The organism is Vibrio ishigakensis, from assembly GCF_024347675.1.
GTDB lineage: Bacteria > Pseudomonadota > Gammaproteobacteria > Enterobacterales > Vibrionaceae > Vibrio > Vibrio ishigakensis.
This window is the reverse complement of the sequence record NZ_AP024881.1, coordinates 1-57,671: the sequence shown is the minus strand read 5'-3', so window position 1 is coordinate 57,671 and position 57,671 is coordinate 1. Positions and strand designations below refer to the sequence as shown.

Annotated in this window: 48 protein-coding genes, 5 tRNA genes, 3 rRNA genes and 1 riboswitch (1 of these 57 running past the window's edge); of the genes, 18 read left to right on the top strand and 38 right to left on the bottom strand. The window is 47.4% G+C overall.

Annotated elements, in window-relative coordinates; all coding sequences use genetic code 11:
- The 6 genes from Pcarn_RS00280 to Pcarn_RS00255 form a co-directional block, all read right to left on the bottom strand.
- On the bottom strand, positions 1-414 hold the 5' end (the start) of the coding sequence (locus tag Pcarn_RS00280; protein ID WP_261834425.1) for an ABC transporter permease. The gene continues 525 nt to the left of window position 1, outside the view; 414 of the gene's 939 nt are visible here — the first part of the coding sequence; it begins with the start codon at positions 412-414; its stop codon lies off the left edge, out of view.
- Between the two features lie 2 nt (positions 415-416).
- Positions 417-1,394, bottom strand: coding sequence for an ABC transporter permease (locus Pcarn_RS00275; protein ID WP_261834424.1), 978 nt, complete (start codon positions 1,392-1,394; stop codon positions 417-419).
- Between the two features lie 186 nt (positions 1,395-1,580).
- Positions 1,581-3,140: an ABC transporter substrate-binding protein gene (locus tag Pcarn_RS00270; RefSeq protein ID WP_261834423.1), complete on the bottom strand. Its 1,560-nt coding sequence runs from the start codon at positions 3,138-3,140 to the stop codon at positions 1,581-1,583.
- Positions 3,141-3,224: 84 nt separating this feature from the next.
- Positions 3,225-4,952 (bottom strand): dipeptide ABC transporter ATP-binding protein, encoded by a 1,728-nt coding sequence (locus Pcarn_RS00265; RefSeq protein WP_261834422.1) that lies wholly within the window; start codon positions 4,950-4,952, stop codon positions 3,225-3,227.
- Between the two features lie 564 nt (positions 4,953-5,516).
- Entirely contained in the window at positions 5,517-5,747 is a 231-nt protein-coding gene (locus Pcarn_RS00260) for a YecH family metal-binding protein (protein ID WP_261834421.1), read from the bottom strand.
- An 83-nt stretch (positions 5,748-5,830) separates the two neighbouring features.
- Positions 5,831-6,196 carry a DUF4145 domain-containing protein gene (locus Pcarn_RS00255; RefSeq protein ID WP_261834420.1) on the bottom strand — a complete coding sequence of 122 codons (366 nt, stop codon included), beginning with the start codon at positions 6,194-6,196 and terminating at the stop codon, positions 5,831-5,833.
- Positions 6,197-6,522: 326 nt separating this feature from the next.
- Between Pcarn_RS00255 and Pcarn_RS00250 the strand changes: the two genes are divergently transcribed.
- The gene (locus Pcarn_RS00250; RefSeq protein ID WP_261834419.1) at positions 6,523-6,864 is read left to right on the top strand and encodes a DUF2500 domain-containing protein; all 342 of its coding nucleotides are present in this window, start codon (positions 6,523-6,525) and stop codon (positions 6,862-6,864) included.
- Here the strand turns inward: Pcarn_RS00250 and Pcarn_RS00245 are convergent.
- From Pcarn_RS00245 to rhtB, 6 genes are all read right to left on the bottom strand, one after another.
- Positions 6,861-7,874 carry an acyltransferase gene (locus tag Pcarn_RS00245; RefSeq protein ID WP_261834418.1) on the bottom strand — a complete coding sequence of 338 codons (1,014 nt, stop codon included), beginning with the start codon at positions 7,872-7,874 and terminating at the stop codon, positions 6,861-6,863. The genes Pcarn_RS00250 and Pcarn_RS00245 overlap by 4 nt on opposite strands.
- Positions 7,875-7,973: 99 nt before the next feature.
- Positions 7,974-9,179: an organoarsenical effux MFS transporter ArsJ gene (gene arsJ, locus Pcarn_RS00240; RefSeq protein ID WP_261834417.1), complete on the bottom strand. Its 1,206-nt coding sequence runs from the start codon at positions 9,177-9,179 to the stop codon at positions 7,974-7,976.
- Positions 9,180-9,235: 56 nt separating this feature from the next.
- Complete coding sequence (locus tag Pcarn_RS00235) at positions 9,236-9,730, bottom strand: phosphatase domain-containing putative toxin (protein WP_261834416.1); 495 nt, start codon at positions 9,728-9,730, stop codon at positions 9,236-9,238.
- Between the two features lie 33 nt (positions 9,731-9,763).
- On the bottom strand, positions 9,764-10,771 hold the full coding sequence (locus tag Pcarn_RS00230) for an ArsJ-associated glyceraldehyde-3-phosphate dehydrogenase (protein WP_261834415.1): 1,008 nt from the start codon (positions 10,769-10,771) through the stop codon (positions 9,764-9,766).
- A gap of 23 nt (positions 10,772-10,794) precedes the next feature.
- Positions 10,795-11,130 carry a metalloregulator ArsR/SmtB family transcription factor gene (locus Pcarn_RS00225; protein WP_261834414.1) on the bottom strand — a complete coding sequence of 112 codons (336 nt, stop codon included), beginning with the start codon at positions 11,128-11,130 and terminating at the stop codon, positions 10,795-10,797.
- Between the two features lie 114 nt (positions 11,131-11,244).
- Positions 11,245-11,862, bottom strand: coding sequence for a homoserine/homoserine lactone efflux protein (rhtB, locus tag Pcarn_RS00220; RefSeq protein ID WP_261834413.1), 618 nt, complete (start codon positions 11,860-11,862; stop codon positions 11,245-11,247).
- 59 nt (positions 11,863-11,921) lie between these two features.
- On the opposite strand from rhtB, the gene Pcarn_RS00215 reads away from it, so the two are divergent.
- From Pcarn_RS00215 to Pcarn_RS00200, 4 genes are all read left to right on the top strand, one after another.
- Positions 11,922-12,899: an alpha/beta fold hydrolase gene (locus Pcarn_RS00215; protein WP_261834412.1), complete on the top strand. Its 978-nt coding sequence runs from the start codon at positions 11,922-11,924 to the stop codon at positions 12,897-12,899.
- Positions 12,900-13,036: 137 nt separating this feature from the next.
- A complete protein-coding gene (locus tag Pcarn_RS00210) occupies positions 13,037-13,864 on the top strand; it encodes a Cof-type HAD-IIB family hydrolase (protein WP_261834411.1) in 828 nt (275 codons plus the stop codon).
- A gap of 34 nt (positions 13,865-13,898) precedes the next feature.
- Complete coding sequence (locus tag Pcarn_RS00205; RefSeq protein WP_261834410.1) at positions 13,899-14,921, top strand: COG3650 family protein; 1,023 nt, start codon at positions 13,899-13,901, stop codon at positions 14,919-14,921.
- 1 nt (position 14,922) lies between these two features.
- Positions 14,923-15,489: a tRNA-uridine aminocarboxypropyltransferase gene (locus tag Pcarn_RS00200; RefSeq protein ID WP_261834409.1), complete on the top strand. Its 567-nt coding sequence runs from the start codon at positions 14,923-14,925 to the stop codon at positions 15,487-15,489.
- Here Pcarn_RS00200 and yigB read toward each other — a convergent pair.
- From yigB to lptM, 6 genes are read right to left on the bottom strand one after another with little or no spacing between them, the layout of a single operon-like run.
- Entirely contained in the window at positions 15,481-16,197 is a 717-nt protein-coding gene (yigB, locus tag Pcarn_RS00195) for a 5-amino-6-(5-phospho-D-ribitylamino)uracil phosphatase YigB (protein WP_261834408.1), read from the bottom strand. The genes Pcarn_RS00200 and yigB overlap by 9 nt on opposite strands.
- Complete coding sequence (xerC, locus tag Pcarn_RS00190; RefSeq protein WP_261834407.1) at positions 16,197-17,117, bottom strand: tyrosine recombinase XerC; 921 nt, start codon at positions 17,115-17,117, stop codon at positions 16,197-16,199. The genes yigB and xerC overlap by 1 nt, the downstream gene beginning before the upstream one ends.
- Positions 17,098-17,805, bottom strand: coding sequence for a DUF484 family protein (locus Pcarn_RS00185; protein ID WP_261834406.1), 708 nt, complete (start codon positions 17,803-17,805; stop codon positions 17,098-17,100). Before Pcarn_RS00185 ends, xerC begins: the two co-directional genes overlap by 20 nt.
- A gap of 9 nt (positions 17,806-17,814) precedes the next feature.
- A complete protein-coding gene (gene dapF / locus Pcarn_RS00180; RefSeq protein ID WP_261834405.1) occupies positions 17,815-18,645 on the bottom strand; it encodes a diaminopimelate epimerase in 831 nt (276 codons plus the stop codon).
- Between the two features lie 9 nt (positions 18,646-18,654).
- On the bottom strand, positions 18,655-19,908 hold the full coding sequence (gene lysA, locus Pcarn_RS00175) for a diaminopimelate decarboxylase (protein WP_261834404.1): 1,254 nt from the start codon (positions 19,906-19,908) through the stop codon (positions 18,655-18,657).
- Between the two features lie 20 nt (positions 19,909-19,928).
- Positions 19,929-20,054 carry an LPS translocon maturation chaperone LptM gene (gene lptM, locus Pcarn_RS00170; protein ID WP_261834403.1) on the bottom strand — a complete coding sequence of 42 codons (126 nt, stop codon included), beginning with the start codon at positions 20,052-20,054 and terminating at the stop codon, positions 19,929-19,931.
- A gap of 72 nt (positions 20,055-20,126) precedes the next feature.
- On the opposite strand from lptM, the gene cyaY reads away from it, so the two are divergent.
- Positions 20,127-20,441, top strand: coding sequence for an iron donor protein CyaY (gene cyaY / locus Pcarn_RS00165; RefSeq protein ID WP_261834402.1), 315 nt, complete (start codon positions 20,127-20,129; stop codon positions 20,439-20,441).
- Here the strand turns inward: cyaY and Pcarn_RS00160 are convergent.
- Positions 20,438-22,960: a class I adenylate cyclase gene (locus tag Pcarn_RS00160; RefSeq protein WP_261834401.1), complete on the bottom strand. Its 2,523-nt coding sequence runs from the start codon at positions 22,958-22,960 to the stop codon at positions 20,438-20,440. The genes cyaY and Pcarn_RS00160 overlap by 4 nt on opposite strands.
- Positions 22,961-23,290: 330 nt before the next feature.
- Here Pcarn_RS00160 and hemC point away from each other — a divergent pair, with 330 nt between their 5' ends.
- The 4 genes from hemC to Pcarn_RS00140 are packed head-to-tail and all read left to right on the top strand — an operon-like array spanning position 23,291 to position 27,287.
- Positions 23,291-24,226, top strand: a complete 936-nt coding sequence (hemC, locus tag Pcarn_RS00155) for a hydroxymethylbilane synthase (protein ID WP_261834400.1) — start codon at positions 23,291-23,293, stop codon at positions 24,224-24,226.
- A gap of 3 nt (positions 24,227-24,229) precedes the next feature.
- On the top strand, positions 24,230-24,973 hold the full coding sequence (locus tag Pcarn_RS00150) for a uroporphyrinogen-III synthase (RefSeq protein WP_261834399.1): 744 nt from the start codon (positions 24,230-24,232) through the stop codon (positions 24,971-24,973).
- Positions 24,973-26,109 (top strand): uroporphyrinogen-III C-methyltransferase, encoded by a 1,137-nt coding sequence (locus Pcarn_RS00145; protein ID WP_261834398.1) that lies wholly within the window; start codon positions 24,973-24,975, stop codon positions 26,107-26,109. The genes Pcarn_RS00150 and Pcarn_RS00145 overlap by 1 nt, the downstream gene beginning before the upstream one ends.
- Positions 26,109-27,287 carry a heme biosynthesis HemY N-terminal domain-containing protein gene (locus tag Pcarn_RS00140; RefSeq protein ID WP_261834397.1) on the top strand — a complete coding sequence of 393 codons (1,179 nt, stop codon included), beginning with the start codon at positions 26,109-26,111 and terminating at the stop codon, positions 27,285-27,287. Before Pcarn_RS00145 ends, Pcarn_RS00140 begins: the two co-directional genes overlap by 1 nt.
- 486 nt (positions 27,288-27,773) lie before the next feature.
- Here Pcarn_RS00140 and Pcarn_RS00135 read toward each other — a convergent pair.
- From Pcarn_RS00135 to Pcarn_RS00085, 11 genes are all read right to left on the bottom strand, one after another.
- Positions 27,774-27,850, bottom strand: a tRNA-Trp gene (locus tag Pcarn_RS00135).
- Between the two features lie 78 nt (positions 27,851-27,928).
- Positions 27,929-28,005, bottom strand: a tRNA-Asp gene (locus Pcarn_RS00130).
- 61 nt (positions 28,006-28,066) lie between these two features.
- Positions 28,067-28,182 (bottom strand): 5S ribosomal RNA (rrf, locus tag Pcarn_RS00125).
- Positions 28,183-28,273: 91 nt separating this feature from the next.
- A 23S ribosomal RNA gene (locus tag Pcarn_RS00120) occupies positions 28,274-31,163 on the bottom strand.
- 285 nt (positions 31,164-31,448) lie between these two features.
- A tRNA-Val gene (locus tag Pcarn_RS00115) sits at positions 31,449-31,524 on the bottom strand.
- A gap of 30 nt (positions 31,525-31,554) precedes the next feature.
- Positions 31,555-31,630, bottom strand: a tRNA-Lys gene (locus tag Pcarn_RS00110).
- A 2-nt stretch (positions 31,631-31,632) separates the two neighbouring features.
- Positions 31,633-31,708 (bottom strand) — tRNA-Glu (locus Pcarn_RS00105).
- A 93-nt stretch (positions 31,709-31,801) separates the two neighbouring features.
- Positions 31,802-33,354, bottom strand: a 16S ribosomal RNA gene (locus Pcarn_RS00100).
- Together the 16S, 23S and 5S rRNA genes with 5 tRNA genes alongside form the textbook arrangement of a ribosomal RNA operon.
- A gap of 493 nt (positions 33,355-33,847) precedes the next feature.
- Complete coding sequence (gene hemG / locus Pcarn_RS00095; RefSeq protein WP_261834396.1) at positions 33,848-34,384, bottom strand: menaquinone-dependent protoporphyrinogen IX dehydrogenase; 537 nt, start codon at positions 34,382-34,384, stop codon at positions 33,848-33,850.
- Positions 34,385-34,404: 20 nt separating this feature from the next.
- A complete protein-coding gene (locus Pcarn_RS00090; RefSeq protein WP_261834395.1) occupies positions 34,405-35,862 on the bottom strand; it encodes a TrkH family potassium uptake protein in 1,458 nt (485 codons plus the stop codon).
- A 7-nt stretch (positions 35,863-35,869) separates the two neighbouring features.
- Positions 35,870-36,487 (bottom strand): YigZ family protein, encoded by a 618-nt coding sequence (locus Pcarn_RS00085; RefSeq protein ID WP_261835618.1) that lies wholly within the window; start codon positions 36,485-36,487, stop codon positions 35,870-35,872.
- 195 nt (positions 36,488-36,682) lie between these two features.
- On the opposite strand from Pcarn_RS00085, the gene fadB reads away from it, so the two are divergent.
- From fadB to acuI, 3 genes are all read left to right on the top strand, one after another.
- Positions 36,683-38,854, top strand: a complete 2,172-nt coding sequence (gene fadB, locus Pcarn_RS00080; protein ID WP_261834394.1) for a fatty acid oxidation complex subunit alpha FadB — start codon at positions 36,683-36,685, stop codon at positions 38,852-38,854.
- A gap of 19 nt (positions 38,855-38,873) precedes the next feature.
- Positions 38,874-40,037: an acetyl-CoA C-acyltransferase FadA gene (gene fadA / locus Pcarn_RS00075; protein WP_261834393.1), complete on the top strand. Its 1,164-nt coding sequence runs from the start codon at positions 38,874-38,876 to the stop codon at positions 40,035-40,037.
- Between the two features lie 159 nt (positions 40,038-40,196).
- Entirely contained in the window at positions 40,197-41,177 is a 981-nt protein-coding gene (acuI, locus tag Pcarn_RS00070; RefSeq protein ID WP_261834392.1) for an acrylyl-CoA reductase (NADPH), read from the top strand.
- Positions 41,178-41,252: 75 nt separating this feature from the next.
- On the opposite strand, the gene Pcarn_RS00065 is transcribed toward acuI, so the two are convergent.
- Positions 41,253-42,191, bottom strand: a complete 939-nt coding sequence (locus Pcarn_RS00065) for a LysR family transcriptional regulator (protein WP_261834391.1) — start codon at positions 42,189-42,191, stop codon at positions 41,253-41,255.
- A 265-nt stretch (positions 42,192-42,456) separates the two neighbouring features.
- On the opposite strand from Pcarn_RS00065, the gene tusA reads away from it, so the two are divergent.
- The gene (tusA, locus tag Pcarn_RS00060) at positions 42,457-42,705 is read left to right on the top strand and encodes a sulfurtransferase TusA (protein ID WP_261834390.1); all 249 of its coding nucleotides are present in this window, start codon (positions 42,457-42,459) and stop codon (positions 42,703-42,705) included.
- 15 nt (positions 42,706-42,720) lie between these two features.
- Here tusA and Pcarn_RS00055 read toward each other — a convergent pair whose 3' ends face one another.
- Positions 42,721-43,275, bottom strand: coding sequence for a TMEM165/GDT1 family protein (locus Pcarn_RS00055; protein ID WP_261834389.1), 555 nt, complete (start codon positions 43,273-43,275; stop codon positions 42,721-42,723).
- Positions 43,276-43,288: 13 nt separating this feature from the next.
- Positions 43,289-43,494, bottom strand: a riboswitch (yybP-ykoY riboswitch).
- 148 nt (positions 43,495-43,642) lie between these two features.
- Here Pcarn_RS00055 and Pcarn_RS00050 point away from each other — a divergent pair.
- From Pcarn_RS00050 to Pcarn_RS00035, 4 genes are all read left to right on the top strand, one after another.
- The gene (locus tag Pcarn_RS00050; RefSeq protein ID WP_261834388.1) at positions 43,643-45,106 is read left to right on the top strand and encodes a hypothetical protein; all 1,464 of its coding nucleotides are present in this window, start codon (positions 43,643-43,645) and stop codon (positions 45,104-45,106) included.
- Between the two features lie 232 nt (positions 45,107-45,338).
- Complete coding sequence (gene glyQ, locus Pcarn_RS00045; RefSeq protein WP_261834387.1) at positions 45,339-46,262, top strand: glycine--tRNA ligase subunit alpha; 924 nt, start codon at positions 45,339-45,341, stop codon at positions 46,260-46,262.
- A 2-nt stretch (positions 46,263-46,264) separates the two neighbouring features.
- Entirely contained in the window at positions 46,265-48,331 is a 2,067-nt protein-coding gene (gene glyS, locus Pcarn_RS00040; RefSeq protein WP_261834386.1) for a glycine--tRNA ligase subunit beta, read from the top strand.
- Positions 48,332-48,463: 132 nt separating this feature from the next.
- Positions 48,464-49,726 carry a valine--pyruvate transaminase gene (locus Pcarn_RS00035; RefSeq protein WP_261834385.1) on the top strand — a complete coding sequence of 421 codons (1,263 nt, stop codon included), beginning with the start codon at positions 48,464-48,466 and terminating at the stop codon, positions 49,724-49,726.
- Between the two features lie 41 nt (positions 49,727-49,767).
- On the opposite strand, the gene Pcarn_RS00030 is transcribed toward Pcarn_RS00035, so the two are convergent.
- The 6 genes from Pcarn_RS00030 to dnaA all read right to left on the bottom strand — a co-directional run bounded on the left by Pcarn_RS00030 (position 49,768) and on the right by dnaA (position 57,671).
- Positions 49,768-50,205 (bottom strand): Hsp20 family protein, encoded by a 438-nt coding sequence (locus Pcarn_RS00030; RefSeq protein ID WP_261834384.1) that lies wholly within the window; start codon positions 50,203-50,205, stop codon positions 49,768-49,770.
- Between the two features lie 226 nt (positions 50,206-50,431).
- On the bottom strand, positions 50,432-51,310 hold the full coding sequence (locus Pcarn_RS00025; RefSeq protein WP_261834383.1) for an acyltransferase: 879 nt from the start codon (positions 51,308-51,310) through the stop codon (positions 50,432-50,434).
- A gap of 131 nt (positions 51,311-51,441) precedes the next feature.
- The gene (gyrB, locus tag Pcarn_RS00020) at positions 51,442-53,859 is read right to left on the bottom strand and encodes a DNA topoisomerase (ATP-hydrolyzing) subunit B (RefSeq protein ID WP_261834382.1); all 2,418 of its coding nucleotides are present in this window, start codon (positions 53,857-53,859) and stop codon (positions 51,442-51,444) included.
- Positions 53,860-54,060: 201 nt separating this feature from the next.
- Positions 54,061-55,155 carry a DNA replication/repair protein RecF gene (gene recF / locus Pcarn_RS00015; protein ID WP_261834381.1) on the bottom strand — a complete coding sequence of 365 codons (1,095 nt, stop codon included), beginning with the start codon at positions 55,153-55,155 and terminating at the stop codon, positions 54,061-54,063.
- Positions 55,155-56,255, bottom strand: coding sequence for a DNA polymerase III subunit beta (gene dnaN / locus Pcarn_RS00010; protein ID WP_261834380.1), 1,101 nt, complete (start codon positions 56,253-56,255; stop codon positions 55,155-55,157). The genes recF and dnaN overlap by 1 nt, the downstream gene beginning before the upstream one ends.
- 15 nt (positions 56,256-56,270) lie before the next feature.
- The gene (gene dnaA / locus Pcarn_RS00005; RefSeq protein ID WP_261834379.1) at positions 56,271-57,671 is read right to left on the bottom strand and encodes a chromosomal replication initiator protein DnaA; all 1,401 of its coding nucleotides are present in this window, start codon (positions 57,669-57,671) and stop codon (positions 56,271-56,273) included.

Genomic DNA, 57,671 nt, shown 5'->3' with positions numbered 1-57,671 from the left:
CGCAAAACGCATCAGGAAGCTATCGATACGGCCACCGAAGTAACCTGCTGATAGACCGATCACGATACCTAGAACCATCTGCAGACCCACCGCAAGGAAGCCGATAGTCAGAGATAGACGCGCACCGTATAGGATGGTCGAAAAGATATCACGGCCTTGCTCATCGGTACCCAGTACAAAGTTTGCATCGCCGTATTCCATCCATGATGGAGGAAGCTCGGCATCCATGATATCGATAGAGGTCAGGTCATACGGGTCTGTCGGCGCGATGATAGGTGCAGCGAGTGCAGCTACTAAGAAGCAGGCAAACACGAATGCACTGAACATCGCGACCTTATCGCGCAAGAAATAGTAAAGAATGTCAGAGTTTTTAATACGCTCCCAACGACTTGGAGCTGCTGCTACTTGTTCCATGATTATGCTCCTTTGCCAGTTAGGTTAACGGTTGGGTTGATCAATCCGTACAACAGGTCAACGATGGTGTTGGTTACCACGAAGATAAGACCTACGAAGATTACATACGCTGTGATTAATGGGGTATCTACACGGTTGATTGCCTCAAGGAACAAGAAGCCCATGCCTGGCCACTGGAATACGGTCTCAGTCAATATGGTGTATGCCACCATAGTACCTATCTGTACACCACCTACGGTCAGTACAGGAAGCATGGTGTTCTTCAGCGCGTGCTGATAGTGGATCTTCTTAAGTGGTAGGCCTTTCGCCTTGCCGAACTTAATGTACTCAGAACCTAGCACCTCAAGCATCTCTGCACGTACTAGACGGATAAACAGAGGTAGCATGATAGAGGCCAGTGATACACAAGGAAGTATCAGATGCTTTAGACCATCTACGGTGAAGAAGCCTGATTCCCAGCCCAATAGGCTTGAGGTCTCGCCACGCCCATAGGAAGGTAGCCAACCTAATGTGATAGAGAAGATGTACATCAACATGATCGCGGTCAGGAATACCGGTATCGAGATACCTATCGAACTCATCGCCATCACGAATTTAGTAAATATGCTTTTCGGGTTAATTGCCGAATAGACGCCTAGCGGGATCGATAGCACTATGATGATCACAGTCGCACCGAACACTAGCTCCAGTGTCGGGATCAACTTATCTAAGATCACCTCTGCCGCTGGACGTTTGAAGAAGTATGAGTTGCCTAAATCACCCTGCACTGCAGCGGAAATAAAGCGAGTATATTTGGTAATGAACGGGTCGTTTAATCCCATTTCATCACGAAGTGCTTGTCGCTCAGCGTCAGAAACAGACTGACCAACCAGTTCACGCAAAGGATCCCCAAGGTTATCTTGGATAGCAAACGCCACCAAACTGATCACAAACATCACTACCAGTGCCTGATACAGGCGCTTGACTAGAAACGAAAACATTCCTTTGCCCCTTTATCCAATCTAATAAAGTTTTCAGTCTCAAAAATGGCACCCAACCCGACTGAAAAAAGGTTAGGCACCGAAAGTGGCACTGACACCAAGGGCGCAGGCCTTATTTATTTAATCTAGATTTAGCTAGATGGTGAGTGCGCACCCTGTGCGCACTCTAAGACACATGACTGCCTCTTACTTCTCGTTAACCACTAGGTCGCCGAAGTATGGGAAGTTCATTGCGTTTACGATAGGAGCGATATCAACGTTAGATTTCGCGCCCCACGCTAGGTTTTGCCAGTGCAGAGGAACGTAAGCAGCATCATCGTATAGCGTCTTCTCTACTTGCTGTAGCATTGCAGAGCGTTTCGCTGGATCTGTCTCAACGTTTGCTTCTTCAACTAGCTTGTCTAGCTCTGGGTTAGAGTAGTGACCACAGTTGTACTGACCTTTACCTGTCTCTTCGTTACGAGTCATAGTTAGGAATTCAGAGAAGTTCGCTGAATCTTCAGTATCTGCGTGCCAACCGATCATTAGCATATCTGCCGCACACTTATCGAACTCAGGCCAGTATTGCGCTTTAGGCATAGTCTTCAGATCAACCTTGATGCCGATCTTAGCTAGCATAGCTGCCGCCGCTTGAGCGATTTTCGCATCGTTCACATAACGGTTGTTTGGCGCCATCATGCTTAGAGTAAAGCCATCCTCGTAACCCGCTTCCTTCATCAGCTCTTTCGCTTTCTTCAGGTCGTAGCGTGGCACTAGGTCCGCGTCATAACCAGCGTAGCCTTCAGGGCCTTGCTGACCAGCTGTTGTAGCGAAGCCTTTCATGATCTTCTTCGCGATACCGTCGTTGTTGATCGCATACACGATAGCCTGACGAACACGAACATCTTTAAGTGCTTCGTTGCTGTTCTGGTTCATTTGGAACGAGATCAGACGAGTACCAGGTAAAGTTACTAGGTCAACGCCAGATGCAGACTTAACACGCTGATGGTCGTTTGGAGCAACAGGTGCAATCATGTCTACGCCGCCAGATAGAAGTGCAGCAACACGAGTCGCGTCTTCTTTGATTGGCACTAGAGTTAGGTTATCAACGTTACCTTTAGACTCAGTGTCCCAGTAACCGTCAAAGCGCTTGAAATCAACCTTAACGCCCTGCTCACGAGCAGTAACGATGAATGGACCAGTACCTGAAACGTGCGTAGATGCGAAAGAGTTACCGTGCTTAACTAGCTCAGCCTTGTCTTTACCATCTTCAGTTTTACCTGTGTAGAACTTGCTATCCATTGGGAAGATGTAAGTTGCAGTTTGCAGTACTAGAGGGAAAGCGCCCTTAGATACAAGGTCTACAGTGTAGTCGTCTACTTTTACAATCTTTTCAAACGGGTTAAAGATTGCTTTGAAGTCTGGAGAGTCTTTCAAACGGTTGAAAGTCCAAACAACATCGTCAGCAGTCATGGTGTTGCCAGAGTGGAATTTAACGCCTTGGCGCAGTGTGAAACGCATAGTTGTGTCGTTAACACGCTCCCACTTAGTTGCCAAGCGAGGCTCAAACGAAAGGTCCTGCTTGTAACGTACCAATGGATCAAAAACCATGTGAGATAGTTGAAGCGTACCGCCCGATAGCTGCTCATGTGGATCTAGAGATACTGGGTCAGCATCGTAAGCAACTTTGATGTCGGCAGCGGCAGCGCCAAAAGTAAGGCCAGCGGCTGCAAGCGCTACAGCCAGTTTGGTCTTAATGGTTTTCATTGCATATCTCCTTCATGCGGGATGGAATCCCTATGTTGTGTTTGCTAAGTTTTTGCTCAAAGAGCTGTTGGCTCAGATTCCTATCTAAGCCGATACTGGTAATTCCTCTGTGCCTTCGCGTAAACCTTTAAACTCAGGCATCAGTGAAATTAGATGTTTGCTGTAGTCGTGCTGAGGTGCTTTAAATAGTTGTTCTGTAGGTGCTACCTCTAGCAGGGTACCCATCTGCATTACGCCGATGCGGTCACACATCTGACGGATTACAGGAAGATCATGACTGATAAACAGCATGGTCAGATTCAGCTCATCTTGAAGGTCTTTCAACAGGTTCAGAATCTGAGCCTGCACCGAAACGTCCAGTGCAGAAGTTGGCTCGTCACAGATAAGTAGACGAGGACGAGTTGCCAAAGCGCGCGCGATAGAGATACGCTGGCGCTGACCACCCGAGAACTCATGAGGGTATTTCACCGCCGCCATACGACCTAGACCAACGTGGTCTAGCAGGTCATTAACGATCTGACGGGTTTCACTCTCATTTCGAGTCAGTTTATGGAAGCGAATCGGCTCAGCGATGATATCCATGATCTTCATACGCGGGTTCATCGACGTATAAGGGTTCTGGAATACCATCTGCATCTGGCGACGCAACGGACGACGCTCTTTTTCGCTCTTAAGACTAGTTAGGTCGATACCCTCGAAGGTCACCTTGCCTGAGTTTGGTGCGTAAAGGCCGGCAATCACACGTGCAATCGTAGACTTACCTGAGCCTGACTCACCCACTAGGCCGAAGGTCTCACCCTCGAATACCTCGAAGCTAACGTTGTTTGAAGCCTGAACATATTCACGGCGGCTTTCAAACAGAGAATCCTTGGTTACAAAGCGCAGGTTAACGTTCTCAACGTTAAGTAGCGGACCTGTGTAATCCCTATGGTCTTGACTTTGACCAAGCCAGTGACTCTTAACATCCAATGGCTCCATCTCTGTCGCCTCTTCGATGTAGCTCACCAGAGGGAAGCGATCGAGCTTCTTGTCCGAGCGAGGTACAGCCGATATCAGGCTACGAGTATAGGCGTGGTCTGGGTCACCCAGAACCTTGCTTGTTGGGCCGAACTCTACCAAGTCACCACGGTACATAACCGCAACGCGGTCAGTAACGTTCGATACCACACCCATGTCGTGGGTAACCAACATACAACCTACGTTCTGCTGGATACACAGCTCACGAATCAGGTTCAGGATCTGGTCCTGAATCGATACGTCTAGAGCCGTTGTTGGCTCATCGGCGATGATAAGATCAGGCTCACCCGCTAGGGCAATCGCAATAACCACACGCTGACGCATACCACCAGAGAACTGGTGTGGGTACTGCTTCAAGCGGTTTTCTGGCTGTGGGATACCTACCTTGTTCATCAGATCCAATGCACGCTGATATGCCTCTTCATCAGAGACCTTCATGTTTGCGTGGATGGTTTCTTTCAGCTGATGTTCAACGGTGAACAACGGGTTTAGGGAGGTCATAGGGTCTTGGAAGATAAACCCTATCTTTGAACCGCGCACTTGGCGCATGCTTTCTGGAGATAGACCCGAGATCTTCTCTCCATCTAGGAATACTTCGCCACCAGCAATAACACCTGGAGGGCTAAGAAGGTCGATAACAGCATTACCAACAGTTGACTTACCGGCACCGGATTCGCCAACAACGCCGACGATTTCGCCGCGTTCTATGTTAAAAGAAAGAGATTTTACTGCTGCGTGCACACCGTGACGCGACGGATACTCTATACGAAGATTTTTGACTTCTAATAATGACATTACCAGACCTCTACTGCGGGACAGTTTTCTGCCTTGTCTGCAAATTGAATCCATTCCAATGGCGTGACCGATTTACGATTCAGTCTGCGCTCTTTTGAGAGCGTCTTCGCCCGTAACACAATACAAATATTTTGTGTTCGAGCCACAATCTGGCAAAAAAGTCACATAAAAGCAACAATCGAAGCATAAAAATTGGCTTTTTGGCGCAACAAAAGTTCTAAAAATGCATAAATCAATAAGTTAAATGCATGAATAGACGCATATTTAGGCGCAAAAAATTGACCTACGTCATTAGACAGAGAATAAATAACGCACTTTCAATAACTTACATGAAGACACATCAAGAATCTTATTCACTTCATGCAATTAGAAGATTCGACTATAAGCATTAGTGCTAAAACATTGAGGACATTAACAATACTTTCACAAGGTGATATATGACATGAATAGAAGATCAACGGCATATGCGACCACTATCACCGAACTATGTTCTGATTATTAAATCAAGGTCGGCAGATACTAAAAAGGCTCCCCGAAGGGAGCCTTAAAAATAGCATTTCTAGATTAGTGAGAGCACACGTTTACTTCATTAATGCGCATCACCTCACCCGCTACGACTACCTTTTGACGCTCTAGAAAGAACTGAATCATAGCGTCAAAATCGAACCCTTCACGGCTACAAGTGCGAAACTCAACACCCTCGCCAAACTCAGCGATTGCCCACTGATGAAGTTCAGATTTAGTCATAGGTTGAACACGAAGTTGGTTCAATAGTTTGTGTGCGTGTACGGTCATTTTCGGCTCCTACTTTTTTGCCTAACTGTACTCTATCTTTGCCAACTCAGCTTGTTTTAAATCAAGCAAATAAAATATATCTTTTAGAAATGAACGCTAAACTCAGCCCAGTTAGCGTAATAGAAGGCAGCAGCAGCCAACGTAAGCAGTGTCATAAGAGCGATAGCCACGCCCCAAATGAAACGACCACTGCGCGGAGTCAGTTCCTTCTCACACTCATTGCACACCTGATTAAAGTGTCTACGGTCATCTAACTTGAAGCCGTCCTCATGCAACATCTTATTGCGCACAGTCGCAATATAACGAAGCTTAGCGATAACATCGTGAGGCAAGCGTTCTTCGCTGCTTGAGATGAGTTGATGCAGTCCACGCCCATTGGCATGGAATTGAGTACGCAACAGGCCTTCTAGCCGACGCGTGCGTGTAACTACTTGATCTATATCGGACATATCCTTACTCCCGTCCAAATAACCACTGTTGCTTCTTTCCGTAGAAGCCCAACGGGTTGTGCGCTAATTTACAGCAAATGCTTGCTCGAGATTGTTGATTCTGTTTTTTTTCGAGCACCCGCTTAACTTCTTTTAGCTTAGCAAGTTTGTGCGCTCTTTACTCGTTTGACACTAGGTTGAAAGCTGAGGTTCACCCTAGATCTGTGAAGCTATCGTCAATTTTAATCGGCTTTTAGCGCACAGATCACGCAATGCGATGATTCGATAACCATTTCACTTATTGAAGAGTAAACTTCGAGCCAATTTCACGATAAAGGGAACACCATATGCCACTCTATCTCATTGTTATTGTTGTCGCCTTGGTCGTTGTTGCCGCCCTACTATTTCGCTTCAGTTTCACCCGCCACGTTCAAGGCGAAGGAGCAGAGACTAAAACGGCTTCGGTAACCATTATTGATAAGCAGGCGGTCGATATCCCAGACACTCTACCGGGACAAGAAGATAGAGAATATTGGATCTATGTACAAAAAGGGATGCTTGGCCCCAAGCGTGAGTTCAAAGTCGGTATTCACTATTTTGAAGCCCTAAAGCCCGGCAACAAAGGAGAACTCACCTACAAGGGAGATGAGTTCATGCACTTTGCTCTGAAGCGTAATCAAAAGGTCTAAGGCAGTAACCAAGCCGTTTTATTTGAGCGAGATAATAGCCAACTAGTACCCAGAGACAGGGCGCCACTGATCACTATCCATAGTGGAATCACCCACGCTGGGTGCCCTTGATACCAACCAAATTCCTTCATCGGCCACAAGAAGATCGGGTGCAGAATATAGATACCCAAACTGTGCTTACTGATAAAGCCCACCACCTTATCAGCACCTGCCGACAGGCTCTCGCCATAATAGCGACACACCATAAACACCATACTCGCCGCTGCTACGGTATTGATGGTTTTGTAAGAAAGCCAGCGACCAAAGGTATATTTCCCAGCCTCCATACTCATGTGCACCACCTGATAGATGGTTGCGCCAAAAGCGATCAGGCCAAGCAACACAAAGATGGAAACACTGGTGCGATTAAGGGGTACCTTCTGATACAGGATATAGCCAAGCGGCAGCAAGCCACTGTAAAGCCACATCTGCCCGCTCCAGATACCGTCGATACGGAATAAGAACAGACAAGTGGTTAATAGCCACAATGCGGTTAATGCGTACAAGGCTCGATCGTCATAGCGACGCACAAACACCTGCAGGAATGGAATCACAAAATAGAGCGGAATGAAGTAATAGAAGAAGCCAAGGTGGTAGTAGGTCGCCTTGTCTAAGCTCTGGGTCAGCACCTCAGTGGCATGCTCGCCGTCAAAGCCATGAGCAGTCCAGCCAGAGAAATACGCATAGAACAGGGACCAGATAACGAAGGGAACTAGCACCTTACCCAAGCGTCGTCTTATATAGTACTTAAGGTCGAATGGCCGCTTATCGCTGAGCATCAAGGCACCGGTGATCAAAATAAACACAACCACAGCCCAACGACTGACACTGTTTACACTGATAGCGGTAAACCATTCATTGAAAGGGATATCACCGAATTGATTTCGATACGGAGCCAGCACATGTATCGCGATAACCGCTACCGCAGCCACACAGCGTGCCAGATCGAAAAACTTAACCCGAGTCCTCATTTACCCCTATCCTTTTGAATCGACTAACTATTTATCATAGCAACAAAAAAAGCCGATATATGCAACCGGCTTTTGTTTTGTCTGTTTCTTAACAAAGGATTAAGCGGCTTTTGGCAGCTTAATCGAGATAATCGTCGTCAGAAGCAAGAAGGCGAAGGAGACCCATAAACACGCAGCAAGGCCTGCCACTTGGAAGATCCAGCCTGAGAGTACGGTACCGATGAGGCGACCCATGGCGTTTGCCATATAGTAGAAACCGACATCCATAGACACACCATCACCCTTAGCGTAGCTCACGATAAGGTATGAGTGCAGCGATGAGTTCACCGCAAAGATGGCACCAAAGATAAGCAGACCAACCACGATAACCAGTTCAGGTTGCCACTCTATCTGCACGCCGTAAGCGATCGCACCAGTAACAACGGTCAATAGACCTGCCCAGATAAGTGCCGCTCGACCATCCGGCACCTTGCCTTCAGCTTTACCCGTTATACGAGGCGCAATGCCTTGCACAAAACCGTAAGCAATTACCCAGATAGCGAGAAAGCCACCCACCATAGAGTGATTCCAGCCGAACACTGAGCCTAGATAAATAGGCAGAGCAACTACGAACCATACATCACGAGCACCAAATAGGAACATACGCGCGGCTGATAGGATATTGATGCTGCCAGATTTAGAGAAGATATGCTTAAACTTCGGCTTACTCTTCGCCTTGCCCATATCGCTCTCAAGCCACACTAGGCTGCCGATAAGTACTACAAACAGCACAGATGCCATCGCCATTACCGCACCTTGGAAGCCAAATACTGTCAGTAGTAAGCCACCTAGGAAGAAACCCGCACCCTTAAGGGCGTTCTTCGAACCGGTCAGGATAGCCACCCACTTGTACAGAGCACCTTGGCGATCATCTGGTACTAGTGTCTTAATCGCACTCTTGGCACTCATCTTGTTTAGGTCTTTGGCAATACCTGACATGGCCTGCGCCGCCATCACCCAAGGTATAGTTAGCCAGCTTGCTGGGACTGCGAGCATAGCCAAGGCAAAGATCTGCATTCCCAAGCCAATATTCATGGTTCGGTTCAGACCCAAGCGAGCACCTAGCCAACCACCAACTAGGTTAGTGATAACACCAAAGATTTCATAAAACAGAAACAGCGAGGCGATAGCCAAACTGCTGTAACCCAGGTCATAAAAGTACAACACCACCAACATGCGCAATGCACCATCAGTTAGGGTGAAATTCCAATAGTTGAAGGTGACCAACATGTATTGGCGGACACTTTTATCTAAGGTCGATAACATACTTCTTGTTCCAAAAAATAATGCCTCCGAGCGGGAGGCATTGGAGAGTTTGACGATTACTTAGCAGCTAGCTGCTGTACGTATTCGACTTGCACTGGCTTTTGGAAAGCGCCTGGGCGCAGAGCCTGTACTTCAGAGATGATTTTTTCTAGTGGCCAATCCAACTCTAGAAGCAGGTTAGCCGCTAGAAGACCAGTACGACCTGAACCGCCCATGCAGTGCATTGCAATCTTGCCACCTTCAGCAACAATCTTATGAAGCTCTGGGCTAGCAGCAGACCATTGACCAGCGAACTCTTCAGCTGGGGCGCAGTCATCTTCGATTGGAAGGTGGAACCACTGCATGCCTTGAGCTTGAACCTGCTCACCAAGGTCAGCTACGTTCTTGCTTGCCATCTCTTCAGCATTGATAGCTGTCACTACAGCCACAACGCCTTGCTCCTTTAGCTGAGCAACAGACTCAGCCAAACCAAGATCTTTAGTACCTGGGCATGGAGTTAGAACCAGTGCCGCATCGTTATCGATTTTTAGTTCCCAAGTAGGATGTGTCATTTGTAAAATTCTCTTTATTTAATCGGGATAGGCTTATTTGTCAGCTAGGCCAACGGTACGAACTAGCTCAGCGGTGCGGGTTGCGTAACCCATCTCGTTGTCATACCAAGCATAGATCTTCACCATACGAGTGCCTACAACCATAGTTGATTGCGCATCAACGATAGTAGAACGCTGGTCGCCTTTATAATCGATTGATACTAGTGGACGCTCTTCAAAGCCAAGGATGCCTTTCAGCTCGTTCTCAGACGCTTCTTTAAGAAGTGCATTAACCTCTTCAGCAGTAGTGTCACGCTTAACGTCGAAGATAATGTCGGTTAGGGAAGCATTCGCTAGAGGAACACGTACTGCATGACCGTTGATCTTACCTTTTAGCTCAGGGAAGATCTCAACGATAGCCGTTGCTGAGCCAGTCGTTGTTGGGATCAGGCTCATACCACATGCACGTGCACGACGAAGGTCTTTGTGTGGTGCATCTAGAATGGTTTGAGTATTAGTTAGATCATGAATAGTGGTGAAAGACGACTGCTCGATACCTAGTTTCTCATGGATAACCTTAACTACAGGAGCGATACAGTTGGTAGTACAAGACGCTGCAGTAACAATTTTATGCAGTTCAGGTTGGAAGATTTCGTCGTTAACACCCACTACGATGTTAGCAATGCCTTCTTCTTTAACTGGCGCAGATACCACAACGCGCTTAACGCCTTGCTCTAGGTATTTGTTTAGGAAAGAAGTCTTGCGATGCACACCCGTTGCTTCGATTACTACGTCACAGCCAGACCAATCAACTGCATCGATCTCTCTTTCTTGTGTGGTTTTGATGGTCTTGCCATCGATCAGCATATCAGAACCGTTTGCTGCCACTTCGTGATGCCAGCGACCTTGTACTGAATCGAACTCAAGAAGGTGAGCTAGGGTCTTAGTGTCGCCCGCTACGTCGTTGATCTGTACGAACTCAACCTCAGGCCAGTCGAAAGAAGCGCGAAGTGCTAAACGTCCGATACGGCCAAAGCCATTAATACCAATCTTAATAGTCATGTTCTTTACTCTCTATTGAGTTATTAGTTACAGGCGTTTTGCTCTGTGTTTACTAGTCTTTGTATGTCTTGCAAGTATTCTTCTCGCAAGCAGTTTGAATTCTTTAGGCCTTCGATGATGGCTTTGGCCCATCCAGGGATCTCTGAGGAAATATGGTAGAACACCCATTGACCTCTGCGCTCATCGATCAAGATGCCGGATTGTCTTAGCTGAGCAAGATGACGAGACACCTTAGGCTGGCTCTCTTGTAGAGACTGAGTCAGGTCACACACGCACATCTCTCCCTGACGAGCGATCATCAGCAAGCAACGGAAACGGGTTTCGTCCGACAACAGCTTAAAAAATTGATTTGGTAACATCTCGGCTCCAGATAACAACATATGGATATGCGCATATATTAGTTAAAAAAAAGACATCGGCAAGTTTTTACCTACCGATGTCACAAAAGTTTCATATTCGATTGAATGTCAGTTCTACGCCTTGGCTGAAGCTAATAGCAAGCCACACCCCACAAACATAGAGCCAAACATCTTATTTAGCTTGCCCACCACTGAGTTCGAACGCACGTATTTTCCCATCTGCGCCGCTAAGCCGGTATAACCTACCATCACGATGCCATCGATCACTATGGTAGTAACACCTAAGATAAGTAGCTGTGGCAACTGAGGTGCGCTCGGATTCAAGAATTGGGGAAACAACGCCACCAAAAAGACGATAGATTTGGGGTTAGTCAGGTTGATAAACACCGCCTGCTTTAGCAGCTTAGTGCGAGAAATATCAACGGCACCTTGGTTTAGAGCAAAGCCACTGCTGTCGCGCCATTTTTGAATACCGAGCCAGATGAGATACACCACACCGACCCACTTCAGCACCGTAAAAGCAGTGGCTGATTTAGCCACGATAGCGCCAAGGCCGGCACCTACAAGAACAATATGAAACGCCAAACCCAGTTGAAGGCCTAGAATTGCAGAAAGAGAATTACGCATCCCATAATTGATGCCGTTGGAGATAGAGTTCACCGTACCTGAACCCGGCGCCAGACTAAAAATGATTGCCGTGGCCACATAGGCCAACCAAATTTTCAACTCCATATTACTTCCTAAATTCAGGGGTGGTATCCTGTTTGTAACTTGAACAGGAACGAATTGCAATGTCTATCAACGCCGCCGAATCTTGCACCCAAGAAGCCGACTTTGAGTATCAGATAAAGTATCCCATCGCGAAGTTCTGGAAGAACCGCGAACAAGGGTTTTCCCTTGGTAAAGACCACAACAAACTATACTGGGTCAGCCTAACCTCTCCCGCTCACGACAAGGCCATCCTTATGGTCAATGGTCGTACCGAGAGTGTGTGGCGCTATCAAGAATTGTTTTTCGATCTATTCAAACAGGGATTCGACATCTACTCCTTTGACCATAGAGGTCAAGGGATGTCAGACAGACTGCTCAATGACCCACATATGGGACATGTAGAAAACTTCGATGACTATATCGATGATATGGACTTGATCGTTAAGCAGTTTAATTTCAATCGCTACAGTCGACGCTTTATCTTGGCTCATTCTATGGGTGGCGCGATCTCCACTCGCTATATCCAAACCCATGCCTCACATCCTTTCCACGCGATTGCGGTAAGTGCGCCTATGTACGACATCAAGATGCCGACACCACTGCGCGCTATTGCCAAGCCTCTGTGCAAAAAGCTCACCCAGTGGCGCAATCAACCGCACTATGCAATAGGCCAATCTAGCTATGAGAGAACCCCGTTTGAGGATAACCCTTTAAGCCACTGCCAAACTCGCTTCGAATGGTCGGCCGACCTGTTTGATAATATGAGTGAGATCCAGATGGGCGGTCCAACCTCACAATGGGTGTATCAGGCGATAAAAGGGGCAGAAAAGTGTGTTCGCAATGCCGAGAAGGTGAATATCCCGCTACTGCTCATCCAGCCTAGCCTAGATACTGTGGTTGAAAACCGAGCTCAAAATCAGTTTATCGCTAACCTCAGTAAGCACCGTCAAGACGCTATCCTACTGCCTATTCCAGATGCAAAGCATGAGGTTTTGGTAGAGCGAGACGAACAGCGCAACCAAGCCCTAGATGCTATATTTGGGTTCTTCGACCAGTAAATAAGGAAAAGAGGAAAGGCAAATTTACCCTCTTTCTTTCCTCTTTCTTCACGTAATATCCATCTTGGTTAGATAATCTTGTCTAATCAATCTGGCTCATTCGAGCCGTTTATGCTTTTGAAAATAAGAGAAAAGGTATGACCCAAGACGCTAACGCTATCGAACAAATCTCCATTGTCGCATCGGACCTAGATGGCACTCTACTGGCCCCCGACCACCAGCTATCGGAATACACCAAGCAGACATTGAAGAAACTGCATGAGCAGGGTTATACCTTTATTTTCGCCACCGGTCGTAACCATATCGACGTGGCGTATATCCGTGAAACTGCCGGTATTCCAGCCTATATGATCACCTCTAATGGTGCTCGTGTACACGACCAGCAAGACAAGCTGATGCACAGTGAAAACGTTGAGCCATCGCTAGTTCAAGGTATCGTGGATGTAATCCGCAAAGACCCACAGATCATGATTCATATCTACCAAGATGACCTTTGGTGGGTTAACCAGACCGATGACAAAATCCTGTCTTTTAGCGAACGTTCTGGTTTCAAATTCCAGCTATTCAATCAAGACAATGCACCTTCGACCGATATCGCTAAGCTTTTCTTTACCCACGAAAGCCATGAGCACCTAGTGACCTTTGAAGAAGAATTGAATGAGAAGTTTGGTGATCAGCTAAACGTTGCTTTCTCCACGCCTTGGTGTCTTGAGGTAATGGCAGGTTCAGTATCGAAAGGCCACGCCCTTGAAGTGGTAGCCGAGAGCCTTGGCAAGAAACTAGAAAACTGTATCGCTTTCGGTGATGGCATGAACGACGTTGAGATGCTAACGGCTGCTGCAATCGGCAATGTTATGGGCACCTCACACCCACGCGTGAAAGCTGCGTTGCCAAACAACCCTGTTATTGGTAGCAACGAAGATGACGCAGTTGCTCACTATCTGGAGCAACACCTGTTAGACTAATCCTCTCAGGATTATTGTTCTCGGCAGGTAGACTATGAAAATTCAGTTCAGGGCGACCAAAACTTGGGTTGCCCTCTCTTCAAGCTTAATACTGTTTGGTTGCAGCCAGACTCCAACCCCACCTGCCGAAACCGACACCACCTCTGCGGATAACCAAGCTCTGGTTATCGATGACTCAGCACCTGCACGCATCCTGCTCAAAGGGCAGATGATATGGGGTCATGAGGTCAGAACCCTGCAACCCTGTGGTAGTGAGAACGCATTCTGGGTTCAGCTTCCAGAAGCATTCAAACAGCCCGTTTCCAATCTAACTAGTGAGCCTTACCAGCCAATGTATGCTGAGGTATTTGGCTACCTAGAACCAACAGCGGCTGGCTTTGCAGAGCAGTACCCAGCTCAATTCGTGGTGACAGAAGTAAACATGGTTACCGCAGAGAACCCAAATCGTTGTGAACAATCTACTCGTCCTGACCGCGCCTTTGGTAATGAGCCGTTCTGGAATGCAACCTACGATGAACAAAAGGTTACCTTTACCCAGATGGGTCAAGAAGCTCAGGAATTTACAGTTAAAGAGCTTGAGCAAGACCTTACTCAAACCCGCGTTGACTATAACTCTGGTTCACTCACGATCGATAAACAGATCTGCCGTGACACAATGAGCGATAGCCTATATGGCACCTCTTCTTCGGTTGAGGTAAATGGAAAGGCCTTCAAGGGTTGCAGTACGCTCAGCAATCAAGCCGACCAAGAACTGTTTGGCTCTTACGCTCAAACCCAAGATGATGGCACCACCATCACCTTAACTCTAAAGCCTGACCACACCTCAGAGACTCGTTACAGCTACGCGGATGGCTCAAACGATGTCACCGAAAATGGTTACTGGCAGCCACTAACCAATGGCAAGATTGAAGCGACCAATGTGAGCTACCAAGGCCAAAAGCTTATTGCCACCCGAGAATTTGAGCTTGAAGGTAACCAACTCAGTACCCAAAACGAAACCATCAACGGCAATGAGTATCCACTTACAGGCAAAGGCCTAGTGCTAGACAAGCAATAGTATGAGCTGTGAGAGATGTGGCTTCATCCACAACTGTGTGTGTGAAGCTAAGCCCTTGGTAGAAAGCCCGTTTGAATTGGTACTGCTCTATCACCCCAATGAACTGAGGCGTGCTACTAACACCGGAAAACTACTTGCGAGCTGCCTTACTCAGGTTTCTCAATATGAGTGGAGCAGAACAGCGCCACCTGTTGAGTTACTCGAGCGCATCAAACAGCATGATAATGCTAGGCTTCTGTTTCCATCTGAAAACAGCGCTCCGCTAGAAGGCGCTCTCTCTACCAATAGCTTATATATTGTGTTGGATGCTACCTGGCAGGAAGCAAAGAAGATGCTCAATAAAAGCCCTTGGTTACAAGAGCTTGCTCAGGTTCATTTGGATAGTGCTTCTGACTCGAACTACTCGCTGAGACGCAATCAAGAGGCAGGCAACCTGTGCACCTTTGAGGTTGGAAGTGCCATATTAGCTGTACATGAAGAAACAAGCAGCGCCGACAAGCTCAATCGCTTTTTCCAGCACTATCTAAAGGTCTTTCAGGCTGACAGAAGCGGACACACACTAAATTAGTTTAAGCAGGTGAGGGATATAGGATATCTCGACGTCAGGCAATACAGATGGCTTATCCGCTGTAGTTAGAGTTCGGGGTTTGTCGTTAAACCATGCAGCCTGAAAACCCGCTCGCTTTGCACCTGACACATCACTGATCAAGTGGTCACCTACATGCAAAATATGTTCAGGATCTAAGTCTAGAAAGTCGCTCGCTTTCTGGAAAAGGTCTTTGGATGGCTTAGCTTTGCCATTTGGCCCCGCCTTTAACACCAACTGGAAATATTTGGCGATACCTATCTTCTCAAGGTCGACGTTGCCATTGGTTATAGCCACCAGCGGAATAATTTTACTGAGCTGCTTCAAGGTTTCGATAGAGCTTTCTGGTACCTCAAACTCATTGCGCAGTAGATAGACCTGATGCATGGTGTCGGACACAGCCTCTGCTATCTCTTCTTCAGCAACGCCTATGGATTGGAACACCAGAGACAACTGTTTCTCGCGCGCTTTAGTCACATCGTGTTTTAGATCAGGATGGCTATTTATAGCCTTTCGCTTGAACGCCATCCAATCAGTGGCTTCAAATCTATCTAGCTCAGGAAAGCGTGTCACCAGCCATGACCTCAGCTCACGCTCGAGGTTTCTAATAACCGGATGGTTATCATAGAGGGTGTCATCAAGGTCGAATGTCATCGCCTTAATAGGCGAAAGTCCACGATAGAAGCGCACTAGTCCTCCGATTTCTTCTTCGCCCTAGGATGGGCATTGTCATACACCTGTGCTAGATGTTGAAAATCCAAATGAGTATAAACCTGAGTAGTAGACAAGCTCTCGTGCCCGAGCATCTCTTGCACCGCTCTTAGGTTGCCGCTGGACTCTAGAATATGTGTCGCAAATGAGTGCCTCAGCTTGTGGGGAGTAACATGGCTAGAAACCCCCTGTTTGATACCCCACTCGGCCATACGCTTTTGTACGTTGCGATGAGAAATTCGTTTACCTAGTTTAGAGATAAACAGTGCTGGCTCTTCATATTTGAGCAGATCTGGTCGTACTCGGCACCAATGCTCCACCCAGACTCTGGCCTCACCGCTAAAGGGAACGATACGCTCCTTGTTACCCTTACCTATGACTCGGATCTCTCCGCGCCCATTAGAGATGTGGTCAACATCCAGCGACACTATCTCCGACAGACGCATTCCGGTGCCATACATCAACTCCATCATGGCGCGATCACGAATAGCCAAGGGATCATCCATGTCTATCTCGAGAAGTTGATTGGTTTGGTCTACATCGAGGTTTTTAGGAAGACGCTTGTGTGCTCGGGGTGAGCTTACCCCTTTAGCTGGATTTGCTTTGATAACACCTTTTAGCACTAAGAAATCAAAAAAGCTGCGCAAACAAGAAAGACGTGTAGCTAAACTGTTGGGTTTTAGACCCTCACGAGCCCCTTTCGCCGCTATCTGGCGTACCCATGCCGTGTCCACCTTCTGCCATTCAGTAACACCTAGAGCGCTAAGTTGCCCAGCGATAATAGTCAATTGTCTATGATAGTTGGCCTGGGTATGCTCGCTCACCCCTCGCTCATTCTTAAGATGCGCGATAAATGCTTCTAGGCGATCAGATAGAGAATCAGGTACAGGATTCTGCATGTAACGTCTGAACGGTTTGCCATGGAAGTTGGCAGATCTGATGAGCGGTTACCATCGCCAGATGTCCCAAATATAGGGTGTCTTGGCTTGGTTCGAAATGACCGCCATCTTCGCTATAGAAGCTGAGGAATCCCTCAAGCTCTGGATGCTCGAAAGAGATGATCACAAACGAACCTAGGTCAAAGTTAGCTGCCTTATCACCGAATAGTAGTTCGCGGTCACTGCGCTTAAGTCTACCCAGGTAAACACCACGCTCACCAAGGTGCTGACTCTTGAAACGCTGCCAGTTTTCCTTGCTTACGGTTACAGCGGAGTTTTGGTGGTCTTGAATACCTAAATCAGCTTTAAGCTTGAGTTGCTCAGCGCTGTACTCCAAAACACTCAGTACCTGCTCACCACAACGGGCAAACAACATACGTTTTTCAGCTTGGATGAAGTGTCGCAGAGTGCGGTCGTTGTTGCTAATCAGATTGAGTAGCTTCTGTTGCTCACCTTGAACCGAATGCAGCTGCTCACGCTGACGTTGCAGTTTGATCTCTACCAAAGAGACAGAGCCCTTCTCTTCATGAGAAAGAGTAAGGGCATCAAGAAGGTCTTCGCGTCCCACAAAGAAATCTGGGTTGTCACGCAAGAACTCCTCTACTGAGTGAGAGGAGATCTGTGGAATGGCTTTTTCAACCGTTTGCAAATTCTATCCCTAGCAGCTGATCTGTCCGTCGAATACATGGGTTGCTGAACCCGTCATAAACAGAGGTTTACCCTCTCCCTGCCAATCAATGCGTAGCTTACCACCCGGCAGAGATACCTCTACAGAAGAGTCTAGAAGACCCTGCTGAATACCGACAGCCACTGCGGCACATGCGCCTGTGCCACACGCCTGAGTTTCACCTGCACCACGCTCATAAACACGAAGGTTAATCTTGTCGCGACTCAGCACCTGCATAAAGCCCGCATTCACACGTTCTGGGAAACGTTCATGAGATTCAAGCAAAGGACCAATCTCTTCCACATTTGCGGTTGCTACATCATCAACCACAGTCACAACATGTGGATTGCCCATGCTCACCGAGCCGCAGAACAGAGTGTGATGACCGGCACGAAGAATATAGGTCTTCTCCGCTTGTTTAGCTTTGAACGGGATCTTGTTTGGCTCAAATTCAGGGACACCCATGTTAACCATCACTTGGTCTTCGCCCTCAAGCTTGAGCAAGATTTTGCCCTTCTTGGTGCTTACACGGATGCTGTATTTGTTGGTCAAACCCTTCATGGTTACGAAGCGCGCAAAGCAACGAGCGCCGTTACCACACTGCTCTACCTCTGAGCCATCTGCGTTGAAGATACGATAATGAAAGTCGGTTTCTGGGTCATACGGCGCTTCCACAACCAATAGCTGGTCGAAGCCCACGCCTGTATGACGACCCGCCAAACGGCGGATCAATTCTGGAGAAAAGAAGATGTTCTGGGTAATGCAATCAACCACCATAAAGTCGTTGCCAAGCCCATGCATCTTAGAAAAGTGGAAATGCATTCTGTTTACTTACTCCGGAAGAATACTCTCAAGCTGCCACAAACTCTCAATGCTCTCGCGTTGACGCACTAGATGAACCTTATCGCCATCAACCATCACCTCAGCTACACGCGGACGTGAGTTGTAGTTTGACGACATAGTAAAGCCATAAGCACCCGCACTGCGAACCGCTAGCAGGTCTTCTTGCTCAAGCACTAGGCTACGGTCTTTACCCAGGAAGTCACCCGTTTCACAGATAGGGCCAACCATGTCATAGGTGTGCGCTTCGCCCTCTCGAGGAATTACAGGCACTATGTCCTGCCATGCTTGATAAAGCGCTGGACGCATTAGGTCATTCATAGCTGCATCGATGATGGCAAAGTTCTTATGTTCTGTGTGCTTCAAGAACTCAACTTTTGTTAGCAGGATACCTGCGTTGGCTGCGATAGCACGGCCCGGCTCAAAGATAAGCTCAAGGTCAGGGTGATTGTGCAGACGCGCTAGCAGTGCTTTTGCATAGTCTGATGGACCCGGTGGCAGTTCATCACGATAAACAACGCCAAGGCCACCACCTACGTCTAGGTGCTTGATGTTCACACCCTCGGCACGAAGCTGGTCGATAAGGCCTAGCAGACGGTCAACCGCATCAATAAAAGGTTCAATCTCGGTAAGCTGAGAGCCGATGTGGCAATCGATACCAACAACATCTAGGTTAGGTAGCTCTTGAGCGACCTGATACACGCGAGACGCTTGGTCAAAGGCAATACCAAACTTGTTATCACGTAGGCCGGTAGAGATGTATGGGTGAGTCTTAGCATCCACATCTGGGTTGATACGCAGAGAAATCGGCGCCTTAACACCCATCTCACTCGCAACCTGGTTGATACGCTCAAGCTCAGGCTCAGACTCTACGTTGAAACACTTGATGTTCAACTCTAGTGCACGCTGGATCTCATCCGCAGTTTTACCTACACCAGAGAACACCACTTTAGACGGATCGCCACCTGCAGCAACAACGCGCTCAAGTTCACCACGAGAAACGATATCAAAGCCAGAGCCCAAACGAGCAAGGGCGTTTAGAACACCAATATTTGAGTTTGCTTTAACGGCATAACAAACAAGATGAGGGAAATCCCCAACAGATTGATCGAACGCTTTCCAGTGGCGCTCTAGCGTGGCACGTGAATAGACGTATGTTGGGGTTCCAAACTGCTCCGCAACCTGTGACAGCGAGACATCTTCAGCCCACAGCTGCCCATCATCCTTATAGTTGAAATAATCCAAGACTTAATCCTTACTGCTGACTATTGCGCGGGTTGATCCGGTGATTGTTGTGGTGCATCCTCTGGCATGTACAGAGGTCCAGTTTGGCCACAGCCTGCTAGAACAAGAGCAGAACCTAGGCACAATAGCGTGATAATTTTTTTCATTGCACTTGAGTGATATTTTGATGTATCCCTCTATAATCGCACCACCGTAAAGAAAAGCAATAGGAACAACACATGAAGGACAGTGAGTTTCACCAATTAGCGGATCAACAGATGTCGGCCATTGAGGAAGCCATCGAAGATTCAGGCGCTGACATCGATTTCGAAATCACGGGCAACGTAATGACCCTAGAATTCGAAGACCGTAGCCAGATCATCATCAACAAGCAAGAACCAATGCGCGAGATCTGGTTAGCCTCTAAAACCGGTGGCTATCACTTTGCTTTGCAGGACGACAAATGGATCTGTTCAAAGACAGGTAAAGAACTGTTTGAATTGGTAAAACAAGAGTGTGAGCTTCAAGCCGGCGAAGAGATCGACTGGGTTTAAGCACCGATCACTGCAGAAGGGGTAGAGTGTAACTCGCTGTCACTACGATACGGCACTACGAAGCTATCCTGCCCTTTCTGATGAATAATCTGATAGTACTGAGGAAGATTGAAGTTCGCCTTATCATCTGACTCACGACCCATGTCATTGGTGTAGAAGTTATTCACTTCTGCAATCACATGGTTCTTATCGTTGTTGTATCTATGATAAGCCTCTACCTTGTTATTCTCATCTAACACATAGATGTTGAACCCGTCGGTAGTATCCTCAAAGAAGAACTGAATTAGACCCTCACTGGCAAAGCTGTCGATGACGGTTGGCATCGAAAAGTCTGCCTCACGATCGAGCTTATCCAGTGGAGAGCCAGTTAGCTTGTTGGTGGAGATGCTTTGATAGAACTCTACTGAATTCTCTAGGGCTTGTACGGATACGCCACGGCGCTCAAAGAACAGACCATACATCTTCTCACCCACACCGATAGCCTTGAAGCGACGACGCTTCTCCTGCTCAACCGGCTTCAAGCGCATCTCGATGCACTCAGCAAGCAATTGATAGATGGTATTACGCATAAGACCACGGAAGTTCTTGCTATAGCAGAACACATCCACTGACTCAGGCGCCATTGCATCTTGGTGCATCTTACCTAGGATAGTCTTTAGCGCATCCAGCACGCTGGTTTCGCCCCTAAAGTGTAGGGTACGCACCTCATGCCAAGAGTTACGATAAACCAGATCGATACTGCCAATCAGGCAGCTGTTATCTCGACCACAAGAGAATAGATTCACGTTACGCGCATCTTTCTTCGCTTGTTTATCTGTTAGTCGCTCTGTTGGGTCATCTTCAAGGTTGATGAACATGGCAAGCTGGCTAACTTCACATGGACTGGCCAGCGCTTCCATAGTTGGACGGCGCTTACGAAGCGAGAAGGTATTACGCAGGTCACCCACCATCTGATACAGCTTGTCGATATCTGTATCAGCACTGCGAACAACTGAGTGCAGGCGTGTGGACTCTGTAATCAAGCCATTGAAGAAAGACCAAGCCACCAGTTTGCTGAGTGAGCTATGGTGCTCGATCGGTGCTTGACCAAGGATACGCTGAGCAATGAGAGGTTGCTTGTACATATACCAACCCGCTTGATTCACGCCGCCTTGCTCTACTTGGATAAAGCTAAGGTCTGATTCATGCAGGTCTTGAGAGATCTGTTGGTTTAGCAGTGTCACTTTGCCAGGCAACACCTCAAACGCCGCATACAGCTTACGCGCTAGGATAGAGATATCCTGCGGGCTGATCACAGAGGTGATATCGTTGCGACGTGCAAATTGGATCAGATTGCGGTAGCTAGTCATCAAGGCATCGAGAAGATTGTGATGCACGATCTTAACGCGCTCTACTTTCCAGTGACGACGAGTATCTAACTCTTCTAGCTTATCGTGATCCCAGCCCCAGTCAGCAACCATGAGCTGCATCACCTCACGACGCCAAGATACCGAACCCATCTTAGGTTCTTGTGATAGCTTTTCGTGGGTTTTGAGATAGAAACAGCGGCGCACAAGGTCAAGACGCTTTTCATCACCGATGCGAGTCAGGTAACGAGTTACCTTCTCTAGCATCACGTAATACGCGTCCATACCATACAGGTCTGGCTCGTGAGCAAAGAAACGACGCTTGGTGTCGATGCTAAGCAGCTGAGTTTGTGGGTATTCCCAAGAATATGCTTCAAGCAGAATAGCCTTCAGCACCGATTTATACGGTGAGTCGATACTCTTGAACAATTGCCACAAGCTAGAACCGAAGTACTCTTCAGCAGGGATTTTGTTAAGCTGTCCAAAGTCGAGCCACTGATTACAATCAATAGCTCCACTGTTGCACAACTCAAGTACATATTGGTCGTAGCACTCTTCCATCTCAGGTGGCACAACACTCCACAGCAGGCGTTGACCAGCCATACGCATAGCCGAGCGATAAAACTCGTCTAGAAGAAGCATGTGCTGAGAGGAACCACAGTTGTCGCCAGTCATCTCTTCAGAACGCGCTTGCTTAAAGCGTTGGTCGTCCATCAGGAAGAAGTTTGCCTCAACACCCTGTTGCTGAGCCCAATCGGTAATTTTTGAACACTTGTTCGCAAGATCACTGCGCTGCTCTGCTGACATCTGCGGAGAGATACATACCCAGATATCTAGGTCACTGGTAAGGCTTTGGCCAATAGAAGAGGTGCTGCCCATGGTGTATAGGGCAAGAATATCGCGTTGCTCAGGTGCAGCTACGCGGTCGCCACAAGACTTGGCAAATTCAGCAATCTGTTGTTGCTGATTGTCATCAAGGTCGAAATCAAAAACACCATGCGGGACACTTTCGCCGGCATAGCCAGGAATCACGGGATGGTTGTAGTGAAGAAGTACAGGGATGAGAGAAAATACTTGTCTGCCACGGACATCCATCATGTCTAGAGCTCGTTGTTTACGCTGCTCATTGAGCGCGTCGAGTCTAGCGATTAATTTGGACATGTATGCTTGCAAGTTAATTTCCTACCTAGAAAACCTTGTTAACTATGGGGCATTTTTAAGCAAAAAGCCCTCAAAACGTGACCAATTTAACACTTTTTAAGTATTGGGTAAAGAAAATCAGGTTTCTACACGCTTCAAACAATGCCGATGGAGCATACCCCAAATATACGCATCCTCACACTATTGCCGCCTTATGGCACCTAGCCTCGTGATTCACTTCACACATCAAAACAAAACTGTGTATTTTTCCAACTTGGTGCTAAGTGAGCCCACTTACTCACTGATTTTTGTACTGTCTCGGTGGTAGAATCAGAGGCAATCTATCTCAAAGCACATCTATCTATGTCTAAGAACACTCTAAGAATTGCAACACGCAAGAGCCCACTCGCGCTATGGCAAGCCCACTACGTAAAATCACGCCTTGAAGAGATCCATCCGGACCTTAAGGTAGAGCTTGTCACCATGGTGACCAAGGGTGACATTATCTTAGACACTCCACTAGCTAAAGTGGGAGGCAAGGGCCTGTTCGTTAAAGAGCTGGAAGTAGCCATGCTGGAGCAAAGAGCGGATATCGCGGTGCATTCAATGAAAGATGTGCCAGTAGACTTTCCAGAAGGTCTGGGTCTTGCGGTGATCTGTGAACGTGAAGATCCGAGAGATGCTTTTGTATCGAACAACTACAACTCTATTGAGGAACTGCCTCAAGGTGCCGTTGTAGGAACCTGTAGCCTGCGTCGTCAGTGCCAGATCAGTGCAGCACGCCCAGATATCGTAATTAAAGAGCTTCGTGGCAATGTCGGTACCCGACTGCAAAAGCTTGATGACGGTAACTATGATGCCATCATCCTAGCCGCTGCAGGCTTAAAACGCCTAGAAATGGAAGAACGTATCAAGAGCTTTATCGAGCCTGAGTTTTCTCTACCAGCAGTAGGTCAAGGTGCAGTAGGTATCGAATGTCGCGTTGATGACCAGCGTATTCTAGAGCTTATCAAGCCACTGAATCATCAGGACACTGCAGATCGAGTCTATGCAGAGCGCGCCATGAACCTTGCCCTAGAAGGCGGCTGTCAGGTTCCTATCGGTAGCTATTGTGTGATTACTCAAGATGATCAACTGTTCCTACGTGGCCTTGTGGGTAAGCCCGATGGCACAGAAATTATCAAGGCAGAGATTCGAGGTGAACGAAGCCAAGCGGTGACGCTAGGTAAAGAGTTGGCAAACGAGCTTCTCGATGCTGGCGCAAAAGAAATCCTGACTCAAGTCTACGAGCAGGCTTAATCTATGAAGGTACTTATCGTTCGACCTGAGCCCGACGCAAGTGAGCTTCAGAGTGCGTTAAGTGCCGAAGGGATAGCAAGCTTATGCTATCCCGCCGTATCTTTTATCCCTTCGACTATCTCCAAGCAGGCGATTCAGGACCTGCTCAGTTCTGACTTTATTATCACGGTCAGCAAGCCCGCGACTCAATTTACCCAGCAGATACTGGACTTTCACAATCAAGCCTGGCCTAAGGCGCACTATTTCGCTGTTGGCAAGGGCAGTGCCGAGCAGCTGAGCCACTGCTCAAAACATGAAGCTCTTCACCCAAATATTGAAACCAGTGAAGGCTTACTTGAACTACTTGCGTCTGAAACGCTCCAACAGAAGCAGATAAGCATCTTGCGAGGTGACTCAGGCAGAGAGTTCTTGAAAGAGCAGCTTGAGAAGCGTGGCGCCATGGTTAACTACTTTGAGTCATATCGAAGAGAATGGCATCCTCTAGCCTCAGAAGAACAAATCACTAAATGGCGTTCATTCGAAATAGATACCGCCATTGTAACCAGCTTCGAACAATTAAAATTCTTTGCACAACAAGTACCTAGTGCAGATAAAAATTGGTTACACTCATTACAACTACTCGTTCCCAGCCAAAGAGTTGCCAAGCTAGCAACAGATATCGGCTTTCAAAAGGTACGAAGTCTCGAAGGGGCTGCGAATCAGCAGATCCTTGAGGCCTTACAGAGCGAAATCGACAGGAATCAATAATGACCGACGAAAAGAAACTCGAGAGCGACAACAAAGCTACACCTGCTGTACCGGTTACCCCAACCAAACCAAGTACACAAAAAAAAGAAAAAGAGCAGCAGCCAGAGTCGGCCAAACCCGCAAAGCGCTTAGCTATCGCGGCACTTATCATTTCAATCATCACCGCTGGTGCTGGTGTTATCTATATCAATCAACAAAACCAGGCACTCAAGCAGCAGGTAGTAGCTCTATCCTCGCAACTGAGCAACACCCAACAGCAGGTTGCTCAGCAATTGGAATCCAGCCAGCAAGCTACTGAACAGATCACTAAAGACGCAGTAAACAAGGCTCAGGTTGCTATTAGCCAACAACAAAAGAGCATTGAGGGCCTGCAACTGGCAATTACAGACGTTAAGGGTCGTCGACCAAATGACTGGCTACTTGCCGAAGCCGATTACCTAGTAAAACTAGCAGGTCGTAAACTCTTCCTAGAACACGATGTCGTAACAGCAACCAAGTTGATGGAGAGCGCCGATCAGCGTATCGCTACCTTGAATGACCCTAGCCTAGTACCACTGCGCAAGGTAATGGCAAACGACATCACCAAGCTAAGAAGCCTACCTCTTCTAGATAAAGATGGTGTCGCGCTCGAACTTATCAGCCTCCAAACCCAAATTGATAAACTGCCTCTAGCTAACGCCATCCTTCCTGAAGCTCCGGAAGAGGTCAACAAAGAGGTTTCTCAAAACATCCAAGATTGGCAGTCTAATCTAAAGACCTCTCTTAATAATTTCGCGGAGCACTTCATTACCTTCAGGGTTCGCGACGGTAGTGCTGTACCCCTGCTATCCCCGCAGCAACACTTCTACCTAAGAGAGAACATCAAGGGCAAACTAGAGACAGCTATTAAAGCGACCTACTCGGAGCAGGAAGCGATCTATCAAACCTCACTCAAGGTTGCTGGTGAGTGGAGTCAAACCTACTTCAACCAAGATGACAACGCAGTGAAGCAGTTCCAAGCGTCGCTAGAGAAACTTTCGAAAGTTAAAGTCGACCTCAAATATCCAAACAAGTTTGAGACTAACCAAGTTCTATCTGACATCATCCGCGAACGACTACGCAGGGAAGTAACTACTATCGTTACGGAGGACAAGTAATGGTACGCATTGTATTCATATTTGTTGTCCTCGGTTTAGGCCTGTTCGCTGGTACTCAGTTTTCTGGCCAACAAGGTTATGTATTGATATCCATTGCTGACTACACCATAGAGATGAGCGTCACCACGCTAGTTATCTTTATGGTGGCAGCTTTGATCGGTCTGTTCTTATTAGAAGCGCTTCTTAAAAAATCGATGCGAATGACCTACGCAACGTGGAATTGGTTTAGCATCCGCAAACAGCGACGTGCAAGACGAATGACTAATGAGGGCATCATTAAGCTTATTGAGGGTGATTGGCAGAGTGCTGAGAAAAAGGTTACTCGTTGGTCTAACTCTCATGATATGCCGCTTCTTTGCTACTTAGTTGCTGCTGAAGCCGCTCACGAGCAAGGTAAAAACCAGAAGCGAGACCAATATTTTGAGCTTGCTTCTAAGCAAGAAGGATCTGAACTGGCTATCGGCCTTACCAAAGGTAAGCAAGCTATGGCTGAGGGTGATTTTGCAACCGCGTTTGATGTGCTATCCAGCCTTAAGCATCAGTACCCTGAAAACCCTCGCCTGCTGAACCTACTCAAGACCTGTTATATCCAACTGGATTGCTGGCAACCACTTCTAGACATGCTTCCTATATTGAAGCGTGTCAAAGGCGTAGACAAAGCGGAATACCACAAGCTTTCTGTACAAGCCCATGCCGGCCGTATCTCTGAGCTTGCAAACCAACAAGGTGTAGATGGGATAGTCCGCTACTGGGACAAACTCTCAAAGAGCTTCAAATCAGAGAACGTAATCATCAGAACCTTTGCTACTGAGCTGATCAATCGTGGTGCAGATAACACCGCTATTACGGTACTGAAAGAGGCAACACTAAAAGCCCCTGCAGCTGAGCTACTGAATGTCTTCCCTACTCTAAATATCACTGACTGGCACTCGGTTCTGAAACACCTCAAGAGCCTTGAGAAGAAGTTTTCTGACAACGGTGACCTGCATAGCGTGATCGGCCAGATATACATGCTTGAGGGCAAGTGGAGTGATGCACAGGTTTACTTTGAGACCGCACTGAAGCTCAGACCTAATGCCCATGACTATGGACAACTAGCGAATGCACTTCATAAGCAAAACTACACCAATGCTGCTAATGAGGTATCTCAGAAGGCACTGTTATTACTAAGTAAATAAAACAAAGACTCAATGACTAAGCCGCTGTTAATCAGCGGCTTTTTTGTATCTGTTGGAGCGAGCTACGAGATTCTTTGGGTGAGAGTGTTTAAGAAAGGGTATTTACTACAAATTACGAGAGGCCTGTGACTTATATAAATTCACCTATAAAGGTTGCACTCTATTTCTCAAGGAACTCTGTACTTGATGTCAGTCAGGCTATTGGAGACCAGATTTAAAGCCGAACTAGCAAGCCGTTTGGCAGTTCTCAAGAGCCCATATGACCCTCAAGAATCAAATAACGTAAGAAAGCCGAGCCTTTTGACACTTCCAATTAGGCTGATATTCAAACCTCAACAACTCCTATGAGTTAGGGGATAGTTTGCCCTCAATCTACTTATACCCAGAAAGCAAAAAGGGCTCTAGCATTTCTTCCGGGACGCGCAGTCTAGAGCCTTCTGGATTAGATGCAAAAAAGCCTCAGTCTTTCGACTGAGGCTTCTAAGATGGCAGGGGTGGAGAGATTCGAACTCCCAACACGCGGATTTGGAATCCGCTGCTCTGCCAATTGGAGCTACACCCCTAAATTGTGACTGAAGTCGAATATTTTCTGAGCTTCAGATTCAGAAAAACCTCGTAAAAACGAGGTTATCTGTTGTAAGTGGCGGAGTGGACGGGACTCGAACCCGCGACCCCCGGCGTGACAGGCCGGTATTCTAACCAACTGAACTACCACTCCGCACCAATTTGTTATCAATTCAAAGTCTTACTCGCGTTGCTTTGAATCGATGTAATTTAAAGCCTGGCGATGTCCTACTCTCACATGGGGAAGCCCCACACTACCATCGGCGCTATTGCGTTTCACTTCTGAGTTCGGCATGGAATCAGGTGGGTCCACAACGCTATGGTCGCCAAGCAAATTCTTAAAATTCGGAAAGCTATCTAAAAGTTCATCACACAATCAACGTTCTATCTTTGAGTCCAACTCAAAACCTCTTAGGTGTTGTATGGTTAAGCCTCACGGGCAATTAGTACAGGTTAGCTCAACGCCTCACAACGCTTACACACCCTGCCTATCAACGTTCTAGTCTCGAACAACCCTTCAGGACACTTAAAGTGCCAGGGAAGACTCATCTCAGGGCTCGCTTCCCGCTTAGATGCTTTCAGCGGTTATCGATTCCGAACTTAGCTACCGGGCAATGCCATTGGCATGACAACCCGAACACCAGAGGTTCGTCCACTCCGGTCCTCTCGTACTAGGAGCAGCCCCCTTCAATCTTCCAACGCCCACGGCAGATAGGGACCGAACTGTCTCACGACGTTCTAAACCCAGCTCGCGTACCACTTTAAATGGCGAACAGCCATACCCTTGGGACCGACTTCAGCCCCAGGATGTGATGAGCCGACATCGAGGTGCCAAACACCGCCGTCGATATGAACTCTTGGGCGGTATCAGCCTGTTATCCCCGGAGTACCTTTTATCCGTTGAGCGATGGCCCTTCCATTCAGAACCACCGGATCACTATGACCTGCTTTCGCACCTGCTCGAATTGTCATTCTCGCAGTCAAGCGGGCTTATGCCATTGCACTAACCTCACGATGTCCAACCGTGATTAGCCCACCTTCGTGCTCCTCCGTTACTCTTTGGGAGGAGACCGCCCCAGTCAAACTACCCACCAGGCACTGTCCTCACCCCAGATAATGGGGCTAAGTTAGAACATCAAACATACAAGGGTGGTATTTCAAGGATGGCTCCACCAATACTGGCGTACTGGTTTCAAAGCCTCCCACCTATCCTACACATGTAGGCTCAATGTTCAGTGCCAAGCTGTAGTAAAGGTTCACGGGGTCTTTCCGTCTAGCCGCGGGTACACTGCATCTTCACAGCGATTTCAATTTCACTGAGTCTCGGGTGGAGACAGCGTGGCCATCATTACGCCATTCGTGCAGGTCGGAACTTACCCGACAAGGAATTTCGCTACCTTAGGACCGTTATAGTTACGGCCGCCGTTTACCGGGGCTTCGATCAAGAGCTTCGACTTACGTCTAACCCCATCAATTAACCTTCCGGCACCGGGCAGGCGTCACACCGTATACGTCATCTTACGATTTTGCACAGTGCTGTGTTTTTAATAAACAGTTGCAGCCACCTGGTATCTGCGACTCCCAATAGCTCCATCCGCAAGGGACTTCACCGTCGAGAGCGTACCTTCTCCCGAAGTTACGGTACCATTTTGCCTAGTTCCTTCACCCGAGTTCTCTCAAGCGCCTTGGTATTCTCTACCCGACCACCTGTGTCGGTTTGGGGTACGATTCCTTATAATCTGAAGCTTAGAGGCTTTTCCTGGAAGCATGGCATCAATGACTTCACCGCACGTAGCGGCTCGACATCGTATCTCAGCGTTAAGAAAGTCCGGATTTACCTAAACCTTCCGCCTACATACTTGAACCTGGACGACCGTCGCCAGGCCCACCTAGCCTTCTCCGTCCCCCCATCGCAATTATAAGAAGTACGGGAATATTAACCCGTTTCCCATCGACTACGCCTTTCGGCCTCGCCTTAGGGGTCGACTTACCCTGCCCCGATTAACGTTGGACAGGAACCCTTGGTCTTCCGGCGAGGAGGTTTTTCACCCCCTTTATCGTTACTCATGTCAGCATTCGCACTTCTGATACCTCCAGCAGCCCTTACAGACCACCTTCAACGGCTTACAGAACGCTCCCCTACCCCGCTAATAAAATTAGCAGCCGCAGCTTCGGTGTATAGCTTAGCCCCGTTACATCTTCCGCGCAGGCCGACTCGACCAGTGAGCTATTACGCTTTCTTTAAATGATGGCTGCTTCTAAGCCAACATCCTGGCTGTCTAAGCCTTCCCACATCGTTTCCCACTTAGCTATACTTTGGGACCTTAGCTGGCGGTCTGGGTTGTTTCCCTCTCCACGACGGACGTTAGCACCCGCCGTGTGTCTCCCGGATAGTACTCAATGGTATTCGGAGTTTGCAAAGGGTTGGTAAGTCGGGATGACCCCCTAGCCTTAACAGTGCTCTACCCCCATTGGTATTCGTCCGAGGCTCTACCTAAATAGATTTCGGGGAGAACCAGCTATCTCCAGGTTTGATTGGCCTTTCACCCCTAGCCACAAGTCATCCGCTAATTTTTCAACATTAGTCGGTTCGGTCCTCCAGTTGATGTTACTCAACCTTCAACCTGCCCATGGCTAGATCACCTGGTTTCGGGTCTATATCCAGAGACTGAACGCCCAGTTAAGACTCGGTTTCCCTACGGCTCCCCTAGATGGTTAACCTTGCCACTGAATATAAGTCGCTGACCCATTATACAAAAGGTACGCAGTCACACCACGAAGGTGCTCCTACTGCTTGTACGTACACGGTTTCAGGTTCTATTTCACTCCCCTCACAGGGGTTCTTTTCGCCTTTCCCTCACGGTACTGGTTCACTATCGGTCAGTCAGTAGTATTTAGCCTTGGAGGATGGTCCCCCCATATTCAGACAGGATATCACGTGTCCCGCCCTACTCGATTTCACTGATGATGCGTCGACAACTACGGGACTATCACCCTGTATCGTTGAACTTTCCAGAACATTCGTCTAACGCATTAAAAGCTTAAGGGCTAATCCAATTTCGCTCGCCGCTACTTTCGGAATCTCGGTTGATTTCTTTTCCTCGGGGTACTTAGATGTTTCAGTTCCCCCGGTTCGCCTCTTACACCTATGTATTCAGTGCAAGATACTAGCTTATGCTAGTGGGTTTCCCCATTCAGAAATCCCAGACTCAAATGGTTTTTACTACCTAATCTGGGCTTATCGCAAGTTAATACGTCTTTCATCGCCTCTGACTGCCAAGGCATCCACCGTGTACGCTTAGTCACTTAACCATACAACCCAAAGAAGTTTCTTAAGGTTGATGAATCAAATCACCAAAGTTGTCTGCAATTATTTAAACATGATGCAGACTCGATTTTGCCGGACTCAAATTCCAAGAACACTTGATTGTGTGTTGGTACCTAAATCATAAAGATTTAGGATTTGAGAACTTTTAATTGAATATTGTTAATCAAACAATATTCGTCAGCTTTCCAAATTGTTAAAGAGCATGTTTTCTAGAGCAAATAAGCTTTCGAAACCATTTTTAAAGATTCTTAAGGAAGAACACTTAAAGATGGTGGGCGATACCGGGCTCGAACCAGTGACCCCCTCCTTGTAAGGGAGGTGCTCTCCCAACTGAGCTAATCGCCCACGAAAGTTTTAATTCCTCGTGGAGAAGAATGGTGGGTCGTGCAGGATTCGAACCTGCGACCAATTGATTAAAAGTCAACTGCTCTACCAACTGAGCTAACGACCCAATGGTATCCCGTAGGGGAGTCGAACCCCTGTTACCGCCGTGAAAGGGCGGTGTCCTAGGCCTCTAGACGAACGGGACACTAAAACGAGATGTCTTGGGGGACATCTCTAATCTCTTTACTTTCTAAACCGTATCAATCTGTGTGGACACTCATCGTGAATAATCATCGTATAAGGAGGTGATCCAGCCCCAGGTTCCCCTAGGGCTACCTTGTTACGACTTCACCCCAGTCATGAACCACAAAGTGGTGAGCGTCCTCCCGAAGGTTAAACTACCCACTTCTTTTGCAGCCCACTCCCATGGTGTGACGGGCGGTGTGTACAAGGCCCGGGAACGTATTCACCGTAGCATTCTGATCTACGATTACTAGCGATTCCGACTTCATGGAGTCGAGTTGCAGACTCCAATCCGGACTACGACGCACTTTTTGGGATTCGCTCACTCTCGCGAGTTGGCCGCCCTCTGTATGCGCCATTGTAGCACGTGTGTAGCCCTACTCGTAAGGGCCATGATGACTTGACGTCGTCCCCACCTTCCTCCGGTTTATCACCGGCAGTCTCCCTGGAGTTCCCACCATTACGTGCTGGCAAACAAGGATAAGGGTTGCGCTCGTTGCGGGACTTAACCCAACATTTCACAACACGAGCTGACGACAGCCATGCAGCACCTGTCTCAGAGTTCCCGAAGGCACCAATTCATCTCTGAAAAGTTCTCTGGATGTCAAGAGTAGGTAAGGTTCTTCGCGTTGCATCGAATTAAACCACATGCTCCACCGCTTGTGCGGGCCCCCGTCAATTCATTTGAGTTTTAATCTTGCGACCGTACTCCCCAGGCGGTCTACTTAACGCGTTAGCTCCGAAAGCCACGGCTCAAGGCCACAACCTCCAAGTAGACATCGTTTACGGCGTGGACTACCAGGGTATCTAATCCTGTTTGCTCCCCACGCTTTCGCATCTGAGTGTCAGTATCTGTCCAGGGGGCCGCCTTCGCCACCGGTATTCCTTCAGATCTCTACGCATTTCACCGCTACACCTGAAATTCTACCCCCCTCTACAGTACTCTAGCCTGCCAGTTTCAAATGCGGTTCCGAGGTTGAGCCCCGGGCTTTCACATCTGACTTAACAAACCACCTGCATGCGCTTTACGCCCAGTAATTCCGATTAACGCTCGCACCCTCCGTATTACCGCGGCTGCTGGCACGGAGTTAGCCGGTGCTTCTTCTGTCGCTAACGTCAAATAATGCAGCTATTAACTACACTACCTTCCTCACGACTGAAAGTGCTTTACAACCCGAAGGCCTTCTTCACACACGCGGCATGGCTGCATCAGGCTTGCGCCCATTGTGCAATATTCCCCACTGCTGCCTCCCGTAGGAGTCTGGACCGTGTCTCAGTTCCAGTGTGGCTGATCATCCTCTCAGACCAGCTAGGGATCGTCGCCTTGGTGAGCCATTACCTCACCAACTAGCTAATCCCACCTGGGCTAATCTTGACGCGAGAGGCCCGAAGGTCCCCCTCTTTGCTCCGAAGAGATTATGCGGTATTAGCCATCGTTTCCAATGGTTATCCCCCACATCAAGGCATATTCCCAGGCATTACTCACCCGTCCGCCGCTCGACGCCCTTAACGTTCCCCGAAGGTTCAGTTAAGTCGTTTCCGCTCGACTTGCATGTGTTAGGCCTGCCGCCAGCGTTCAATCTGAGCCATGATCAAACTCTTCAATTAAAGTTTTGTTGTTCCGAAGAACGGCTCAATGAATACTGACTTCAAAATCACTAAGTAATTTTAAAGCTATTATCGTTCCAACAGAACGATAATGAATTGACTGTGCCAAGTCTTTCGACTCGTTTGGTCACTCAGTTCATTGATAAATCTTTTTGGATTATCATCAACGAGTGCCCACACAGATTGATAGGTTTAAATTGTTAAAGAGCTTGCTTTTTCGAGGCTTACCTCTCAAAGCGGACGGCCATTCTAGCGATTTGAATCTCAGTGTCAAACACTTTTTTGCTTTTTATTTTGAGAAGTCTTTTCTCATCAAGTTGAAGCAAATGATTCAAGGCTTTTGGCCTCTGACCACCGCTGAAGCGTTGTGCGCTCTGCCGTGTCAGTGAGGCGGCATTATAGAGACTTCCGTCACACTGGCAAGCGTTTTTTTGAAGTTTCTTGCGTTTTTTTTCTGTTTGACCAATTTACCAACAAAAGCGTCTAAAACAGGCTATCTTTCGTCCGATTCTGCAATCTTTTGGGCAAATAAAGATACTTTTTCCCAGTTCGTGTATTCCACTTCTTTACTGGTATCGGTTTCGCCACCTGTCATGGACATAATGAAGCGAATCATAAAACGGTCAAAGAAATTGTAGCGAGGATAAAGAAGCGCTCCCGCGAACACGCCAATTAATTCCGGTTGCCAAGGCGACTTCTTCAAGAAGGTCTTTATATAAGCGCTACCCTCTGGGGTGTCTTTACCTTGGTCCTCTTTTCTCGCAGTGAGATTCACACAGAAGAAGACGGCTTTAGAGGAGCGCAGCTGTTCTAGATGCTTATCGATAAAACTATATAGAGCCTTGTTAAGCTTTCCATATCTAATCGAAGCACCCACAACTACCTTTTGATAGCTATCAAGGTCAATCGTGTCTAGTTGATGAAGATCTAGGGTCTCGCATTCATAGCCAACCAACTCCTGCTCAATACGCGCCAGTATCTTTTTGGTTTGTCCCTCTCTACTGGAGTAGAGCAATACTGCTTTTTTCACTGACTTCCCTTCTTATATAGTTAGCTTCTCCAGAATGCTGGAGTAAATAGAATTAATAGAGTGAACACTTCAAGGCGACCAAACAGCATTGAGATGATGAGAATCCATTTTGCTGAGTCACTGATGTCCCCATAGTGTAGGGCGATATCCCCGAGACCCGGGCCAAGGTTGTTAAGAGTAGAAGCTACTGCTGAAAATGCAGTTAGCTCATCCATACCTGTCGCGATGAGTGCCAACATACATAAGACAAACACTAGAGCGTAAGCGGAGAAGAAGCCCCACACCGCATCAATAACGTTCGACGATAGAGCCTTATTGCCTACCTTAATGGTAAACACCGCTCTCGGGTGTACCAGGCGCTTAAGCTCACGAAGTCCCTGCAGGGTAAGTAGTAGGATACGAATTACCTTCATACCGCCACCGGTTGAGCCTGCACAGCCTCCTATAAAAGAAGAGAACAACAACAGCACGGGCAGGAACAATGGCCATTCAGCAAAACCAGTAGTGGTAAAGCCAGCTGTAGTAGAGATAGATACACTCTGGAATAGCGCCTGATCGAACGCTTCATAGTACGAGGCATAACTATGGTGATTCAGAAGAACCAAGAAGCACACCATGAAAAGCACAAATTGAATAGTAATAAAGGCTCTAAACTCTGGATCACGCAGGTAATACTTAGGATGCACCCCACCCGAAGCAAAAGCTGCAAAGTGCAGTGAGTAGTTACACGCTGAGATGAGCAAGAAGACTACAGTGATCATATTCACCGCATAGCTATCAAAATACGCCATGCTGGCATCATGGGTGGAGAAGCCACCAATCGCTATAGTCGAGAAGCTATGAGAGATAGCATCGAAAAAGCTCATACCTGCAATCCAGAACGCCACTGCACAAGCTATGGTCAAGCTGAGATAGATATACCAAAGAGCCTTGGCCGTTTCTGCAATACGCGGAGTCATCTTGCTGTCTTTAACAGGCCCTGGGATCTCGGCTCGATAAAGCTGCATACCACCGATACCAAGCACAGGCAGGATTGCTACAGCGAGCACGATGATACCCATACCACCGAACCATTGTAGGAACTGTCTATAAAAGAGAATCGCTTTGGGGAGTTCATCTAGGCCAACGATAACCGTTGCACCCGTAGTGGTCAGAGCCGAAAAGGACTCAAAAAAGGCATCGGCAACCGAGATGTTGGGACCACCTCCCACCAGGAAAGGTAGCGCGCCGGCACTACCCAGTACGGTCCAGAATAGAACAACAATCAAAAAGCCATCTCTAGCCTTAAGTTCACGCTTGGACTTTCGGTTCGGAAACCAACACGCAAAGCCACAGATCAGCAAGATAATGAAGGTGACCACAAAGGGAACACCGGCACCATCTCGGTAGATAAGAGCGACTCCAGCAGGGGCCAGCATTGTCACGCTAAATAGAGCGAGCAGCAGGCCAACTATTCGAATAATGGAACGAAACTGCATGAGAGAATTAGCTCATCCTTGAAATCTGCGCTCGAGCGCCAGTTTTATTGATCATGGTTTGAATGAATTCTTTCTCATTCAATAATTCGATCTCCACAACCAGTTTAGCCGCCGTGTCATAAGTAGCGGAAACTTCGGTTGCCGAGTAGAGCGACATTATAGACTGAGTGAGTGAGATTAGAGAGTAATCAACCTCAACAAGCAGTTGAACTGTGATCTTCTTTTCAACTGTGGACAATAGTTTGAGCGCCTGCTGCACTCCACCGCCATAAGCCTTAACCAAACCACCCGTTCCAAGGCGTATGCCGCCATAGTAGCGAGTAACAACCGCCGCTATCTCGCCGACACCAGAACCAGTGAGCTGAGCCAAAATGGGCTTACCTGCCGTACCCGACGGCTCACCATCATCACTGAAGCCCCATTTCATAGAATCTTCTGGTCTGCCTGCCACAAACGCCCAACAGTTGTGTCTGGCATCGGCATGCTTGGCCTTAATACTATCCACAAAGGCCTTTGCTTCTTCGATTGAGGGAGTATGAGCCAGGTAGGTAATAAAGTGGCTCTTCTTTATTTCTTCCTCAAAGACAGTCGCTTCGGCGGGAATCAAATAGGGCTTGGCATTCATTGAGTTAGCTGGATTTATCGATAATTTATACAGTTTATCACGCACAGCGTTTTCTATTAATAGTGCCTACCACATCAAATTGTTAACACTTTGTTGTGTTTATGTGTTGAATTATGCTTATTAAATCGTCATGCTTAACTGGTCTAACCACACAACCCTTTGCCTACCCCGGCAATTCACACAGGGAGAACAGGGATGATTTACCAAGCAGAGACTCTCAAGGTCACACTACTCGAGCACAATATAGCGGAGGTATGCTTTAGCTCACCACGCTCAGTAAACAAACTCGACCTCGCTACCTTAGAGGCGCTCGATCAAGCAACTCAAGAACTGCAAGCTAGAACCGACCTACGCGGCGTTATATTCACCAGTGATAAGGACGCCTTTATTGTTGGCGCAGATATCACCGAATTCTTAGGCCTATTTGCCAAACCCCTAGAAGAGCTCGACCAGTGGCTTCAATTTGCTAATTCCATATTTAATCGCATTGAAGACCTTAGTGTTCCTACCGTCTCTGTTATCAAGGGTCATGCTCTAGGCGGTGGTTGTGAAGCTATCTTATCTACCGACTTCCGTATTGCCGACCATACAGCGAACATAGGCCTTCCTGAAACCAAGCTCGGTATCATGCCAGGCTTTGGCGGCACAGTCAGATTGCCGCGAGTCATTGGTGCAGATGCGGCACTTGAGATAATCACAGCCGGTAGTTCAAAGAGAGCCAAACAGCTACTTGAGATAGGTCTATTAGACGCTGTGGTTGAAACTGATGCCCTGCATCAATCAGCACTTAACCTTATTCAGGATGCCACCAGCGGAAAACTAGACTGGAAAGAGCGCCGTGCTCGTAAGACATCAGCACTTACACTGAGCAAGCTAGAGGCATTAATGAGTTTTACTACAGCAAAAGGCTTGGTAGCTCAAAAAGCAGGTCCTCATTATCCTGCGCCTATGATGGCAGTTAAAACTATTGAAGCAGCGGCTAAATCTGCTCGGGATGAAGCACTAGATATAGAAAGAGAAAACTTCATCAAGCTTACCCAAACCGAGGTCGCTACCTCGCTAGTAGGCTTGTTCCTGAACGATCAGTACATCAAATCTCAAGCTAAAAAGTCAGCCAAACAGGCTTCCAAGGATGTTGAGCGCGCTGGTGTTTTAGGTGCGGGTATTATGGGAGGCGGCATTGCCTACCAATCGGCATCGAAAGGTGTACCTGTGATGATGAAAGACATCGCCCAGCCTTCGCTAGACTTAGGCCTAGCTGAAGCCGCTAAGCTTCTTAATAAACTCCAAGCGCGCGGTCGTATCAAGCAAGACAAACTGACTCAGGTTCTCTCCTCGATCACTCCAAGCCTTCATTATGCTGGAATTGAGCACAGTGACGTTATCGTAGAAGCAGTAGTTGAAAACCCTAAGATCAAGGCTGCAGTGCTTGCAGAGGTAGAAGAGAAGGTATCAGATGAGACCATTATTGCATCCAATACCTCTACCATTCCGATCAATGTCTTAGCCAAGTCTTTAAAACGCCCAGAAAACTTCTGTGGTATGCACTTCTTTAACCCTGTACATCGCATGCCTTTGGTCGAAGTTATTCGTGGTGAACACACCTCTGAAGACACCATCAATCGCGTTGTGGCTTATGCCGCTAAGATGGGTAAATCTCCTATCGTTGTGAATGACTGCCCAGGTTTCTTTGTTAACCGAGTGCTCTTCCCTTACTTCCACGGCTTCAGCCAACTGGTCAATGATGGTGCTGACTTCACTCAAGTAGATAAGATCATGGAAGGCAAGTTTGGTTGGCCTATGGGTCCGGCATATCTTCTAGACGTAGTAGGCCTAGATACTGCCCACCACGCTCAGCAAGTTATGGCACAGGGTTTCCCTGACAGAATGGGTAAACATGGCCCCGATGCTATAGACCTTATGTTTGAGCACAAACGATTTGGGCAGAAGAACGGTCAGGGCTTCTATATCTATGAAACGGATAAAAAAGGTAAACCGAAGAAGCTAAAAGATGCGCAAGTGCCAGAGCTACTTGCTAGCTTGAGTAAAGAAAGCAAAGAGTTTACCGAGCAAGAGATCATAGAGCGCATGATGATTCCTATGATCAACGAAGTCGTCCTTTGTCTTGAGCAGAACATTGTTGCCTCCCCTCAAGAGGCAGACATGGCTCTCGTCTATGGCCTAGGCTTCCCTCCTTTCCGTGGTGGAGTATGTCGCTACCTAGACAGCCTAGGTATCGACAACTACATCCAGTCTTGTGAGCAGTATCAGCACCTTGGTGCTCTATATCAGGTACCTCAACTACTCAAAGATATGGCAGCTTCAGGCAAAAGCTTCTACAGCGAACAACAAGTCACTTCGGTGTAATCAATAGGGAGATAAGAGAATGAAGAACGTAGTAATTGTTGATTGCATCCGAACTCCAATGGGTCGCTCTAAAGGTGGCGCATTTAGAAATGTACGTGCAGAAGAGCTGTCCGCCCATTTAATGAAGGGATTGCTAAAGCGTAACCCTGCGGTTAATCCGCTCGAAATCGAAGATATCTACTGGGGCTGTGTACAACAAACCCTAGAGCAAGGTTTCAATGTCGCTCGTAACGCCTCACTTCTAGCCGGTCTTCCTGTAGAGATTGGCGCGGTAACCGTGAACCGCTTGTGCGGCTCTTCAATGCAAGCCCTACATGATGCCAGCCGAGCTATTATGACTGGCGATGCCGATATCTGTATCGTAGGTGGCGTAGAACATATGGGGCATGTGCCGATGAACCATGGTGTCGACTTTCACTCTGGCCTTTCTAAGAACGTAGCAAAAGCTTCTGGCATGATGGGACTGACTGCAGAGATGCTGGGAAAACTGCATGGCATCTCACGTGAGCAGCAAGATGAGTTCGCCGCACGCTCCCATGCCCGAGCATTTGATGCTACCCAAACTGGACGTTTTGAGTCAGAGATCTACCCAACTGAAGGCCACGCACCGGATGGCTCTTTGGTTAGTCTGGACAAAGACGAGGTAATTCGACCTGAGACTAGCGTAGAGGGTCTAGCCCAACTAAGGCCTGTATTCGACCCTGCCAACGGTACGGTAACCGCTGGCTCGTCTTCCGCTCTATCTGATGGAGCCGCAGCTCTGCTAGTGATGAGTGAGGATAAAGCCAATGAGCTTGGTCTCACCATTCGCGCTAAGGTTAAATCCATGGCCGTTGCAGGCTGCGATCCAGCCATCATGGGTTATGGTCCTGTACCAGCAAGCCAAAAAGCACTGAAAAGAGCAAATCTAGCCATTGACGATATGGATGTGGTTGAGCTCAACGAGGCCTTTGCAGCGCAGGCTCTTCCTGTAGCCAAAGACCTAGGTCTCCTAGATAAGATGGATGAGAAGGTAAACCTAAACGGGGGTGCTATTGCGCTTGGTCACCCACTAGGCTGTTCAGGTGCCCGAATCACAACTACCTTAATCAATCTAATGGAGCACAAACAGGCTAAATATGGTCTAGCGACTATGTGTATAGGATTGGGACAAGGTATAGCTACCGTCCTTGAGCGCCCTTAACTAATTGAAGCCACCTTAGGGTGGCTTTTTATTTTCCGCATAGATTAAAAAACAAACATGCATATTTTGCATAATATCTTTGCTGACAAATCATTTTTTTTCTTTGTTTTTCTTCCCTACACTTATCTGCAACCAAACAAACAGTTCATCGGAGCTCACATGTTCAAAGCACTCGTTCTAAATCAAGAAGACAAGAAAACTCTTGCTAGCATTCAACAAGTAGATGAGTCTCAGTTACCAGAAGGTGACGTAGAAATCGCAGTAGACTATTCCTCTCTCAACTTTAAAGATGGTCTGGCGATTACCGGTAAAGGAAAGATCATTCGTAACTTCCCTATGGTTCCTGGTATTGACCTAGTGGGCACAGTAACCCAGTCTGATGACGTTCGTTATCAAGCAGGCGATCAAGTTGTCCTAACTGGTTGGGGTGTAGGTGAAAACCACTGGGGTGGTATGGCAGAAAAAGCACGCCTCAAGGGTGATTGGCTAGTACCTCTAGTAGACGGTATGACTCCAGAAAAAGCGATGAGCATAGGTACAGCAGGCTTTACTGCAATGCTATGTGTGCAAGCAATCGTAGACGGCGGCGTTAAGCCTGAAGACGGTGAAGTTCTAGTTACAGGTGCGAGCGGCGGCGTAGGTAGTGTTGCGGTGACCCTACTTGCTGAGCTTGGCTACAAGGTAGCGGCTGTTACTGGCCGTGCATCAAAAAATGGTGAGCTACTAACACAACTAGGCGCTTCTCGTATCGTTGAGCGTGCTGAGCTAGAAGAGCCAGCTAAACCACTTGAGCGCCAAGTGTGGGCAGCGGCAGTAGATACTGTAGGTAGCAAGATGCTAGCTAAGGTTCTAGCGCAAACTAATTACAACGGTGTTGTAGCAGCATGTGGTCTAGCAGGCGGTTTTGATCTACCAACTACAGTGATGCCATTTATCCTACGCAATGTTCGTCTGCAAGGTGTGGACTCTGTAATGTGCCCTCGTGAAAAGCGCATCAAAGCTTGGGAAAGCCTAGTTCAACTGCTACCTGATTCTTACTATCAGCAAGCTACCAACATCATCGGTCTAGATGAGGTTATCCAAGCAGCAGAAGACATTACTAATGGTGCTGTCACTGGCCGTACTGTTATCAAGCTATAAACCTAGCCAACTTAAAAATAAAAAACCGGGCAGATGCCCGGTTTTTTTGTCGATTCGATAATCTCTGTGCTTAGGTTATAACCCCATATCCTCAACACGCTCCGCGATAAGATGACTACATTCCTTCTTAAGCACGCTACGCAGCCACTTCTGAGCCGGAGAGGTATCACATCTCGAGTGCCAGATAAGAGAGTAATCAAAGGGGATAAACTGGAACGGCAATGGCTTAACGACTAAGTCATGACGCTCTGCCACCAAGTGCGCCAGATCAGCTGGCACGGTAATCACCAGCGGTAGGCTATCCACAACCGTAAGTGCCGCCTCCAGATGATAAGCACGAAGCTTTAGATTCAAGCTACCATAAGGTTGTAAACTCTGATCAATCAGTGCCTTAACCCCATCACTAATAGCGATCATAGCATGAGGCAAGGCTAAGAAATCTTTGAGATTCAGTTCTTTATCAGCCAAAGGGTGATTTTTAGAAACCAAGCAAGAAACGCCAACCTTACCTAATACCTCACGACGCAGCGGCTCAACGGCTACCGTTGGACGGCAAATAGCCATATCAGCTCTTTCCACCGTAAGCTGTTGAAAGAGACTGCCGTGTTGCAAAGGAATAAACTGTAGAGAGATGTTTGGCGCTTGTTCATAGATCTGTGGCAGAGCAAACGGCAATATGGTTTGCATAGCATAGTCGGTGGTAGCGATAACAAATTTCTGGTCACAAGACTTTGGTTCGAAGTCTGTCGGTGTTAACAAATCACGGAAAGCTTCCAAAGGAAGTTGGATTTGTTCGTTAATAGCTAACGCCTTTTCTGTGGCAATTAAATTCTGACCATTACGTGTAAACAGAGGGTCGTTGAGCAACTCACGCAATCTGCCTAGGACTCGACTCATCGCAGATTGACTCAGGTTTAATCGCGTCGCCGCTCGACTAACACTGCCTTCCTCAACCAAAATTCGCAATGCAATCAGCAAGTTTAGGTCTCTACGATAAATTTCTTCTAGTTCCATAGATAGGCTCGATGTGATGTTAGGTGGGGTTACAGCCTTGCAATTTTAATAAGCGGGGAGTAAAACACAAAAAAAATCCCGCACGAATGCGGGGAAGCCCAAGAAAAACGGGATTGTGTTGGAAGCTATTACCTAACTCTGTGTTAAATGATTGTTAACAACAAGTTAAATTAACAATACACATACTTTTTGTGTCTGCCAAGCAAATATTGAATATTTTTTATACTTGAGTAAGATCGCCGTCTTACTTTCCAGAGGGATAATTATGTCGTTTAATCCTGAAGACGCCCATCAAGTCCTAGAGGCAGAAGGTCTACGTTGTCCAGAGCCTGTGATGATGGTGCGCAAAACCATCCGCAAAATGCAGGATGGAGAGGTGCTATTGGTGAAGGCTGATGACCCTTCCACGGTTCGAGATATTCCAAGCTTCTGTCGCTTTATGGACCACCAGCTTATCGCTGAAAAAACAGATTCAGCTCCATTTGAATACCTGATCAAAAAAGGGCTTGCGTAACACAAGCCCTTTTTTCTAGTAAATCGCTGCGCTTATGGCCAATAGGGCGAACAGCGCTGCGGTTACCTTTCTGATCAATGCTAACGGCAATCTCTCTGCCGACAACTTACCGATCAATACCACAGGCACATTCGCGAGTAGCATACCGATCGTGGTGCCTAGGATCACCCACATTAAAGCATCTGCATACTGAGCGCCTAGGATAGAGGTCGCTATCTGAGTTTTATCCCCAATCTCGGCAATAAAGAAGGCGATAAAGCTGGCTACAAATGGACCTCGATTAGATATTTTCTCATCGTCATCTAGCTTATCTGGGATTAGCACCCACAGAGCCATAGCGGCAAAACTCGCCACCACAACCCACTTCAAAACACTTGGTGTCAACAGGTCTGAAACTAGTACGCCTAGCCAAGCTGCAACAGCATGGTTCGCTATGGTAGCTAAAAAGATAGCCGCGATAATTGGCAGTGGCTTGCGATATCGGCTTGCTAGAAGCAATGATAATAGTTGGGTTTTGTCCCCAATCTCAGCTAAGGCAACCGTGGTGATTGAAATGGCTAAAACGCTCAATGGAAATCTCTCTGTAGGCGGGGGACAAGCTACTCATAAACAAGCCTCGCTCCCCCACCTAGGTTCACGACACTTGTCTATGGTCTTGCTAAACGCCAGTCTGGCTAGAACAGCCGTAGGACTTGGGTCTTGCACACCATGGTGATTTTGCACCAATTATGTTGATGTACAAACCTGAAAACTTGTTTGGAAGGTAAGCTACTCCCCAAAGACGGGCGCATTGTATGGATTGGTGAAGAAAAAAGCAACCAACTGCATCAGCTCTCCTTGCTAATACCTAAATAGAGTTTTTTTGCTCACTGTTTTCTATCATCAACACTTTGTCCTAACCTTGGTATGTGGCACGTCAAATGTTCAAGGATGAATTATGAGTGGCAAGCAATTACTACCTCTCTTTTTAACTCTGGGTGCAGTAGGGTGTGATAGCAGTTCATCTGCGTCTCAAGAGGAGACATTTACACCTGAATCAATCACAGCAGAAGTTCAAGCAGTCTCACCGGCTACCAACAGAGCTCGTCAAGCATCAGCAGCCTACAACTCTATCGATCATTACTTCATGATTATCTGGAATGACAATACCTTTGATCCAGCTGTAGAGACCATAGAGCTGAGAAGAGCTAACTACGATGGTTCTTTTGGTGAAGCGATAGAGCTAGATTCCAGTACCGATGAGGACCTTGCAGACCCAACGATCAGTTTTAACTCTACCGATAACACCTTTTTGACAGCATGGGAGAAACCTATCACTGCCCCTGCTGGCTCTGACGCTCTAGACAAGATCCAGCTATCTCTGGTTGATAGCGATGGAAATATCACTAGTAGCACGACCCTGGATATAGGTTGCGCGCATGGTGATGCAAGTATTGAGTACAACTCTGAAAAGAACCAGTGGCTGTTGGCTTGGGTACACAATTCAAGAGAAGCTGAAGAGTGCTCAGAGAACCCAAAAGCGGGTGGTGTTTACGTTCAGTACATTAGCGCTGATGGTAAACCTGAGGGTGAGGCAAAGCTTGTTCGAGAAGAATTCGACTCCAACGATGTATTAAACCAAAACGACACTGATGAATTTACTGGTGTGCACTTGGCCTATAACAGCCAAGATGACCAGTATTTTTTGGCATGGCAACACAACTACGACAGTGATACCAGCGAAGTACCTCTTGTAAGAAACATCTTCAACGGCTTAGAAGGACAGCGACTAGATTCGGAACTAAATAATCTAGGTGGTCTGATTGTCATAGATAGTGTAGAGGCTTATAACGTCAATATAGATAATGGAGAAGAAGAGAACCTAGACGAACCTCAAGAGATCTCATCAGCCTACGATCCAGCCAGCAATAGCTATGCCGTGACGTACCGAACCGTCGATTACTCTACCTTTGAATCGGATAACAAAAGTACCAGTCAAATTGCCACTAGAATCATATCCGATGCAGGGCAAGTAGGCAGTAAGCTTGTTCTCGCTGAGGTTGAAGAGCAAGGCCCTGACTATTCGGACAGAGCGGTCGATGAACCGACTGTTGGCTATAATCCCGCAAAACAAAACTTCCTAATCACATGGCAGCAGTCTCCAGCTTCGGACAATCTAGAGAACTACGATTATGACATCTACTCTGCTGAACTTGAGCCGGATGGCACCTTAAGTGAACCTAAGCTCGAGGTGAGCAACTCAGGCATAAACGATATGAAAGCCAACGATATCCATGAGGATGTGGTGTGTAATAACTTTGTGTGCCTGTTGCTTTGGCAAGAGACCACTGACTTAGAGGGCGGTGAAGGTAATATACCTAGAGTCATCAACTTCAAATTTATCAACTACCTAGAAGAGTAAACTCAGACCAAATATTTGTGATTGAGTCTAGCTGAACAAGACTCAATCACTTCTACCCCTTCCGCTCTTCCTACCTCTTGAGTGCAAAATCCCTCTAAACCAAGCCTTTTCTGGGCTCATTCACGCCAAAACAAGGCTGAATTGGATGTTTTTTCACTACTACCCAACCCAATAACTGGGTATAATTTATCGTTATTTCACATTTTAGACAGACACATCGCGCGAACTGACTATGCAAAAATTCGACATCAAAACCTTCCAGGGAATGATCCTCGCGCTGCAGGATTATTGGGCTCAAAATGGCTGTACCATTGTTCAACCTCTAGACATGGAAGTAGGTGCTGGCACCTCTCACCCAATGACATGTTTGCGAGCACTTGGCCCAGAGCCAATGTCGACAGCTTACGTTCAACCGTCACGTCGACCTACTGACGGGCGCTATGGTGAAAACCCAAACCGTCTTCAGCACTACTACCAATTTCAGGTAGCGCTTAAGCCTTCTCCAGACAACATCCAGGAGCTATACCTTGGCTCTCTAGAAGTTCTAGGTATTGACCCACTGGTTCACGACATACGTTTCGTTGAAGATAACTGGGAAAACCCAACCCTAGGTGCATGGGGTCTTGGCTGGGAAGTATGGCTAAACGGCATGGAAGTAACTCAGTTTACTTACTTCCAGCAAGTAGGTGGCCTTGAGTGTAAGCCAGTAACTGGTGAGATCACTTACGGTATCGAGCGTCTAGCTATGTATATTCAAGAAGTAGACTCTGTTTACGACCTTGTTTGGAACGTTGCACCTGACGGTAGCAAAGTGACCTATGGTGATATCTTCCATCAAAACGAAGTTGAGCAATCAACCTATAACTTCGAGCACGCTGATGTAGATTTCCTATTTGGCTTCTTCGACCAATGTGAAAAAGAAACCAAAGAACTACTAGAGCTAGAGAAGCCTCTACCTCTACCAGCTTACGAGCGCATCCTAAAGGCGGCACACGCTTTCAACCTACTAGATGCTCGTAAAGCTATCTCAGTAACTGAGCGCCAACGTTACATCCTTCGCATCCGCAACCTGACTAAAGCAGTAGCAGAAGCGTACTACGCATCCCGTGAAGCTCTTGGCTTCCCAATGTGCAAGAAAGAAGGCGAGGAAAAGTAATCATGGCAAAAGAATTTCTAATTGAACTGGGTACCGAAGAGCTACCACCAACACAGCTTCGCACCCTAGCTGAAGCGTTCGCTTCTAACTTCGAAGCAGAGCTAAAAGGCGCAGACCTAACTCACGAAGGCATTAAGTGGTATGCGGCTCCTCGTCGTCTTGCACTTAAGGTTGCAGCTCTAGCTGAAGGCCAAGCGGACAAAGTCGTTGAGAAGCGCGGCCCAGCTATCTCTGTTGCATTCGATGCAGAAGGTAATCCAACTAAAGCCGCTCAAGGCTGGGCTCGTGGCAACGGTATCACGGTTGACCAAGCTGACCGTCTTAAGACGGACAAAGGCGAATGGCTTCTATTTAAACAAGAAGTTAAAGGCCAAGCGACTTCTGAGATCGTGGTTGAGCTAGCAGCTAAGGCTCTAGGCAACCTACCTATCGCAAAACCAATGCGCTGGGGTAACAAGACCACTCAGTTCATTCGTCCAGTTAAAACTCTGACTATGCTAATGGGCTCTGACCTAATCGAAGGTGAAATCCTTGGCGTAACTTCAGACCGCACTATCCGTGGTCACCGCTTCATGGGTGAGCAAGAGTTCACTATTGATTCAGCTGAGCAATACCCTGCGATCCTAGAAGAGCGCGGCAAGGTAATGGCTGACTACGAAGCGCGTAAAGCTATCATCCTAGCGGATTCTGAAAAGGCAGCGGCAGCGGTTGGCGGTATTGCTGATCTAGAAGATGACCTAGTAGAAGAAGTAACTTCTCTGGTTGAATGGCCTGTTGTACTAACAGCAAAATTTGAAGAAGAGTTCCTAAAGGTTCCTTCTGAAGCTTTGGTTTACACAATGAAGGGTGACCAGAAGTACTTCCCTGTTTACGACGAGAACAAGAAGCTACTGCCTAACTTTATCTTCGTTTCTAACATCGAGTCTAAAGAGCCTCGCCACGTTATCGAAGGTAACGAAAAGGTAGTTCGTCCGCGCCTTGCTGATGCTGAGTTCTTCTTTAACACTGACCGTAAGCGTCCGCTTATCGACCGTCTACCTGAGCTAGAGCAGGCTGTTTTCCAGAAGCAGCTTGGTACTATCAAAGATAAGACTGATCGCATTACTGCACTGTCTGGCTACATTGCTAAGCAGATCGACGCTGACGTTGAGAAAGCGACTCGTGCTGGCCTACTGGCTAAATGTGACCTAATGACCTCTATGGTATTCGAATTTACCGATACTCAGGGTGTTATGGGCATGCACTACGCAACCCACGACGGTGAAGATGAGCAAGTAGCACTAGCGCTATACGAGCAGTACATGCCTCGTTTTGCTGGCGATGACCTACCAAGCACTGGTATCTCTTCAGCTGTTGCTATGGCGGACAAGCTAGACACTATCGTTGGTATCTTCGGTATTGGCCAAGCACCTAAGGGTTCTGACCCATTTGCACTTCGCCGTGCATCTCTAGGTGTGCTTCGTATCATCGTTGAGAACGGCTACAACTTAGACCTAGTTGACCTTATCCGTGAAGCTAAGGTTCAGTTCGGTACCAAGCTGACCAACGAAAACGTTGAGCAAGACGTTATCGACTTTATGCTAGGTCGCTTCCGCGCTTGGTATCAAGACGAAGGCTTCAGCGTAGACATCATTCAAGCGGTTCTTGCACGTCGCCCAACTAAACCAGCGGATTTCGATCAACGCGTTAAGGCGGTATCTCACTTCCGTGGTCTAGATGCAGCAGAATCTCTAGCAGCAGCGAACAAGCGTGTAGGTAACATCCTAGCTAAGTTCGATGGTGAGCTAGCCAGCGAAATCGACCTTGCTCTTCTTCAGGAAGATGCAGAGAAGGTTCTAGCAGAAAGCGTAGAAGTGCTAACTGAAGCGCTTGAGCCTGCATTTGAAACGGGTAACTACCAACAAGCACTAAGCAAGCTTGCTGAGCTTCGCGAGCCAGTAGATGCCTTCTTCGACAACGTTATGGTTATGGCTGATGACGAAGCATTGAAGAAAAACCGTCTAACCCTGCTTAATAACCTGCGTAACCTGTTCTTAGAAATCGCAGATATTTCTCTTCTGCAGAAATAATCCCAAAAGAGCCCAGCATAACGCTGGGCTTTTTATTCAGAAATTTAACTTCCACCTATTGAGTATCGCCCTCCCCCTGAGCTAAGGTTTCTCTCTTTCCTATAATTTATTGAGAAATAGTCAGGGACCCGTATGTCTACCTCGAAAAGCTACTCCAAGTTCGGCGAAAAGTTTAATCGCTATTCAGGAATCACTCAGTTGATGGATGACCTTAATGATGGTCTGCGTACTCCTGGTGCCCTGATGCTCGGTGGTGGCAATCCTGCCTCAATTCCACAGATGATGGATTATTTCTCTAAGGTAAGCCAAGAGATGCTCGCCAGTGGTGAGTTGGTTTCGGCTATGGCCAACTACGATGGCCCCCAAGGCAAAGACACCTTTGTTAAAGGCCTAGCTAAGCTACTGAAAGATACCTATAGCTGGGACATCAGTGAGAAGAACATCTCTCTGACCAACGGCAGCCAAAGCGCCTTCTTCTATCTGTTCAACCTGCTTGCGGGTAAGCAACAAGATGGATCGCATAAGAAGATCCTGCTTCCACTAGCACCTGAATATATTGGTTACTGCGACTCGGGTATCGACGACGATATATTTGTCTCTTATAAGCCAGAGATTGAGCTACTCGAAGACCGCCAGTTCAAATATCACGTGGATTTCTCTGAGCTAGAAGTTGACGATTCGGTAGCCGCTATCTGTGCTTCCCGCCCGACCAACCCAACCGGTAACCTACTTACCGATGAAGAGATAGAGAAACTGGATGAGCTAGCGCGTAAGCACAATATCCCACTTATCATAGATAATGCCTACGGCACGCCTTTCCCGAACATCGTGTTTGAGGATGCTAAGCCTTTTTATAACGACAACACCATCTTATGTATGAGTCTGTCTAAGTTGGGGCTGCCAGGTCTAAGATGCGGCATAGTGATCGCCAATGAGGAGATCACTCAAGCTCTAACCAACATCAATGGCATTATTGGTCTTGCCCCAGGCAGTATTGGTCCTGCTATCGCTCAGCATATGATTGAGTCCAACGACCTGCTTCGTCTGAGTAACGACGTTATCAAGCCTTTCTATCAAGGCAAGTCTCAGCATGCGGTAGAGCTATTACAACAAGCTATCGATGAACCGAGATTTAGAATCCATAAACCTGAAGGCGCCATGTTCCTATGGCTATGGTTCGATGAACTACCTATCACCACTATGGAGCTATACAAGAGACTCAAAGCACGCGGCGTGCTGATCGTCCCAGGAGAGTATTTCTTCTTTGGTCAGGATGATGATTGGGACCATGCGCATCAATGCCTCCGCATGAACTATGTGCAGAGCGATGAAGACATGCAACGCGGTATCGCTATCATCGCCGAGGAAGTGAAAAAGGCTTATAGCCAAGCATAAAAAAGAGCGCCCTTTGGCGCTCTTTCACTCTTTATAACAGCTTATTTGTTTTCGATTAGGTTGCTACCGTTAATCGCAATCTTACGAGGCTTCATCGCTTCTGGAATTTCACGCTCTAGGTCAACGTGTAGCAGGCCATTTTCCATGGTTGCGCCGATAACCTTAACGTAGTCCGCCAGTTGGAACTTACGCTCGAAGTCGCGTTCTGCGATGCCTTGATAGATATAGCTCTTACCTTCCTCAGCTTTGCGCTCACCACGAACGATCAGCACGTTCTCTTTTTGAGTGATATCTAGCTGCTCTTCAGCAAAACCAGCAACCGCCATAGTAATACGGTACTTGTTCTCATCTTGCTGTTCGATGTTGTATGGAGGGTAACCGCCAGAGGTATTTTTCGCTGATGACGTTTCCATCATATTGAATAGACGATCAAAGCCAATAGCGTTGCGGTACAAAGGAGTGAAATCTACAGTTCTCATAATAACTATCCTCAAATATAAGCAATAGACCTAAATCCAGAGAGTTGGATTTAAGTGAATCGATCCCCATTCCGTCTTGGACATGGTTCTCAATTGGTTAAAGTTTTGGACACAGAATTCCTCTCTTGAGCGAATTCGGTTTATCCAGTTGGGAAGGCCCTTATGGCATCCTTCCTGTATAAAGAAATAGGGGCTGAATCTTTTAATTCAACCCCTATTCATAAAATTATTTGTAGATGGTGGAGAGATACTCGTCCTTTTCCTGCCACTGATTATTCAGCCAAGCATGGAAACGGCGCTTGAACGCCTTGTCGTTAAAGTAGTCTCCACTGGTGTTTTCATCCATAGGACACAGGTCAATCTTCACCACTATCTTGGTTAACTTACCCTGCAAAAGGTCCTTAAACGGGCTCTCTTGGTTTTCTGGGTAGGCAATAGTGAAATCTAGAATACCGTCAATGTCATGACGCATCGCATCTAGAGCAAACGCCACACCACCCGTCTTAGGTTTTAGAAGATGGTTGTATGGGGTCTTCATGGTAGACAGTTTTTCTTGATTTACTCGTGTACCCTCAACGAAGTTTACTACCGTAGTCGGAACGCCCTTGAACTGCTCACTGGCGCGCTTGATAGCATTGAAGTCATCATTGCGACGCTCTGGATGACGAATCAAATACTCACGAGAGTGACGTTTCATAAACGGCATGTTTAAGCCCCAGCACGCAAGTCCTACAAAAGGAACATACAAAAGGTCGTGTTTAAGGAAGAACTTAGGCATTGGCGCCTTGTCCTTAATCACCGAGGAGAGAATAACGATATCAGCCCAACTTAGGTGATTAGAGATAAGCATATAGGACTGTTTTAATGAGATATCCTCACTGCCCTCGATCTGCCACTCGATACGGTTATTCGCCTTCAGCATCCAAAGGTTTAGAGTTGCCCAGAATCTAAATTGAGCGTTAGCCAGACGCGACATTGCTATTTGAAACGGCTTGATAGGCACGATGATTTTTGGGATCGCAAACAGGCACACCACCAGCGCAGTCCACGCTGTGTTTAAGGTCACCAAGAGTGCGAATGCCACCATTCTGATATTTGCAAACATAAAACTTTCTTACAAACTGCTAGGGAACTATTTCAGAGGCACCGAACTTAACACAGAATTGAACAAATAGCGCACAAAAATAAAGCTGACCAGTTGGCCAGCTTTATTGTGATAAGGGATGGTATACCAGACTACACGTCTAGGTTAGCTACCTTAAGCGCATTCTCTTCAATGAAGTTACGACGAGGCTCAACTTGGTCACCCATCAATGTGGTGAATAGCTGATCGGCACCTACCGCATCCTCGATAGTCACCTGCATCATGCGGCGAGTATCTGGGTCCATTGTGGTTTCCCAAAGCTGCTCAGGGTTCATCTCACCCAGACCTTTGTATCGCTGTAGAGATAGACCACGACGAGACTCTTTGCCTAGCCAATCTAGCACTTCTTGGAAGTTAGAAACCTCAGCAGTACGCTCACCACGCTTAACATAAGCGCCTTCTTCGATTAGGCCGTCCAGCGCATCAGATAGTGCGGCTAGCTTACCGTACTCTTTAGTTGCAAGAAGCTCTAGGCTGATCACGTATTCATAGTGAACACCGTGGGTACGAACCACTACCTTAGGCAGTGCAACATTAAGCTCTTGGTGCTTCTCAACCTCAAGGCTGTACTGGCTTGCACCAACTTCTTTCTCATTAAGCTGAGCAACCAGACGCTCACCCCAAGCTTGAACATTGGCTTCATCTTGGCACATTTCAGCGGTCAGACGAGGAACGTAGATAAGCTCTTCTACTAACGCTTTAGGTAGTTGACGAGCCATGCGCTCCACCAGCTTAGTTGCTTGGTTGAACTGAGTAACTAGAGATTCTAGAGGCTCACCAGATAGTGCTGGCGCTTCAGGGTTAACAAACAGAGCTGCGTTATCTAGTGCTAGCGCTGTCTGATATTGAGTCATTGCATCTTCATCTTTGATGTACTGCTCTTGCTTACCTTTCTTAACCTTGTAAAGAGGTGGCTGAGCGATGTACACATAACCACGCTCAATAAGCTCTGGCATTTGACGATAGAAGAACGTCAGTAGCAGGGTACGGATGTGAGAACCATCCACATCGGCATCGGTCATGATGATGATGTTGTGATAACGCAGTTTATCTGGGTTGTATTCGTCACGGCCAATACCACAACCAAGTGCTGTGATTAGCGTTGCTACTTCTTGAGAAGAAAGCATCTTGTCAAAACGTGCCTTCTCAACGTTTAGAATCTTACCTTTAAGTGGAAGAATCGCTTGGTTCTTACGGTTACGACCCTGCTTAGCACTACCGCCCGCAGAGTCACCCTCCACTATGTATAGTTCAGAAAGCGCTGGGTCTTTCTCTTGGCAGTCCGCCAGCTTACCTGGAAGGCCTGCTAGGTCTAGCGCGCCTTTACGACGAGTCATCTCACGTGCTTTACGCGCTGCTTCACGAGCACGAGCTGCATCGATAATCTTGCTACAAACCGTCTTAGCTTCGTTCGGGTTCTCTACTAGGAACTCAGACAGCTTCTCACCCATCGCAGACTCAACCGCTGACTTCACTTCAGAAGAAACTAGCTTGTCTTTGGTCTGGCTTGAGAACTTAGGGTCTGGCACCTTCACCGAGATAACCGCCGTTAGACCTTCACGAGCATCATCGCCCGAGGTTGCTGCCTTAGCCTTCTTAGAGAAGCCTTCCTTGTCCATGAAAGAGTTCAGGGTACGAGTCAGTGCTGCACGGAAGCCCGCAAGGTGGGTACCACCATCACGCTGAGGAATATTGTTGGTAAAGCAGAAGATGCTCTCTTGGAAGCCATCGTTCCACTGCATCGCAACCTCAACCGTAATGCCATCTTCACGCTCAGAGTTGAAGTGGAAGATCTTCTGGATGATAGGTGTTTTATTAGTGTTTAGGTGATCAACGAACGCCTGGATACCACCTTCAAACATGAAGTGATCAGATTTATCTTCTTCACGCTCATCAATTAGCTTGATAGATACGCCTGAGTTTAGGAACGAAAGTTCACGTAGACGCTTAGCTAGGATGTCGTAGTGGAATTCTACGTTTGAGAAGGTCTCTTCGCTTGGCCAGAAACGGATCTCTGTACCTGTTTTATCTGTTTTACCGACTACCGATAGTGGCGCTTGTGGCTCACCATGGTGATAGGTTTGAGAGTGGATTTCACCGCCACGGTGGATAGTTAGAGTAACCTGCTTAGATAGGGCGTTTACTACCGAAACACCTACACCGTGCAGACCACCTGACACCTTGTACGAGTTGTCATCGAACTTACCACCAGCGTGCAGAACCGTCATGATAACTTCTGCTGCCGATACTTTCTCTTCAGGGTGAAGCTCAGTCGGGATACCACGACCGTCATCTTTAACCGATACAGAGTTATCTTCATGAATAGTCACGATAATGTCGTTACAGTGACCCGCCAACGCTTCATCGATAGAGTTATCCACTACCTCGAATACCATATGGTGTAGACCGGTACCGTCGTCGGTATCACCGATATACATACCCGGACGCTTACGTACTGCATCCAGACCTTTAAGTACTTTAATACTCGAAGAATCGTAATTTTCTGCCATGAGTTACTCTCTATTAGGGACTGAAGCTTGGCTTCAGCCATCTATTTTGAATACGTTGTGGACTGCGACGTTATCCCGCCGGAGCCTGTCCTTGTGCCAAAGTAAAAGTCGACTTTTATTAGGGTTCAATCCTATGAAAGCGTATTTTGGCGATAAACTCAAAATTGAGTGGTCGAGCCACTGTCAGTCGAGCCGGAACCGCTATTCAGGTTCAATATTTACTGCCTCTATTTTGCCACGTTCCACATGAAACATCTTGCTATTTTCACTCATCATGTCAGAAATTTGGCTTTCAGTTATAGAACTTACAAATACTTGTGCGCCAGTCTCTTTCAGACAAGTAGCAAGGCGTGCACGTCGTTGACTATCAAGCTCGGAAGCGAAGTCGTCGATAAGATAAATGCACTGCTTTTGAGTCAGTTTGGTTAGGTGTTGTCCCTGCGCTACACGCAGAGCACACACCAAGAGCTTAAGTTGCCCACGCGAGAGAATATCCTCAACTGGGGTGCCCTTGATTCGAATTTTTAGGTCCGCTTTATTCGGCCCACTGAAAGTATAGCCAAGTTGCTGATCTCGCTCGAAATTGTTTTGCAAAACTTCGGCATAGTCAGCACCTTTCTCCCAGCCTTGATAGAAAGCCATCTTGGCTTCGAATTCAGGTAAGAATTCTTGACACAGAGGCTGAGCCACCTCGATGAGCTGCTCCACGTAGGTCGCACGCCACTCTGAGATCTGAGCAGCCAGTTTAGCCAGCTCTTGATCCCAGAATTTCAGCTCATGATAGCCTGTGGCCGTTTTAAGAAGCGCATTGCGTTGCTTGTTAAGACGCTTGATACGCCCCCACACCTCATAGAATCGCGGTTCACAATGGAACACGCCCCAATCAATAAAGGCACGTCTATGCTTAGGGCCATCGGTAAGAAGATCAAAGCCTTCAGGATGAATTAGCTGAAGCGGAAGCACCTGAGCAAGTTCAGCCAGTTTCTGGCCTGACTGCCCTGCTATTTTCACCTCGGTAGTGCCATCTCTGCGCTTATTGATACCGATAGGCAGTGGCATACCGCTGAGGGTGTCTAGGCGACCATGTACAAACAGCTCTGGGTGTTCATGCTGAATGATGCGCCCTGTAATAGAGCTTTTAAATGAGCGTCCATGACCAAGCAGATAGACAGCCTCCAAAAGAGAGGTCTTTCCGCTGCCATTGGCACCCACAAGAAAATTGAAGCCTGACGATAGGCTAATATCGCAGGCTTCAATGTTTCGAAATTGTTTTACGATTAAACGACTGAGTGGCATTAGAGTCGAATAGGCATAACAACGTACTGAGCGCTGCTATCTTCTGTATTCTCAACCAAGGCACTGGCGTTGGCATCAGACATACCGAAGGTAACCTTCTCACAACGCAAGGTGTTCAGCACATCCAGAACATAGCTAACGTTGAAACCGATCTCTAGCTCTTCGCCTTCATATTCCACGTCAACCACCTCTTGAGCCTCTTCTTGCTCTGGGTTGTTTGCGGTGATCTGCATAGTGCCATTAGACAGGTTTACACGAACGCCACGGAACTTCTCATTCGACAGGATAGCTGCACGAGAGAATGCCTGACGCAGCTCATCACACTCAGCCACAACCGTTTTGGTTGGGTCTTTTGGCATTACACGGCGATAATCCGGGAAGCGACCATCCACCAGCTTAGAGGTGAACACAAAGTTGTTTACGCTAGCGCGGATGTTCGAGCTACCTACCTGCAGGGTTACCATTTCTTCAGGCATCTCAAGGATCTTAGTCAGCTCAAGTACACCCTTACGCGGTACGATCACCTGGCTTTGTGGCAATGATTGCTCGATACCAGCCTCAGCTACTGCCATACGGTGACCATCGGTCGCAACCGAACGCAGTTGATTGCCATCGATTTCAAATAGCATACCGTTTAGGTAATAACGCACGTCTTGGTTAGCCATAGAGAATTGCGTCTTCTCGATAAGGCCCTTAAGTGCTGCTTGAGAAAGGGTAATCTCAGTCTCTGACTGCCAATCTTCGATATTTGGAAAGTCGATAGCCGGCAAGGTTGCTAGTGAGAAGCGACTGCGACCAGAGCGAACCACAACACGCTCAGCGTCTAGTGCAACTGTGATATCAGAAGTATCTGGAAGACCACGACAGATATCTAGGAACTTACGCGAAGGTACTGTGATACTACCCGGCTCAAACTCATTTTCTAGTTCTACCTTGCTGATCAACTCAACCTCAAGGTCGGTAGCTGTCATTGAAAGCATACCGTCTTCAACCTTAAGTAGAACGTTGCCTAGAATAGGAAGCGCAGGACGGCCACCTAGGGCGCCAGAGACTTGTTGAAGAGGTTTCAGTAGTGACTGACGATTGATGGTAAATTTCATAGAAAATCAGATCCGTTATGATGACAGTGTGCGGATAAGGTTAGAGTAGTCTTCTTTAATATCGTGACTCTCTTCGCGCAGTTGATCGATCTTACGACATGCGTGCAGAACCGTAGTATGGTCACGACCACCAAAAGCATCGCCAATCTCAGGCAAGCTGTGGTTAGTCAACTCTTTGGCCAATGCCATAGCAAGCTGACGCGGACGCGCTACAGAGCGAGAACGACGCTTAGACAGTAGGTCGGCTACCTTGATCTTATAGTATTCCGCTACCGTTTTTTGAATATTGTCTATGGTAACCAGCTTCTCTTGCAGAGCCAGCAGGTCACGCAATGCCTCGCGCACGAAATCGATAGTAATAGGACGACCGGTAAAGTTGGCATTCGCGATAACACGGTTCAATGCCCCTTCCAGTTCACGAACGTTCGAACGTAGACGTTTTGCGATAAAGAACGCCACTTCATCAGCCAGATGGATCTGATGGTCTTCGGCCTTCTTCATCAAGATAGCTACGCGAGTCTCAAGCTCTGGTGGCTCGATAGCTACCGTTAGACCCCAACCGAATCGCGATTTCAGGCGATCTTCTACCCCAGTGATCTCTTTAGGGTATCGGTCAGACGTAAGGATAATCTGTTGGTTGCCCTCTAGCAGCGCATTGAAGGTATGAAAGAATTCTTCCTGAGAGCGCTCTTTGTGGGCAAAGAATTGAATATCATCGATAAGCAAGGCATCAACACTGCGGTAATAGCGCTTAAACTCTTCAATAGCGTTGTTCTGCAGTGCTTTAACCATATCCTGCACGAAACGTTCAGAGTGCATATACACAATCTTGGCATTTGGCTTATTGTCCACAATGGCATTACCTACTGCGTGCAATAGGTGAGTCTTACCTAGGCCAGTGCCACCATAAAGGAACAGTGGGTTGTATGCCGCACCTGGGTTGTCCGATACCTGACGCGCAGCCGCTAAGCCAAGCTGATTCGACTTACCCTCAACGAAGTTGTTGAATCTGTGCTTAGGGTTCACGTTCGAACGATAGGCAATATCAGCAACCTCAGTCTCTTTATCCCAAGTTTTGTGGATTTGCTGGCGACGAGCCAACTGAGCTGGAGCTGAAGACTCAGCAGCCACATCAGCGGCCGACTTTTTCGGTGCTGGTGGCGCAGATACAGGCTTGCTACCTACTTCGAAACGTAAGCTAGGAATATCATTTCCGCAGAACTGCTGTAGATGGCGATTGATGCTATTGATGTACTTATCGCGTACCCAATCTAAAACAAAGCGGTTTGGTGCAAACAGGGTTAGCGTATTATCGCTTAGCTCCGCTTGTAGTGGTCGAACCCACATTGAGAATTCTGTTGCAGGAAGTTCTTCCTGAAGCTGCTGCAAACATTGCGTCCAAAGCGAAGATGACAC

Excerpts from the sequence above, each read along its gene's own strand:
- Pcarn_RS00225 (WP_261834414.1), bottom strand. The coding sequence starts at position 11,130 with ATGTTACCAAATCAATTTTTTAAGCTGTTGTCGGACGAAACCCGTTTC.
- Pcarn_RS00270 (WP_261834423.1), bottom strand. The coding sequence starts at position 3,140 with ATGAAAACCATTAAGACCAAACTGGCTGTAGCGCTTGCAGCCGCTGGC.
- rhtB (WP_261834413.1), bottom strand. The coding sequence starts at position 11,862 with ATGGAGTTGAAAATTTGGTTGGCCTATGTGGCCACGGCAATCATTTTT.
- Pcarn_RS00025 (WP_261834383.1), bottom strand. The coding sequence starts at position 51,310 with ATGTTTGCAAATATCAGAATGGTGGCATTCGCACTCTTGGTGACCTTA.
- Pcarn_RS00035 (WP_261834385.1), top strand. The coding sequence starts at position 48,464 with ATGTCTACCTCGAAAAGCTACTCCAAGTTCGGCGAAAAGTTTAATCGC.
- xerC (WP_261834407.1), bottom strand. The coding sequence starts at position 17,117 with ATGCAGAATCCTGTACCTGATTCTCTATCTGATCGCCTAGAAGCATTT.
- Pcarn_RS00140 (WP_261834397.1), top strand. The coding sequence starts at position 26,109 with ATGGTACGCATTGTATTCATATTTGTTGTCCTCGGTTTAGGCCTGTTC.
- cyaY (WP_261834402.1), top strand. The coding sequence starts at position 20,127 with ATGAAGGACAGTGAGTTTCACCAATTAGCGGATCAACAGATGTCGGCC.
- glyQ (WP_261834387.1), top strand. The coding sequence starts at position 45,339 with ATGCAAAAATTCGACATCAAAACCTTCCAGGGAATGATCCTCGCGCTG.
- fadA (WP_261834393.1), top strand. The coding sequence starts at position 38,874 with ATGAAGAACGTAGTAATTGTTGATTGCATCCGAACTCCAATGGGTCGC.
- tusA (WP_261834390.1), top strand. The coding sequence starts at position 42,457 with ATGTCGTTTAATCCTGAAGACGCCCATCAAGTCCTAGAGGCAGAAGGT.
- Pcarn_RS00065 (WP_261834391.1), bottom strand. The coding sequence starts at position 42,191 with ATGGAACTAGAAGAAATTTATCGTAGAGACCTAAACTTGCTGATTGCA.
- Pcarn_RS00230 (WP_261834415.1), bottom strand. The coding sequence starts at position 10,771 with ATGACTATTAAGATTGGTATTAATGGCTTTGGCCGTATCGGACGTTTA.
- gyrB (WP_261834382.1), bottom strand. The coding sequence starts at position 53,859 with ATGGCAGAAAATTACGATTCTTCGAGTATTAAAGTACTTAAAGGTCTG.
- Pcarn_RS00275 (WP_261834424.1), bottom strand. The coding sequence starts at position 1,394 with ATGTTTTCGTTTCTAGTCAAGCGCCTGTATCAGGCACTGGTAGTGATG.
- Pcarn_RS00260 (WP_261834421.1), bottom strand. The coding sequence starts at position 5,747 with ATGACCGTACACGCACACAAACTATTGAACCAACTTCGTGTTCAACCT.
- dapF (WP_261834405.1), bottom strand. The coding sequence starts at position 18,645 with ATGCATTTCCACTTTTCTAAGATGCATGGGCTTGGCAACGACTTTATG.
- acuI (WP_261834392.1), top strand. The coding sequence starts at position 40,197 with ATGTTCAAAGCACTCGTTCTAAATCAAGAAGACAAGAAAACTCTTGCT.
- recF (WP_261834381.1), bottom strand. The coding sequence starts at position 55,155 with ATGCCACTCAGTCGTTTAATCGTAAAACAATTTCGAAACATTGAAGCC.
- Pcarn_RS00215 (WP_261834412.1), top strand. The coding sequence starts at position 11,922 with ATGTCTATCAACGCCGCCGAATCTTGCACCCAAGAAGCCGACTTTGAG.
- Pcarn_RS00210 (WP_261834411.1), top strand. The coding sequence starts at position 13,037 with ATGACCCAAGACGCTAACGCTATCGAACAAATCTCCATTGTCGCATCG.
- Pcarn_RS00235 (WP_261834416.1), bottom strand. The coding sequence starts at position 9,730 with ATGACACATCCTACTTGGGAACTAAAAATCGATAACGATGCGGCACTG.
- arsJ (WP_261834417.1), bottom strand. The coding sequence starts at position 9,179 with ATGTTATCGACCTTAGATAAAAGTGTCCGCCAATACATGTTGGTCACC.
- dnaN (WP_261834380.1), bottom strand. The coding sequence starts at position 56,255 with ATGAAATTTACCATCAATCGTCAGTCACTACTGAAACCTCTTCAACAA.
- Pcarn_RS00250 (WP_261834419.1), top strand. The coding sequence starts at position 6,523 with ATGCCACTCTATCTCATTGTTATTGTTGTCGCCTTGGTCGTTGTTGCC.
- glyS (WP_261834386.1), top strand. The coding sequence starts at position 46,265 with ATGGCAAAAGAATTTCTAATTGAACTGGGTACCGAAGAGCTACCACCA.
- Pcarn_RS00050 (WP_261834388.1), top strand. The coding sequence starts at position 43,643 with ATGAGTGGCAAGCAATTACTACCTCTCTTTTTAACTCTGGGTGCAGTA.
- Pcarn_RS00030 (WP_261834384.1), bottom strand. The coding sequence starts at position 50,205 with ATGAGAACTGTAGATTTCACTCCTTTGTACCGCAACGCTATTGGCTTT.
- Pcarn_RS00205 (WP_261834410.1), top strand. The coding sequence starts at position 13,899 with ATGAAAATTCAGTTCAGGGCGACCAAAACTTGGGTTGCCCTCTCTTCA.
- Pcarn_RS00145 (WP_261834398.1), top strand. The coding sequence starts at position 24,973 with ATGACCGACGAAAAGAAACTCGAGAGCGACAACAAAGCTACACCTGCT.
- Pcarn_RS00085 (WP_261835618.1), bottom strand. The coding sequence starts at position 36,487 with ATGAATGCCAAGCCCTATTTGATTCCCGCCGAAGCGACTGTCTTTGAG.
- Pcarn_RS00255 (WP_261834420.1), bottom strand. The coding sequence starts at position 6,196 with ATGTCCGATATAGATCAAGTAGTTACACGCACGCGTCGGCTAGAAGGC.
- Pcarn_RS00200 (WP_261834409.1), top strand. The coding sequence starts at position 14,923 with ATGAGCTGTGAGAGATGTGGCTTCATCCACAACTGTGTGTGTGAAGCT.
- lptM (WP_261834403.1), bottom strand. The coding sequence starts at position 20,054 with ATGAAAAAAATTATCACGCTATTGTGCCTAGGTTCTGCTCTTGTTCTA.
- hemC (WP_261834400.1), top strand. The coding sequence starts at position 23,291 with ATGTCTAAGAACACTCTAAGAATTGCAACACGCAAGAGCCCACTCGCG.
- fadB (WP_261834394.1), top strand. The coding sequence starts at position 36,683 with ATGATTTACCAAGCAGAGACTCTCAAGGTCACACTACTCGAGCACAAT.
- Pcarn_RS00150 (WP_261834399.1), top strand. The coding sequence starts at position 24,230 with ATGAAGGTACTTATCGTTCGACCTGAGCCCGACGCAAGTGAGCTTCAG.
- Pcarn_RS00090 (WP_261834395.1), bottom strand. The coding sequence starts at position 35,862 with ATGCAGTTTCGTTCCATTATTCGAATAGTTGGCCTGCTGCTCGCTCTA.
- Pcarn_RS00265 (WP_261834422.1), bottom strand. The coding sequence starts at position 4,952 with ATGTCATTATTAGAAGTCAAAAATCTTCGTATAGAGTATCCGTCGCGT.
- Pcarn_RS00245 (WP_261834418.1), bottom strand. The coding sequence starts at position 7,874 with ATGAGGACTCGGGTTAAGTTTTTCGATCTGGCACGCTGTGTGGCTGCG.